The organism is Streptomyces cavernae, from assembly GCF_004023625.1.
Lineage (GTDB): Bacteria > Actinomycetota > Actinomycetes > Streptomycetales > Streptomycetaceae > Streptomyces > Streptomyces cavernae.
On sequence record NZ_ML137714.1, the window covers coordinates 100095 to 157765 of the forward strand.

Genomic DNA, 57671 nt, shown 5'->3' on the forward strand with positions numbered 1-57671 from the left:
CAGGCAGAAACCCGGACCACGCCCGGACAGCCCCAGGCAGAAACCCGGACCACGCCCGGACAGCCCCAGGCAGAAACCCGGACCACGCCCGGACAGCCCCAGGCAGAAACCCGGACCACGCCCGGACAGCCCCAGGCAGAAACCCGGACCACGCCCGGACGGCCTCAGGCGGGGAACCCGGGCAGGTCCTCGTCCTCCCCCTCCACCGTGTCCTGGGCGTCGGCGGACGCCGTGCCGTCCGCGGCCGGCACGCCCTCCACCGCCCGTACCGCGTCCCGGTACGCCCGGGCCGCCACCCGGAGCGCGGACTCCGGGTCCACGCCCTCCGCCTCGGCCCGGACCGCCATGGCCAGCAGTTCGTACCCGACGCCCCGGCCGGCCGGGAGCGGGACGTCTAGTCCCGCGGTGCGGACCCGCGAGGCCAGCTTGGCCGCCAGCGCCAGCCCCGGCTGCCCCAGCGGTATCCCTTCCGTAACCGAGGTACGGCGCTTCTCCTGCGCCTTCGTACGCAGCCAGTGCTCCTTGACGTCCGCGGCGGTCTCGGCGGTCTCGTCACCGAAGACATGCGGGTGGCGGTGGATCAGCTTGGTCACGATGCCGCCCGCCACGTCGTCCACCGAGAAGGGCTCCTCGGGGTCCTCCTCCGCGATGCGCGCGTGGAAGACCACCTGCAGCAGCACGTCGCCGAGTTCCTCGCGCAGTTCCTGCCGGTCCCCGTCCTCGATCGCCTCGACCAGTTCGTACGCCTCCTCGATCGCGTACTTCACCAGTCCCTTGTGGGTCTGCTGGGACGACCAGGGGCACTCGGCGCGGATGCGGTCCATGACCTGCACCAGGTCCAGGAGCCGGGCACCGGGCAGGTCGTAGGAGGCGGGCAGCAGCTCCAGCTCGGGCATCCGTACACGGCCGGAACCCGCCAGACGGGCGAGGCCGTCGGTAAGCACCGGTTCCCCCTCGCCGGTCGCGACGACCGCGACCGTGCGCCCGCCCTCACAGGCGTCGATGAGCTCCTGGGCGGTCGGCGCCGTCTCCTCGACCGCAATGCCTGCCTCCCGCAGGTACGGCAGCTGCGGGTGCGCGCCGTCCGCGCACAGTACCTGGTCGGCGCCTTGCAGGGCCTGCCAGGCGGGCCAGGACAACAGGCCCGGGGCCACCCGGTGGGTCGTGGTGAGCAGGACGATGCGCCCGGGGTCGCGGCCGGGGTCTTGGGAGCTGGTTGCGTTCACACCCCGAACGTAACGCACACCAAAGGAGCCGAAACCCGGACACCGGACAGTGCCCCGGCGGCAGCGCAGGGGAAACGCAAGGGGAGGCGGCAGCGGCGGATCCTTACGTAGTGCGGCATCCACCTTGCGTCGTGTGCGTGGCCCCGAAGTGTGCGTAACCCGACGTCGCACGGGACCCCAGGTCATGCGGAGGGCACCTCACGCCATGTTTCGAGCCCCCACCTCGGCGGCGGGAACCCTGTCTCGAGCGGCCGGAACCTACGTCGTCTGCCCCGTCGCCGTCGTCGTGACGTCCTTCACCCACGGCGTCTTCGCGTCCACCCGGCCGCTCTTCTCCGCGTCCCACGCCCCGTAGCGCGGGTTCACGTCGACGTCGAGTTCCTTCGACGCGGACGACAGCGTCTTCCAGAACGCCGTCTTCCCCTCGGCCGTGTTCATGTCGATGCCGAGCGCGGCGGCCAGCTTCTGCGCCTCGACCTCCGTGCGGAGATTGTCGTCGAGGCGCTGCGGCGGCACCCCGTACTGCTGCAGCCATGCCGTCTCGAGCGCCTGGGGCCCGCCGGCCTGGCCCTCCATGGAGGCCCTGAACTGCTGGATCTCCTTGTCGGTGACGGTCACCCCGTTGTCCTCGGCGGCCCGGTGCAGCACCCGCTCCAGCACCATTCCGTGCAGCGTGTTCCGGGCGAGGCCGCCGGTCTTGGCGATGGCCTGCGCGTACTGGGCGTCGTCCGTGATGGCGGCCCGCTGTGCCTGGCGTACCTCGTCCACCCGGCTCTCGAGCTGTGCCACGGTGATGCGCTCCCCGCCGACGACGGCCGCCGCGCCCGGATGCGCATCGGCCCCGCAGGCACTGACGAGGGGCGCCGCGGCGACGAGAGCGGCGGAGAGGAGGAACGCGGTGCGGCGACGGCGGTGCAAGGTGGCCTCCCGGGAAGCAGCTTGTGCGGCGGTGCACAAAGTCTTGCGGTGATCGATGGTAGGCAGTGGCCCTGCGCTCGGCCAGCCATTCGACCAACGATTCGTGAAGTCTTCGGGCACCACTGCCGTCCCAGGAGCAACTGCCGACGGCGACGGCCGGGCCCGGCGCCCACGCGCAGGCACGGATGAGGCGCTCCCACGCGCAGGCACGGATGCTGCGCGGACGAGTCACGTCCACGCGCAGGCGCGGATGAGGCGAGGCGCGGGGTTTCTGGGTGTCCCGCGGTCAGCCGCGCACCTGTCCCAGCCACTGCAGCGTCCGCCGGATCTCCGCGACCAGCGGATGCCCGGTTCCGCGCAACCGCTCCACGTCGTGCAGCAGCCTGGCCAGCGTGTCATGGGCGGAGCCGCGGTCGCCGAGCGCGAGCAGCAGATGGCCGATGCGGCGGCGGACGTCCAGGGAGAGCTCCGGATCGCCGGCCACGTATTGGTTCTCGTAGTACGGCAGCAACGCCCGGTACTCGGCGAGCGCGGCGGCGGGTTCGCCGAGCTGTTCGAGGCACTGCGCGGCGTCGAAGCGGAAGCGCAGCGACTGCGGGTCGGCGTGGCCCGCCTCGGCGGCGCGTTCGTCGGCGAGGCGGCGCAGTTCGGGCAGTGCGCGCCGGTACTGGCCGTCGTCCATCAGCGTGGCCGCGTACTGCTTGCGCAGGGTGCGGACGACGGGCGAGTGCTCGCCGTGCTGTTCGGCGGCGGTCGGCAGGATCGCGCCGAGGATGTCGACTGCCTGGGTGATACGGCCCTCGCCGAGCAGTCGTTTGACCTCGTCGACGGCCTCGGCGACGTTCTTCTTCGCGTCGACCGTGGGCGTGGCCGGCTGCGGGGCCGGGGTACGGGCGCGGTCCGGCCAGGGGGCGTGCGGGCGCAGGAAGGGACGGGTGGGGTCGAGCGGGGCGCCGGTCGGGGTGCCGCGCGCGGGCAGCAGCGCCGACAGCTCCTCGTAGACGTCCTGCGCTGAGGCCGGCCGGTGCTGGGGGTCCTTGGCGAGCAGCCGCAGCACCAGCGACTCCAGAGCGTCCGGCGTCTCCGGGCGCAGTCTGCGGACCGGGACGGGGGGTTCGTACAGGTGCCGGTGGAGCACGCCGAGCGCGGTCGAACCCGAGAACGGCACGTCCCCGCTGAGGAGTTCGTGAATCAGCACGCCGAGCGCGTACAGGTCGGTGTACGGGCCGACCGCGCCGCCCATCGCCTGCTCGGGCGCCATGTAGGCGGGGGAGCCGATGGGCGAACCGGTGTGCGTCAGCCGGGTGGTGTCCGTGTCCATCACCGACGCGACGCCCAGGTCGAGGACCGTGACCGTGCCGTCCTGCTTGACCATGACGTTCCGCGGCTTGAGGTCGCGGTGCACGATCGGCACCGCGTGCACCGCCGACAGCACGGCACACAGCTGCGCCGCGACCGCGACGGCCCACTGCCACGGGTACGGATCGTGCTCGGCGAGGTGGTCGGAGAGGTCCGCGCCGTCCACGTACTGCATGACGAGGAACAGCTCCTCGCCCTCACTGCCGGCGTCGTGCACCGTGACCAGGCCCGGGTGGTCGACCTGAGCGGTGACCCGGCACTCGCGCACGAAGCGGCGGCGCAACTCGTCGGCCTCCGCGCCCGCGACCTTGTCCGGACGCAACAACTTCACCGCCACGCGCCGGTCGAGGCGCTGGTCGTACGCCGTCCAGACCTGGCCCATGCCGCCCTGCCCGAGCAGTGTGGACAGTTCGTAGCGGCTCGCGACGACACGTCCCGACGCCACGGTCACCTTCCGCCCTCGAACGAACCGCCTGAACCAGCCGAACCGCCCGCGCCGCCCGAACCGCCGTCGTGCTTGCGCAGGTAGTCACTGAGCTCGTCGAGTTCCGCGCGAACCTGGTCGATCCGGGCGGGCGCGGGACGCCCCGGCTGCGGGGGCGGCGGAACGGGGGTCTGGCCCAGCTGCGGTCCGCCCAGGGGCGGTTGGGGCTGGGGCACGGGGGTCTGTGGTAGCGGGGGCTGCGGTACCAGGGGCTGCGGCGTCGGTGTCTGGGCCATCGGCGGCGCGGACATCGGTGTCTGCGGCCGGGTCGTGCCGTACGGGGACGCGCCCTGCGGCGGGTAGCCGTATGCGGGCTGCGGGTAAACGGCGAACTGCGGCTGCTGGTAGTGGCGGATGTCGACCGCGAGGTAGTACGCGATCACACCCGCGAGCGTGCCGAGCAGCAGGACCATGCCCAGCTCGCCCCTCCACGTGGTGATCTCGTCCCCGGGGTCGGTGGCCAGGAGTGCGATGGCGGAGATGTCCAGCGCGGTCGCCAGGACGAACAGGAACCAGTCACGGATCTTCTGCGTGACGACGGCGAGGCGGAGCATCGCCGTCCAGGCGAGGAAGCCGACGCTGATCAGTGCGAGGCCCACGAAGGTCACGCGCAGCGCGACCAGGGTCCCGGTCGAGGGACGCCTTTGCGGCACGTAGCCGGGGCCTTGCATGGCTGCTCCTGGATGCCTGGTGGGGACGGAAGTTCAGTTGCCGTTCGAGCGTATCCGCCGACGCGGACTACCGGCCCGGGTTGTACCGAACCGTTGCCGCACTGATCACTTCGCGCGCCCACGACGACTCACCGGGCGTCACCGTACCCCTCCATCACGCGGGGCGGACCGGAGCGGTTCCGTCCGCGGCGCGTTCGCGAAGCGGGGCTCGTGCGGCGGCTCGTGCCGCGGTGCATACCCGAAACGGCCCGCGCACGCGGCTCATCCGGCTCATCGGCTCATCCGGCTCGTCCGGCCATCCGGCTCATACCAGGGCAAACTACGGGAGCCTCACTTCGCGAGGTCGGGGGAGATCGTGCCGTCCGTGAGGCCGTCGTACATCCCCTGCACGAGTTGTTCGCCGATGCGTCCCGCGCGGCGCAGCGCGTCCTCGAACTCCGCCAGGGCGCGGAACCGTTCGCCGTAGCGGCGCTGTTCGTCCAGCGGCACCCGGGGCAGTTGCAGCCGGCGTACGTCGAGCCGGGTCGCGGTGGAGGCGTAGCTGCTGGCCCGGCGGTTGTTGGCGGTCCCGCGCAGGAAACCGGCGAGGAACCAGGGGTCGAGCGCGGTCGGGTCGGGGCGCAGCAGGGCGAGGCCGCGGCCCAGCGCGGCCCCGGCGGTCCGGTCGTCCACGACGCGCGCGACGGCGCCCCCGCCCACCACGGGGACGACGACGTCGCCCTCTTCGACGAGGACGGGGTCGTCACCGTCCGCGAGCGTTCCGGAGGGGGCGTTTCCGGTCAGGACGTCGTGATCGGTCAGGACGGCGACGCCCTTGCCGTGCCGGTCGTCCCGGCCGCGGCGATCGCTCGGGTGGTGGCTTTCGCCCCGGTGGTGGCCGTCGCGCCGGTGGTGGCTGTCGCGCCGGTCGTGACCGTCGTGGGCCGTTCCGGTGGAGGTGCCGGACGACTGGGGCGTGCGCAGCGACAGCGTTCCCCCACGCGCAAGTTCACCCACCGTCGTCAGCGTCCACCGCGGATGCGCGCCCTCGGTGGCGGGTGGCGGGGTGAGGTCGGCGGTGAGTCGCAGCGTCTCCTGGAGGCGGTCCCGTACCGTCGCCAGTTCCCGTGCCCCGCCGCCCGCGGCCGGTGGCGGGAGATGGCGGGCGGGGGTCAGGTCCACGTCGTCGTCGAGGAGTTCGACGACCGGCACACAACGGCTGACCCCCGGCCGGTCCGGCGCGGCACCGGTCCCGTCGAACAGCCGCCAGGCGTCGAGCACCGCCGTCCGCACCGCCTGCCAGTCCAGGCTCCCGCGGCCGTCGGCCGCGACTGCGGGAGCGGCGTCGGCGAGGAGCAGTCCGGGGTGCGCGGGATGCGCGCCCCGCACGGGCCTGCGCAACACCCACAGGTGCAGCGGGATGTTGTACGGGGGCGCCGCCCCGACCGGCAGCGCGATCACCGCACGCAGCGCGCCGCGGCGCAGCAGGTCGGCGCGGATACGGCGGCCCGACCGGCGGGCGGCGACGGCGGGCGGCATCAGCACCACCGCCGTACCGCCGTCCTTCAGCCGGGCGAGGGAGTGCTGCACCCAGGCCAGTTCGGACTCGGTGCGGGCCGGGAATCCGTACTCCCAGCGGGGGTCGTAGGCGAGGTCCTCATGGCCCCAGTTGCGCTCGTTGAACGGCGGGTGGCAGAGCACGGCGTCGGCCTGGAGCGCGTCGAACGCGTCGGCCCGGAGGCTGTCCGTGCCGGCGGTGCGGACGGTGGCCCGGGTGTCCAGGGCGAGGCGCAGCGCGGTGAGCGCGGCGAGTTCGGGCGTGCTGTCCTGGCCGTGCAGGACTTGGTCCTTCAGCGGAGCGACCGCCCGCAGCAGCGCGCCCGCGCCGCAGGCGGGGTCGAGCACCGTGCGGGCGGGGCCGGCCAGTTCGGCCATGAGCTCGGCGAGGCCGGGCGGGGTGAGCGTGTGCTGGCGGGGATTGGCGTCGAGGTACCGGCCGAGCAGGAACGCGAACGCCTGCCGGGCCCCCACCTCCCCGGCGAGTTCGGCCGTGCCGCGCAGCAGGGGCACGGACGGGCGCAGCGCGGCGGACTTCGGTGTGGCGACGGCACGGCCATGAGCGGGGCCGAACTGCGCGGCGAGCAGTCCGTCGAGCGCGACGGGCATCAACTCTGTCAGCCGCGCGTCGGAGTCCCCGCTCACCTCCCGCCACACGCTCGGCCGGTCGTCGATGAGCAGCAGCGCGCCCCCCGCGTGGACGAGACCTGTGACGGGTCCCTCGGGATGTCCGGCCAGTTGCTGCCAGACCCGCTCCTTCAGCGGGACCTCGGCGAGCTTGCCCTGTCTGCGCAGCCAGTCCTCGACCTCGGCGAGCGCGAAGGAGGGGCTGGTCTCGGTGCCGCCGACGGGGCGCGGGAAGTCGGCGTGACGACGGCGCCAGTTGCTGACAGCGGCGCGGCCCACCCCGGCGAGCCGCGCGATTCCGGCAGCGGTCACCTCTGTCGCGTTGTCCTGCACCGGCCGCGCTCCCCTTCGTCGACTGTCAGTGTTACGCCGAGCATATCGGCATCCGCAAGATCCCCCGCTTCACACCGTGAACTCCACACTCAACGTGAACGGTGTTGACTCGGTTCACAGTCTCTGATCTCATTGACCCATCGAACGGGGGCCGCCCGAGGGGGGACGGCGGGAACCCGTGCGCCATGTGCCGCAATGCACGTGACGCACGGGTTCACACCCGCAGGGGCGGAGAGGTCGGACGTCATGGGGATGAAGAGCAGGGCCGCGGCGAGTGTCGCGGTGGGTCTTCGCGTCATGGGTGTGATGCCGGCGAACGCGCACCATGACCACGTCCACGACATCTCCGCCACCCGGAAGCCCTCGGACACGACCGGCAACGACACCGGCGTCCTCGGCAACACCTTCTGACCCTTCACCGGAAAGCCGGAAAGCTGGAGAAGCCCTGTTGAACCGGCCGGCCGGAAAGCCCGGTTGACACGGCCTTCCGCGCCACGGCCGCAACACAGCGCATCCACGCCTACAGCGCACACGCGCACAGGGCGCCCACGCGCACACACGCACTAGCGCACACGCACGCGCACGCGCACATCAAACACACCACGGGGGGAATCCCATGCGTCGCACTGCCCTTGCCGCTCTCTGCCTCGCCGCGGCTGCCATCACCGGACTGACCGGGTGCCTGCCCGGCGCCGAGCCCAAAGCGGCCGCCGAGCCGGAGGGCCCCTTCGCCGGACTGACCGGCGGCGAGATCGCCGACCGCGCCGTCGAGGCCACCTCCAACGCGTCCTCACTCCGCATGCGGGGCGACATCACCGAGGACGGGCAGCCCATGAGCCTGGACATGGCCCTCGACAGGAAGGGGCGGTGCGCCGGCAGCATGGCCCTGAAGAAGGAGGGCAAGGCCGACTTGATCAAGTCCGCCGACACCCTCTACATGAGGTACGACGAGGCCTTCCTGCGCGCCCAGTCCAAGGGTGAGCCGAAGGCCGAGACCGACGCGGCCGTGGACATGCTGGCGGGGAAGTGGACCAAGATGTCCGCGAAGGGCACCGACGCGAAGGACATGGCCGGCTTCTGCGACCTGGACACCGTCCTCGCCGACTTCGATGACGTCAGCTCCGACGCCGCCCGCGGCAAGACCACGACCGTCGACGGCGTTCCGGCGATCGTCCTCAACGAGAAGGACGGCGCCGACCGTTACACCCTCTACGTCGCCACCGAGGGCAAGCCGTACCTCCTGAAGGTCGTCAGCCACTCCGCGAAGGACCCCGGCACGGTCACCTTCACCGACTACGACAAGCCGGTACCGGCCGAGACGCCCAAGGGGCAGGTGCTGGACCTGGACGCATTGGCCGGCTGAACGCTTCCCGGCCGGGGTCGTACGGCGCTGTGTGGCCTCCGGCCACGCATGGGGCCGCCTTGTCCGGCCGGTTCCCGGCGACTGCTGGCCCGCCCCCTCCGGTTCCGGCCGGCCGCGGGCCTGCCGACGGGCCGCGTCTGCGAAAGTCACGCACTGCCCGGGCCTGCGCCGGCCGCGAGTTGGTCTCCGAGGGAGCTGCGGCGGTACAGCACGTGCCGTCCGTCGCGTGCCCGAGCAACCAGCCCGGTGGCGTACAGCACGCGCAGGTGCTGGGAGACGGCGCTGGGGGTGATCCTGAGGCGGCGGGCGAGCTCCACCGTGGGCAACGGCTCTTCGAGGAGGCTGAGCAGTCTCGCCCGGGGTGCGCCCAGCAAAGACGCCAGGGCGGTTCTGTCCGTGGGCGGAGCCGTGTCCCACAGCGTGGCTACTCCGCGGCAGGGATAGACGAGACTTGGCGGCTCGTCCGGGCTGACCGGGGGCGCGGGCTTGTGTGCGAACACGGACGGCAGGAGCAGCAGCCCTCGGCCGGAGGCCATGACGCGGTGCCTGCTGATCATCTTATCGATGCACAGTTCGCCGCTCTGCCAGCGCAGGTTCGGGTGCATGTCGGCGAACAGCAGTCGGGCGCCGCCCAGGGCCAGCTGACGGGCGCGATAGGTCATGTCGGCTTCCAGCACCAGTCGCATCTGCGGCCACATCGGCTCGAGGGCCACCTCCCAGTACCGCGTCAGGACTTCACAGATGGCGTCGCGAAGTCCGGTGACGCGCGCGTCGTCGGCCACGGCATCGTGCAGGGCCCCGGGGAGCGGGTCCGGTGCGTGCGCAAGCAGCAGGTCGTGGCGAACCTGAGCAGGACAGGCCTGCCGGACGACCGCGAGTTCTTCCTCGAAGACCGGTGCGAAGCTCGTGGGATTCGGCGTCAGGAAGTCAGGGAGGGTGCGCCGCCGGGCAACCAGAGACATCAGCAGATCGGCGTCGAGCGTGCCGAGTTCGCCAAGTTCGCCGAGTACGGACCTGCGCCAGGGCAGGTGCAGCGCGGACAGGCCCGGATCCTGCAGCACCCGCAGGCTGAACAGGGTTTCGTGCAGGGGCGAGAGAGCGAAGCGCGTGTCGGCGAGGTCCTCGACGCCGAGCACAAAGATGATCATTAAGCCATACGCTACATCGATTGGCGGCGGAACGTCGATGCCGTGGACTGCCGCCCATGACACGAACAACTCCTGAGCCAACTCCTGGGCAAGGCACCGCGATTGCCACCGGTGCGGCAGGCGGCATCGGCGCCGCGGTGGCGAGGCGCCGGCGGGTGACGGCCTTGCGGTCGGCGTGCTCGACCTGGACGAGAAGGACCGAGGTGGACTGAGGATGAGCCGCCGGATGACCCTGCTCCTGGCCGTGACCTGCGCGGTGGCCGTGGGCAACATCTACTTCCCGCAGGCGGTCATTCCCTTGGTTGCCTCAGGGCTGCACGTGTCTCCCGATTCGGCCTCCCTGACCGTGACCGCCACCCAACTGGGTTACATGGCCGGAATGTTCCTGCTGGTGCCGCTCGGTGACCGGCTCCCACACCGCTCGTTCCTCGTCGCCCTGCTCACTCTCACCGGCCTGGGTCTGCTCGCCGCGGGCTGCGCCCCCACCCTGCCGATACTCGTCGTGGCCAGTGCTCTCATAGGGCTCACCAGCGTGGCTGCGCAGGTCGTCGGCCCGCTGGCGGTCGATCTGGTGGCCGACGACCGCCGCGGTGCGGTGATCGGCACCTTGCTGAGCGGGTCGATCGGCGGCATGCTGCTGGCCCGCTCCTTCAGCGGGGCGCTCGGCGAATGGCTGGGGTGGCGGGCCCCGTACCTGGTGGCCGCGGCACTGGTCCTTGTTCTCGCAGGCATTCTGGCCCGCACGGTGCCGGCCACGACCCCGCCCTCCTGTCAGCCGTATCCGGCGCTCCTGGCCGAGTCGCTGCGCCTGCTGCGGGCCGAGCCGGACCTGCGGGCCTCCTGTCTCAATCAGGCCACGGTCTTCGCCGGGTTCTCGGCCGTGTGGACGTGCCTTGCACTCCTCCTCACCGGTCCCGCCTACGGTTTCGGCTCCCAGGCGTTGGGACTGCTCGCCCTGGTCGGCGGCGGGACCATGATCTGCGCACCGCTCGCCGGACGTCTGGTGGACCGCCGCGGGCCGGACCCGATGAACCTCGTCTGCATGCTGGGGGTCCTCTTCTCGGCCGCGGTCCTGACCGCGGGGGCCCTGGGCGGCACGGCGGGGCTGGCTGCCCTGGTCGCCGGCACGCTGCTGCTCGACATCGCCATGCAGTCCGGCATGGTCGCCAACCAGGCCCGGATCTACGCGTTGCGATCCGACGCCCGAAGCAGGCTCAACACCGCCTACATGACCTGCGCCTACCTGGGCGGCAGCGCAGGATCCTGGCTCGGGGTACGGGCATACGGCAAGGCCGGGTGGTGGGGCGTGTGTGCGCTCGTGGCCCTGCTCACGGTGGTCCCCCTCGCCCGCCACATGGTGGCGCTGTGCAGCCGGTCGCCCGGAGCGTCGAAAAGCCAGTCAGGGGCCGTTGCCGACAACCAGCCGATCCGCCCTCGATGAGAACCCACCCGTACCACTCTCAACCGCCGCACTGGGTCAGCATCATCCGCTTGTCCGGGGCTGTCACCGGCAGTTCGTACTTGATGGCGACCTGGGCGAAGCGGACCGCGTAGGCGCACCTGATCTGTTTGCTGGGCGGCAGCCAGGAGGCTGGTCCGGAATCGCCCTTGGCGGAATTGGCCCGCCCTTCGACCGGCATCAGGTTGAGCACGTCGTTGGCGAACTGCTTGCGCTTGCCCTCCGGCCAGCGCGACGCCCCCATCTGCCAGCCGTAGGACAACGGCACCACGTGATCTATCTGCACCTCGGAGGCCTGCTGCTTGCGCCACTCGATGGTCGTCCCGGTGTACGGGTCGTGCAGTGTCATCGCGACGACGACACAGTCGGAGCCGGATCGGAACCGTAGTTTCTGGCCGTCGCGCCGCAGGAGGTCGTTGCGGGTGTCACACCCGTTCCTCGCGAGCGGCACACCGTCGGCCGTGTCCATCCACGCGTAGCCGAACTCGTCCCGGGCGTAGCCCGTCTTGGGTCCCCGTCCCTTCGTGGAGAGCCGGTCGATGAGCTTGCGGGCGGCGGCCTCGTCCCTGTCCGTCGCCACGGGTGAAAGCCCGGGTTCCGTGCCGTCCGGGTTCTCCAGCGGGCTGACCGCCCGCCCGTCCGGCGCGGTCTGCTGCGCCCCGGCCCCCGGCGAGGTGCCGTCTTCGTCGAGGACTTCGCACCCCGCGCTAAGGAGGACCGCGGCCGCGGCCACCACCGCGGCCCGCAGGATGCGCGCGCGTTTCCCGGCGGCCCCCCTCGGGGAGTTGCGGCTCAGGGGGATGGCCGGGTCAGCGGTCCCGAACGTTGGGTCGGCGGTCCCGAACACCCCCTCAGCGGTCCCGGACCCCGGGTCAGCGGTCCCGGACGAAACGTGTGCCACCCCGTCATCGGCCCCGAGCGTCACCACGCGTCCCTCCCCTTCAGTCCCTGCTCCATGTCCTGAGGGCTGGTCTGGGCATTCCTCCCCGGGCCCCGGCGACCAACGGTAGCGGTCGGGAGATGTCGACCGCTTGGAGCATCAGAGCGGGCGCATCGCTTGGCTCGTGCGTATCGTCGTTCCTGACGCACCACCCGGAGGGGTCCCCATTCGGACGCCTCCTACGCGAACCATCCTGAGGAAGCCGCCCGCCGAGATCCACCACTCGCGGGCGGCTTCGCGTGGTGCCACCCTCCTCGATGCCGCCCTTCTCGATGCCACCCCGCTCACCCCCGTTCTCACCCCCCTGTTCCTCACGTCTCCTCAGGTCCTTCCTGGTTCTGGTCACACCTTCCCGATGCCGAGCGTCGTCTCGGACGGAAGCAGTCCGGAGCCGAGTGCCGCCACCCAGAACTCGCCCAGCAGGTCCGCCAGTCGCGTGGTGGCCTCCGCACCCAGGCTCTGCCAAGGGGCCGCGGCCAAGGCGTCCGTCTGCTGTTCCACCTGGTGTCGCAGGGCCCGGCCGGCTTCCGTGGCGGTGCCGTCCGGGTCCAGCAGGCCGCGCGCGGTCAGCCGCTCGACGGCCGCGTGCCATTCCTCCTCGCTCCAGCCGCGGCTCGCGAACCGTTCCACGGACGCGGCGCCTATCGCCGCGAAGGAGACCAGTGCCTCCACCGGATCCAGGCCCGCGACCAGCAGGGCCGCCAGATGGCCATCGCCGCGGTGCTCGCGCAGTATCGTCGCCGCGTGCCACAGCCGGAGGTGCGGGGCCTCGGGCCAGGGCAGTTCGGCGTTGGCGGCGGCCAGGGGACGGCCCGCGGTGTTCGCCGCCCCGGCCGCACGGCGGGCCAGCTCGGCGGCCTCCGCGAGCTCGGGGCTGCCGAGACGGTCGCCGAATATCGCGCGGTAGGTCCGGTCCACCGCACGCTCCCGCGCCCTCAGCACCTCGGCCGGGCTCGCGATGCCCCAGGCCGGGTCGATGTGCTCGGCGACCATACGGGGACTGAAGCTGTAGAAGGCGGAGCTCACACGTGTGCTCCCGGCGGCGCCCAGCGGGGCGGCACGGAACGGGAAGTAGCTCGGCCAGCGCTCCTTGGTGTCGTACCCGAGCCCGGCCGCTTCCTCGAAGGCCTCCGGGGCGTAGTAGTAGACGGCGTGCAGCGGCTCCAGCAGATGCCAGAGCTGGCGCACCCTGCTCAGCTCGACAGCCGGTTCCACGCTCCTGCGCCCGGCAGGCGGCTCGGTGCGCCGCTCGACACCGGGCGTGCTCGCACCGTCCGCACCCCAGACAGCCGCATTCGTGTTGTCCGACATGACAAGACTCCCTGTCCGCATCGGTCACCCAGGCCAACCATCCAGCCCGAACTTGACACTGACTAGATTGCCCCCATCGCTCCAACTTGTCAATGCCTAGATTCGGCGTACGCTGCTGCCATGCCGCCGACTCAGCGCCCGTACCACCACGGTGATCTCCGCCGCGCGATCCTCACCGCCGCTCTCGACGTGATCGCCGCCGAGGGCCCCTCCGCGCTGAGCCTGCGCGATCTGGCCCGGCGCGCGGGCGTCTCGCACGCTGCACCGGCACACCACTTCAAGGACCGCGCGGGACTGCTCACCGTGATCGCCGCCGAGGGGTTCGCCCTGCTGGCCACCGCGCTCGGCGAGGCCGACGACCTGCGCGACGCGGGGGTCCGCTACGTTCGCTTCGCGACCGAGCACCCCGCGCACTTCCAGGTGATGTTCCGGCCGGAGCTGCTGCGCGGTGACGACCTGGAACTCGCGACGGCCAGGGCACTGGCGGGGGAACGACTGCGCACCGCCGTCTCCGCGGTGCCGCCCGAGGGCCGAGGCGCCGACCAGCGACTGGCAGGTGTGGCGGCCTGGTCCCTGGCGCACGGCTTCGCCACGCTCCTGCTCAGCCACAACCTCGACGGGCCGGTCGGCGAACAGGACCCGGAAGAGGTGTTCCACGCCCTGGCAAGCCTGCTGTTCCGGCGCCGGCCCGACGAGTAGAACGCGAACCACCCCGGCCCCGCGCACCGACGCCCACGCCCCGGGCCCCTACCCCCGCGCCGCCGGCACCGGTGTGGACAGGGGACGTCAGCCGCACGCCCATACGGACATCTGCAACACGTCCATAAGCCGTCCATACGGACGTCAGCCGCACACTCCGCGAAGCCTCACGACCCCAGCACGGAAGCCAGGAACTCGCCGACCCACCCCAGCAACTCCCGCCCGACCAACGGCTTCCCGCCGACCTTCGCCGTCTTGGGCCGCGGCACCAGCACCTGGCGCACCGCCGGTTTGATGACCGTGCCGGGGTACAGCCGCTTCAAACGCAGTTCCTGGGACTCCCGCAACTCCACCGGGGCGAAGCGGATGTTGTTGCCCTGCAGGACGATCTCCCCGACGCCGCAGGAGCGGGCGAGCATGCGCAGGCCCGCCACCAGCAGGAGGTTCTCCACCGGCTCGGGAAGCTTGCCGTAGCGGTCCACGAGCTCTTCCCGTACGGCCTTGATGTCGTCCTCGGTGTTGACGGAGGCGATGGCACGGTAGGCCTGGAGCCGCAGCCGCTCGCCGGGCGCGTAGTCGTGCGGGACGTGCGCGTCGACGGGGAGCTCGATCTTGACCTCCAGCGGCGGCTCCTCCTCCACGCCGCCCTCCAGGGACGCTCGGTAGTCCGCCACCGCCTCGCCGACCATGCGTACGTACAGGTCGAAGCCGACGCCCGCGATATGGCCCGACTGCTCGCCGCCGAGCAGGTTGCCCGCGCCGCGGATCTCGAGGTCCTTCATCGCCACGTACATGCCCGCACCCATCTCGGTGTGCTGGGCGATCGTCGCCAGCCGCTCGTGGGCGGTCTCCGTCAGCGGCTTCTCCGGCGGGTAGAGGAAGTAGGCGTAGCCGCGTTCGCGGCCGCGGCCCACCCGGCCGCGCAGCTGGTGCAGTTGGGACAGGCCGAAGTTGTCGCCGCGCTCCACGATCAGGGTGTTGGCGTTGGAGATGTCGATGCCGGACTCGACGATCGTCGTGGAGACGAGCACGTCGAACTTCTTCTCCCAGAAGTCGACGACCACCTGTTCCAGGGCCGCCTCCGACATCTGGCCGTGGGCCGTGGCGATGCGCGCCTCGGGGACGATCTCACGCAGCCGGGCGGCGGCCCGGTCGATGGACTCGACGCGGTTGTGGATGTAGAAGACCTGGCCCTCGCGCAGCAGTTCACGACGGATCGCGGCGCCGATCTGCTTCTCCTCGTAGGGGCCGACGAAGGTCAGGACCGGGTGGCGCTCCTCCGGGGGCGTGGTGATCGTGGACATCTCACGGATGCCCGTGACCGCCATCTCCAGGGTTCGGGGGATCGGGGTCGCGGACATCGTCAGGACGTCGACATTGGCGCGGAGCTTCTTCAGCTGTTCCTTGTGCTCGACGCCGAACCGCTGCTCCTCGTCGACGATCACCAGGCCCAGGTCCTTGAACTTCGTCTCCGCCGAGAACAGCCGGTGGGTGCCGATGACGATGTCCACCGAGCCTTCGCGCAGCCCCTCCAGGACGGCCTTCGCCTCCGTGTCCGTCTGGAACCGGGACAGCGCCTTCACGTTGACCGGGAACTGGGCGTAGCGGTCGCTGAAGGTGCCGAAGTGCTGCTGCACCAGCAGGGTCGTGGGGACGAGTACGGCGACCTGCTTGCCGTCCTGCACCGCCTTGAAGGCCGCGCGGACCGCGATCTCCGTCTTGCCGTAGCCGACGTCGCCGCAGATCAGACGGTCCATCGGGACCGTCTTCTCCATGTCCTCCTTGACCTCGGCGATCGTGGTCAGCTGGTCGGGGGTCTCCGCGTACGGGAAGGCGTCCTCCAGCTCGCGCTGCCAGGGGGTGTCGGGGGCGAAGGAGTGCCCGGGGGCCGCCATGCGTGCGCTGTAGAGCTTGATGAGGTCGGCGGCGATTTCCTTGACCGCCTTCTTCGCGCGGGCCTTCGTCTTCGTCCAGTCCGCGCCGCCGAGGCGGTGCAGCGTGGGGGCCTCTCCGCCGACGTACTTGGTGATCTGCTCCAGCTGGTCGGTGGGGATGTAGAGCCGGTCGCCGGGCTGGCCGCGCTTGGCGGGCGCGTACTCGACGACGAGGTACTCGCGGGTCGCTCCCTGGACGGTGCGCTGCACCATCTCGATGTAGCGGCCCACGCCGTGCTGTTCGTGGACGATGTAGTCGCCCGCTTCGAGGGTGAGGGGGTCGATGGTCTTGCGGCGCCGGGCGGGCATCCGGGCGCCGTCCCGGCCGGCCGCCTTCTGGCCGGACAGGTCGGTCTCGGTGAGAACCGCGAGCTTCAGTCCCGGGTCGACGAAGCCGTAGTCGATCGAGCCGCAGGAGACATGCACCACGGACGGGCTGATGGCGGCGAGATCGGCGTCCAGCCGGGCGGCGATGCCCTCGCTTCCGAGGACCTCCACCGTGCGGGCGGCGGGGCCGTGGCCCTCGGTGACGAACACGGTGCGCCAGCCGTCGGCGAGCCAGCCCTTGGTGTCCGCGAGCGCCTTCGCGGTGTCACCGCGGTAGGTCTCCGGTGCGTGCATGCCCAGCTTGAGAGTGTCCGCGTCCGCGTCGTCGATGGCCTCGCCCGCCGCGAACGGGGACACCGACCACCACATCATGTCCAGTTCACGGGCGCGGTCCCGGACGTCCGCGATGGACCACAGCGAGGCCGCGTCGACGTCGATGGGGGCCTCGCCGCCACCGGCGGTGGCCGCCCACGACGCCTGAAGGAACTCCTGCGAGGTCGCCACCAGGTCCGCGGCGCGCGTGCGCACCCGCTCCGGGTCGCACACGACACTCATGCTGCCCTTGGGCAGCACGTCGAGCAGCAGCTCCATGTCGTCGACGAGGACGGGCGCGAGGGACTCCATGCCCTCGACGGCGATCCCCTCGGCGATCTTGCCGAGCAGTTCGCCGAGTTCGGGGTGCTGTTCGGCGAGCGCCGCGGCGCGTCGCCGCACCTCGTCGGTGAGCAGCAGTTCGCGGCACGGGGGCGCCCACAGGCCGTGCTCGGCGACCTCCAGGGAGCGCTGGTCGGCGACCTTGAAGTAGCGGATCTCCTCGACGTCGTCGCCCCAGAACTCGATGCGGAGCGGGTGTTCCTCAGTGGGCGGGAAGACGTCGAGGATGCCGCCGCGGACCGCGAACTCGCCGCGTTTCTCGACCAGCTCGACCCGGGAGTAGGCGGCGGCCGCGAGGGCGTCCACGACCTCGTTCAGATCGGCCGTCTGCCCGGTGCGCAGTGCCACCGGCTCCAAGTCGCCGAGCCCCTTGACCTGGGGTTGGAGCACGGACCGCACGGGGGCGACGACGACCGAGACGGGCCCCGTCTCCGGGTCGTCAGCGCTGGGGTGGGCGAGCCGGCGCAGCACGGCGAGGCGACGGCCCACGGTGTCGCTGCGAGGGCTGAGGCGTTCGTGCGGGAGCGTCTCCCAGGAGGGGTACTCCACCACGCCCTCCGGGGGCAGCAAGCTGCGCAGGGCCGCCGCGAGGTCCTCCGCCTCGCGGCCGGTGGCGGTGACGGCGAGCACCGCGCGCCCCGTGTCACGGGCCAGGGCGGCCACGGCGAAGGGACGGGCGGCCGGGGGCCCCACCAGGTCCACGTGCATGCGGTGGCCGTCGGCGGCGGCCTGGACCGCCTCGGTGAGGGCGGTGTCCTTGACTACGGCGTCGAGCAGACCGTGCAGGCTCATGAAGGGGCTTCCATCCCGGCTTGAGTGGGGTAACGCGAACCGCCCGACGCGCGCTGCGGGCCGGGGGAGGTGTTCCAGCCTACGACGCCGCGCTCGCGTGTGACGGGGCTGTGGACAACGCCCGCCGCGGGCCAGTGCACAACCCCCGTGACGGGTCTGTCGACAACACCTGTGCCCGGGTCTGTGAGCGAGGCCTGTGCCGGGTCTGTGAACGACGCCGGTGCCGCGTCTGTGAACGACGCCCGTGCCGGCGCCGGACGACCCGTGTTACGACGCTGTGCGCACGCGACGCCTCGGCTCCGCGGGGCCAGTGCCCGGGTTCAGCCCTTTGCGCCGGTTTCGGTCATCGACCAGGCCCGTCTCGAACCGTACAGTTCTGTACATGAGTCTCTCGCTTCCCAGCACGGATGCCACTTTTCCCCTCACCGAGGCCCGGGCTCAGTTCGGCTCGCTCGTCCGCCGGGCGTCCCACGACCGCCAGCGCATCACCATCACCGATCACGGCCGGGCCGCGGTCGTCTTCATAAACCCGAGGGAACTGGCCGAGCTGGAGGAGCGCGTACTGGAGCTGGAGGAACAGCTCGCACTCGCCCGGTACCGGGCGGAGAAGGCGAACGGCACGTTCGCCGGCGTGCCACACGAAGAGGTCCGCAGGTTGCTCGGCATGGAGGATGAGTGACCTACCAGATCATCTGGCACGAGCAGGCGACCAGCAACGCCGTCCGTTTCCTGAAGGACGACCCCGACGGACTGCGCCAGGTCTTCGCCGCCGTCGACCTGCTCGCCGACGATCCTCGTCCCGAGGGAACCATCGCCCTCGGCTCACCGGACCTGCGCCGCCTGCACGTCGGGCTGTACCGGCTCATGTACGAGATCAACGACGGCGCGATCACCATCTTCGTGCTGCACATCGGACGCGTTCCATAACCCCACGCGCGCATGGCCCGGGCCCGCCAACCGCACGCGCACACGGCCCGGGCGCCCAACCCCCGCACCTATCGGTACCAGCCCCGAGCCCGCCAACCACACGCACGCGTGGGGCCGGGCCCGGCGGATCTCCCCGCCGGGCCCGGCCCTTTCCTCGTGTTCCCCCGTTCCCAGTGCTCCCCCGTTCCCCGTGCTCCCCCGTTCCCCGTGCTCCCCCGTAGCCCCCGCCGGGTGGCGGCTAGTCGGTCGCGATCGCGTTCAGCACGTTCATCCGCCCCGCCCGGAACGCCGGGATCAGTGCCGCGAACAGTCCCACGAACGCCGAGCCGAGGAACACCGCCGTGATCGTCGGCCACGGGATTTCCAGGACGGTGAAGCCCTCGAGAGCCAGCAGCTGCTGCGCGGTCGCTCCCCAGCCCATGCCCAGGCCCAGGCCCAGCAGCGCGCCGAACAGGGCGATCACCACCGACTCCAGACGGATCATCCGGCGCAGCTGGCGCCGCGACAGGCCGATCGCCCGCATCAGGCCGATCTCCCGGGTCCGCTCCACCACCGACAGGGCCAGGGTGTTCACCACACCCAGGATCGCGACGATGATCGCGAGCGCCAGCAGACCGTAGATCATGTTCAGCAGCTGCCCGATCTGGTCCTTCAGCGCCTGCTTGTAGTCGGTCTGGTCGCGGACCTTGTACTGCGGGTAGTCGTCCAGCGCCGACTTCAGCGACTTGTACGCGGCCGCCTGCCGGCCGTCCTTGGCGGAGGCGAACACCAGCTGGTCGAGCGGCATCTTGTCGGCCGGCACGTACTTCGCCATCGTCGCGATGGACGTGTACATCGCACCCTGGTCGATGACCGCGTCACTGCTGGTGATGGCGCGGACCGTCAGCTTCGCCGCCCTGCCGTCCCTGAAGGCCACGGTGATCGTCGAGCCGAGACGGATGCCGTGGTCCTTCGCGAACTGCTCGTGGACGGACATGGAGTCCGGCCGGTAGGCGTCGGTGAGCTTTCCGGCGACCGTCTCGGTGCGCAGGTCCGTCGCGTACGAAGGGTCGGCCGCGGTGATCGCGGTCTTCTTGAGGGTCTTGCCGTCGGGTGTGGTGAAGTCGGCCTGGGTCCACTTGTACTCCGTGACCCGCTCCAGGCCCGGCGTCGACTTCACCGCCTTGACGGCCTCCGGGGTGACCAGCTGCCCGGTGTCGGACTGGATGATGAAGTCCGTGCCGACGGTTTTGTCGAGCTGGTCCGTGGCGGAGGCCACCATGGACGAGCCGACCACCGACAGGCACGCCACCAGCGCCAGACCGATCATCAGGGCCGCACCCGTGGCACCGGTACGGCGCGGGTTGCGCAGCGCGTTGCGCTCGGCCATCCGCCCCACCGGGCCGAAGACCCGCAGGACCGCCGCGCCCAGCACCCGGACCACGCCGCCCGCGAGCAGCGGGCCGATGACCACGAACCCGATAAGCGACAGCACCACACCGAGACCCAGCCACAGCGAGCCCTCGCTCGCCTTGTCGGCCGAACCGGCCAGGTAGAGACCGAACCCGCCGGCCCCGGTGAGGACCGTGCCGAGCACGCCCCGCACCAAGCCCGCCTTGGCGTCCGCCGGGGCACCGGCGTCACGCAGCGCGGCCATCGGCGACACCTTCCCGGCGCGCCGGGCCGGGAGGTAGGCGGCCAGGACCGTGACCACGACACCCAGCACGAGACCGATCACCGGAGTCGTCCAGGCCACCGTCAGATCGTCCGTCGACAGGTGCATGCCCATGGATCCCATGAGCTTCATCAGCCCGACCGCGATCCCGACGCCCGCACCGACACCGAGCACCGACCCGAACAGGCCGAGCAGCAGCGCCTCGACCAGCACCGACCGGTTGACCTGCTTGCGGGAGGAGCCGATGGCACGCATCAGACCGATCTCGCGCGTGCGCTGCGCGACCAGCATCGAGAACGTGTTGATGATCAGGAAGATTCCGACGAGGAAGGCGATCCCGGCGAAGCCGAGCATCGCGTACTTCATCACGTTCAGGAACTCGCCGACGTCCTTGGCGTTGGCGTCGGCGACCTCCTTGGCCGTCTGCACCTTCACGCCGTCGCCGAGCTCGGCCACCAGGTTGCTCTTCAGCTGCGCGTCACTCACGCCGGAGGCGGCCATGACGTTGACGTTCGTGTAGACGCCGCCTTTCCCGACCAGGGCCTGCTGCGCGGTCTTCGTGTCCAGGTAGAAGATCGCGGCACCGGGGTTGGTGACCGTGAACGTCGCGATGCCGGAGATCTTCGCCTCGTGGGTGCCGACCGCGGTGATCACACCGATCTCGTCACCGAGCTTCAGGTCGTGCTTGTCGGCGGTGTCCGCATCGACCATCACCTGGTCCGCGCCCTTCGGCGCCGCCCCGGAGGTGATCTTCATGGTGCGGGCGTCGTTGCTGTTCCAGCTGCCGACGATGGTGGGCGCGCCGCTGGACGGGGACAGGTTGTCCTTGTCGGCGTCGACGACGGTCACCGACGTCGAGAACACCGTCCCCTCCGCCGACTTCACCCCGTCCACCTTGCGCACCTCGCCGAGCACGGCGGCCGGCACGACCGGCGGCCTGCCGTTGTCGGACGTCGTCTCACCGGTGTCCGAGGAGCCCTTCGCACTCACCGTCACATCCGACGACGTGGCCGCGAACAGCTTGTCGAACGTCGTGCTCATCGTGTCGGTGAAGACGAGGGTGCCGCAGACGAAGGCGACGGACAGCAGGACGGCCACGGCGGACAACGCCATCCGCCCCTTGTGCGCGAAGAAGTTGCGCATCGAGGTCTTCATGACGGTCATGACGTGCGCCCCCGGGCGTCGAAGTCCTTCATACGGTCCAGAACCTGATCGGCCGTCGGCTGGTACATCTCGTCGACGATCCGGCCGTCGGCGAGATACAGCACCCGGTCCGCGTACGAGGCCGCCACCGGGTCGTGCGTCACCATCACGATGGTCTGGCCCAGCTCGTCCACCGACTTGCGCAGGAAGCCGAGGACTTCGGCGCCGGCGCGCGAGTCGAGGTTTCCGGTCGGCTCGTCACCGAAGATGATCTCCGGCCGGGCGGCGAGCGCCCGCGCCACCGCCACCCGCTGCTGCTGACCGCCGGAGAGCTGGGTCGGACGGTGCTTGAGCCGCTCCCTCAGCCCGACGGTGTCGACGACCTGGTCCAGCCAGGCGCGGTCCGGCTTACGGCCCGCGATGTCCATCGGCAGCGTGATGTTCTCCAGCGCGTTCAGCGTCGGCAGCAGGTTGAACGCCTGGAAGATGAAGCCGATCCGGTCCCGTCGCAGCTGTGTGAGCTTCTTGTCCTTCAGCCCGGTGATCTCGGTCTCGTCGAGGTAGATCTGCCCCGAGGTGACGGTGTCGAGCCCGGCGAGGCAGTGCATCAACGTCGACTTGCCGGACCCCGAAGGACCCATGATCGCGGTGAACTGACCGCGGGCGATGTCCACGTCGACGTGGTCGAGGGCGACGACACGCGTCTCCCCGGAGCCATACGCCTTGACGACCTGTCGCGCCCGCGCGGCAACGGCCGTACGCCCGCCAGTTCCCCCGTGCCTGGTGATGGTCACAGCCGATGTCACGGTAAGTCTCCTAAGTCGGTCAACGTCTGGTCAACGCCGTTCGCCGGTCATGTCCTGGTGCTTCGGTGTGCTGCGCTACGCCGATCAGTCTGGTCGCGGACGGGGGTCCGGCGCGCTGGTGCCCGGCCCCGTCTTCTGCTGGGGAAAACCCCACCCCCCACGGTGCGGTCGGTACGACGTCCCGTACCTGACCTGCGCCCCGTCGGCGTAAAGCCAGCCTAAGGAGCGGGCACCGTCCGCCTCTTCCTCCGGTGGTACGAGCCCTACCCCATGCTTAGTACCGAGGTACCCCTAGGGGCTCTCCACCGCCAGGTGGAGGGAACTCGGGGTTCCGCCCACCCCTCGCCCCGTCAGCGTCCACCCTGCCGCCCCGTCAGCGTCCACCCTGCCGCCGCGTGAGGGTCAAGGCCGCCCCGCGCACCAGCCCCAACACCTACACGGCACACCCGAGGCCTCACTCGCACCCGCACCGCGCCGTCCCACCGCACGGAACGGCACCCTCCCGCCGCGCAAGACCTCGATGAGATGGTGTTCGCCGACAGATCGATGCAAGGGGCAACGGGAAGGAATCCGGTGGGGGATACCAGACCCGCGACACACGACACCGCACAACGCACCCGGACCGGCAGACGCGGACCCGTGGTCGCCGCGCTCATGCTGTCCATGGCGCTGGTCGCCCTCGACTCCACCATCGTCTCCACCGCCGTCCCCCAGATCGTCGGGGACCTGGGCGGGTTCTCCGTCTTCTCCTGGCTGTTCTCCGGCTTCCTGCTCGCCGTCACCGTGACCCTGCCCGTCTACGGCAAGCTCTCCGACACCTTCGGCCGGCGGCCCGTCCTCGTCTTCGGCAGCGCACTGTTCCTGCTCGGTTCACTGCTGTGCGCCGCCGCCTGGAACATGGCCGCGCTCATCGCCTTCCGGATCGTCCAGGGCCTCGGAGGCGGTGCCCTGCAGGGCACCGTGCAGACACTCGCCGCCGACCTCTACCCGCTCGAGGAACGCCCCAGGATCCAGGCCAAGCTGTCCACGGTGTGGGCGACCTCGGCCGTCATGGGCCCAGCACTCGGCGGGATCCTCGCCTCATACGCCGACTGGCGCTGGATCTTCCTCATCAACCTGCCGGTCGGCGGGCTCGCCCTGTGGCTGCTCGTCCGCCACCTCCACGAACCCCGCCGCGACACACCCCGGCGCCCGCGCATCGACTGGGCGGGCGCCCTCGCCGTCTTCGCCTGCGGCGGCGCCCTGCTCACCGCCCTCGTCCAGGGCGGCGTCGCCTGGCCGTGGCTCTCCACCCCGTCACTGGCCCTGTTCGGCACCGGACTCGCGCTGGCCGCGGTCGTCGTGGTGATCGAACGGCGGGCCGCCGAACCCATCATCCCCGGCTGGGTGTGGCGGCGCCGCACCATCGCGGCCGTCAATCTGGCCCTGGGCGCGCTCGGCCTGCTCATGGTCGCCCCGACGGTGTTCCTGCCGACCTACGCACAGTCCGTCCTCGGCCTCGCCCCGATCGCCGCCGGATTCGTACTGTCCGTGTGGACGCTCAGCTGGCCCCTGTCGGCGGCACTCAGCCAGCACGTCTACCGGCGCATCGGCTTCCGCGCCACCGCCATGCTCGGCATCGGCATCGCCACCCTGCTCCTGCTCGCGTTCCCCTTCCTGCCCTACCCCGGCGAACCATGGCAGCCGACCCTGCTCATGCTGCTGCTCGGCGGAGCGCTCGGCCTCTTCCAACTCCCGCTCGTCGTCGGCGTACAGTCCACCGTCGGCTGGGCGGAACGCGGCACCACCACCGCGTCCGTCCTGTTCTGCCGTCAGACCGGCCAGACGCTCGGCGCGGCCCTGTTCGGCGCGATCGCCAACGGGGTGCTGGCCGCCCGGCTCGGCGGCGCCGGCGACCTCGACTCCGTCGCCCGCGACCTCGACGACAGCGCGGCCTCCGACCACCTCCGGCACGCGATCGCCGAAGCCGTCCACGCCGTCTACCTAGGCGCGGCCGCGGCCGCCGCACTCGCCTTCCTGACCCTCCTCCTACTCGCCCCGCGCCGCTTCCCCGTACTCAGCACCCCTGAACCACACCAGGACCACGCGCCCGTACCCGACTGACCATCCCTACTCCGCGGCACGGCCCGTCAACGCGGAAAGGCTGTTGCGGATGTGGTCCATGTGCGCCCGCACCTGGTCCCACTCCTCGCCATGCGCGCGCAGCGTCCGCTCCGTCTCACGGGCGATCCGCTCCTCCCGCGCCCGGGCCTCCGCCAGGATCTCGGCCGCCCGGGCGACAGCCTCCTCCTCGCAGTGCGGCGCCACCCGCTGCGCCTCCGCATGCGCCCGCTCGGCCGCCACGAGCGCCACCTCGGCCCGCGACACCATGTCCGCGTGGTGCGCGTCCAACGCGGCCTCCCGCTCCGACAACTCCCGCTCCAGCGCCGCCCACCGCTCCGACTGCTCCTTGTGCCGCTCCTCCAGCAGCGCCTCGGTCCGCTGCCGCACCTCCCGCAGCGCGGCACACGCCTCGCCGCGGAACTCCTTCACCTCACGCCGCGCCGACACCCGGATCTCATCGGCCTCCGCCTGCGCCGCCAGCAGCCGGTGCCGGGCCCGCTCCTCCACCTCCGCCGTCAACTCCTCGGCCTCGGCCCGCGCGGACTCACACACCTGCCGGGCCGCCGCCTCCACCTCCTCCACCAACGCCCGCGCCGCACCGCGCGCCGACTCGCGCACCGCCGCGGCCTCCTCCAGTCCGAGCTGGAAGATCTGCTGCGCGCGCTCACCGAGCAACTCGTACGTCTGCTCCCCGAGCCCCGCCACCACCTCGCGCAGCCGCAGCAGCTCCTCCTCCATCCGCCTGGCCAGCACGGTCAGCCGGGCCGCCCGCTCCCACGCCGCGTCCCGCGCCTGAGACAGCTCCGCCGCGTACGCGTCCACCTGATCGGTCCGGTACCCCCGCCCCCGTACAACGACGAACCCCTGCGCGCTGCTCATCCGGAACCCCTTTCGGCGGGCACTACGTACACCAACGATGATTCCGCGCACATCTTGATGGATCAGACGGAAGTGTTCATAACGCGACACTCCGCCCGGACGAGGAGCAGACATGACGAAGGCGCCCGACCCGCCACGCGGATCGAGCGCCCATCACCTGCCATCAGCAGAGAACGTCAACCAAGAACGCCAACAAGAACGCCAACCATGAACGTCAACCAGGAGCTACGACAGCACACGGCAGCGCCACGGCAGCACTACAACAGCACTGGAACAGCACGCGAATCGCACTCGAGTCGCACTCGAACCGCACTACAGCAGGCCGTCCCACATCTGTTCCAACAGCACCGACCACCAGCTCTCCGGCGACGCGAGCGCCGCCCCGTCGAGCGAGGCGAGCTGCGCCTGGAAGTCGACGGTCCAACGACCCGCCTGCTCCTGGTTCAGCCCGTACCGCAGCCGCCACATCCGCCCGAGCAACGCCAGACACCGCTGGAACTCCGTCAGCCCCGTGTTAACGAACTGCGGCGGCACCGGAGCACCACCGGGCCCCGACTCCACCGGCACGGCCACGATGTTCGCCGTGCCGTACTGCACACAGATCGCACGCCCGAAGTCACTGCCCATGACGAGGTACGAGCCCGCGTCCGCGGCCGGCTGCAACCCACGCTCCTGCGCCAGCTCCGCCAGCGTCGGCACCGGACGCCCCGGCTGCGCCTGAGCCCAGAAGAACGGCCCCATGTCGACCGGGAGCCCGGCCACGACCAGGGTGTGCGCCACGATGTTCGGCACCCCCTGCCGGGAGACCGCCCCCTGATCGAACCGGAAGATCCCCGGCCCGAACGCCGCCGCCAGCTCCTGGGCGATGCCCTCCGGCGGAACCGGCGCGGCCGGCTGCACCGGCGGAAGCGGCGCCCGCACCGGTGCCGGCCGCGCCGGACCGTCCGCCACCTGATGCAACTCACCCTGGTGAACCAGGAGTTGCTGCATTCCTTGCTGCCGGCTGGCGTGGTCACGGCCGTACGGCGCGATGCTCGTGATCCGCGCGTTCGGCCACTGCTCCCGGATCATCCGCGCACAGTACGCACCCGGCAACTCACACGACTCCAACTCCGTGTGCAGTTCGAGCACCTGGTCCGGCGGAATGTTCATACCGCGCAGCTCATGGAAGATCTGCCACTCCGGATGCGGCGTACCCGGCGCCGAACGCCGGATCACCTGCTGCTCCGAACCGTCCGGCGCCCGGTAACGCAGCACGGCCTGATATCCCGGACCGACCGTCGGCTGCCCCTGCTGCGGATACCCGTACGCCGGGGGCTGACCCGGCACGGGCCGACCGGGGACGGACTGGCCGGGGAGGGACTGCCCGGGCACGGGCCGGCCGGGCGGCACCGCACCCGGAGCACCCGGAGCACCAGGAACCGCCGGTGCGCCCGGCGGCATCGGCTGCGGGGCACCCGCGGGCGCACCGGGAACCGGCGGCGGCGGTGGTGGCGAACCCGGCGCACCTGGAGCACCCGGAGCACCCATGGGCGGTCCCGACAGCACGGTCTCCGCGTGATGAACGGCACCCGGAGCCTGTCCGCCGGGAGCACCAGGAGGCTGCGGCGCACCCGGAGCACCCGGAGCGCCGGGGGGCTGGGGCGCTGCCTGCGCTCCCCCGCCCGGGCTGGGATCCGAGAACACCGTCGCGGCATGGTGCACACCACCGGCGGGCGCACCGGGCGGCCGTGGCCCGCCAGGGCCACCAGGCGAACCAGGAGGACCAGGAGGAGTCTGCCCACCCGGCGCACCCGGTCCGCCGGCCCCGGAAGAACCGTCGGCCCCGAGGTTCGAAACGAGCTGCGTCGGCATGTAGCCGCCCGCGGGCGTCCCCGGAGCACCGGGACCCGAAGCCGGACGCGCACCACCGGCCCGCGCACCCGGCGTCCCGGGCGCGCCCGGCGGCGGCGGAGTCGTCGAACGACGGGACGGCGGCGGCGCCTTGCTCGTCGCGGCCTCCGCGATGTCACTCGCGCTCGGCGCGGCGGGAGCCACCGGACCCGGCGGCGGAACAGAGCCCGGCGGCGGAACCGGACCCGGCGGCGGAACACTCGGCCCCCCACCAGGACCGTGCGGATACCCATAGGACGGCGCGGGCGCAGGCGGCACACCGGTTCCCCCGGGACCGCCCGGAGCACCGGACACACCGCCCGGGCCATGCGGATAACCGTAGGACGGCACACCCGGACGCGCGGCCCCCGGCGGCACCGCACCAGGCGGCACAGCCCCCGGCACACCCTGCGGATACCCGTACCCGGGCCGCCCCGGCTCCCCCAACGCCGGCGACACCGCCGTCGGCGGCAGCTGACTGCCCCCCGACATCAACGCGGTCCGGGCTTCCGGCTCCGTCAGCGACGACGGCCGGTCCTCGCCCGGGTCATCCAACTGCGGCGCGAACACCGTGTCCGGCAACGGCACCGAACGGTCCTCGCCCGCATCGGCGTTGGTGTCCGTCCCCGCCCACGGCGTCGCCCCGTCCGGCACATCCTCGTCACCACCGGCCTCCGGCCACGACAAACCGCGCCCCGAAGCCGATCCGGAACCCGCACCGGAACGCGAACCCGAACCAGGAGCCGAAACAGGACCAGAACCCGAACCCGAAGCAGAGGCAGAGGCAGAGGCAGAGGCAGACGCAGCAGCGTCCCCCGACGGCACCCCCGGCGTCGTACGCGCCGCAGGCACCCCCGGCGTCGTCGGCGCGAGCCCCGGCGTACGACCCCCACCACCCGGCGCCGCATCACGGGGCTCCTCCGCACCCGCACCAGGCGACCCGGAACCGGCATCACCGGAACCCCGACGGTCCCCGACACCCAACTTGTCCGCCGCCTCCAGAAGCCACTCCGGCGGACTCAACAAGAACGACGTCTGATTCAGATCCACCCGCTCCGGCCGCCGGTCCACCGGCTCCGGCGCCCCGGCCGCCGACCCGTACTCCTCCTCGTACCGCCGGATCACCTCACCCACCGGCAACCCCGGCCACAACGTGGCCTCACCACTGTCCCGGGCGATCACCAGCCGCTGCGCACCACCGTCCGAACGCGGCCCATCGGCCCGGTCCTCCGCCCAGACCACAAACCCCAGCTCGAACTCCCGCACCCGCACCTCACGATGCTGATACGCGGGCACATCCCCGTTGATCCACTCCTCGGCACGCTCCTGCGCCTGCGCGAAAGTCACCATCCGACGCTCACTCCCCCACCGAGGACACCGGCACGGCCCGGGCGAAACCGCCGTCCACCATCAGATTCGCCACCGTCTCCAGCTCCGGCGGACTACCCGCCAACCGGCCCAGGAACGCGTCGAAGTCATCACCACACGGCAACAACAACCGCCGCACCCGCTCAGCGGCCGACCATGACGGATCCACATCCCGCGCGTCGTCATACGCACAGAACCAAACGGACCCGATCCGGTCCCCCTTCACCTTCACCGCCAACAACCCGCCCTGCACAAACCCGACCCCCAGAAAATCCTTGGTCAGGTGATCCCGCAGACACTTGTTGACATACACAAGATCATTCACGGCGGCCTGGTCACGCACCGTGAAGAACGGCTGGTCCACCAGCAAGCCCAACTCCGCGTCCAACGCCGCCCCCTCCGGCGCACACCCACCCGCCGCCTTCAGAAACGACCGGTACGCCCCCGGCAACCGGTACCCGAGCTCCTCCTCGACCCCCAGCACCTGCTGCTCGGTCACCGCCACACCCGACTTGGGCAACCCGAAATGCACCGGCCGCGTCTCCTGCAACGGCCGAGTCCCCCGCTTGGTCTGGTCCACCGCCGACGTCGCGAGCCCGCCATGATGCCTCAGCAACGCCTTCACCTCGACCGGCACCAACTCCAGCCGCCGCGAGCCCCGCACGTGATGCCACGTCCAGCCATGCGGAGTCGAAACCGACGAAACCGTGTCCCACAACTCATGCCCGTCCGCAGCCAACGCCGCGTTCGCCGACACATAATCCGTCAACCGCAACTCATCGACACCGAACCCCTCCGGCGGCTCGGCGATCTCCGCAGCGGCCCGCGCATACGGCGAGAAGTCGGGATAACCGTGCTCGTCGACCCGCACCCCCGACGGATGACGCGACGCCCGAACCGGGTCCGGAAAATGCACGAGCTGCCCGGCATAGGCCGCGTTCGGCGGCGCGGCTTGCTGCCCGAGCCGACCTGTCGTCATGGCGGTTGCCCCCTGCGGCATCTCAGTAGTCGCGGATCGCGGACAGCCACAGCCTATGCGGTACGACGACACCGGTCACCGGCCCTCCACTTCCGTGACCAGCCGTCACCCCGCCGTAACCCTCAGCCGAAGCCCACGCGTGTCGCACCGCCCCAGCTACCGCTGACGGCACGGAGTTTGGCACTCTGTCCCCGCACCGGGGGGATGCACAGAGGGGAGCACAAACATGCACACAACCAAAACGGGCACCAAAACCGGAGACCCGAGAATCGGCTGGAGCGCCGCCGAGCAACCACTCGCACCCACGCTCCACCACCGCCGCGACGGCATCCTCCCCACCGTCGCCGCAGCACTCTCCGTACGCGGCGAAACCCTCACCGGCACCGCCGCACGCGCCGACCAACCCCCCACACTCCACCCCCTCGTCCAGGACTTCCTCGACACCCTCCCCAGCAGCCAACGCGACCGCTTCACCGGACGCTGCGCCGAAACCATCCTCATCTCCCGGCACCTCAGCACAGCGGACGCAGCCCGCTCCAGACGCTCCGCGCGAAAACCCATGACCAACGGCGAAGCCCGCAAAACACTCAAACAAGCCAAACTCACCACCCGCCGCATCCGCGAGGACGGCGACCCCCTCCACGGCAGCTTCGCCCGCCCCTGCCGCGCCTGCCAGGCCCTCAGCGACCACTTCGGCGTCCGCGTCGTCGACCCCACGACGACCCGCTGAACGACGCCCCGCCGAACCACCGAGCTCCAGCCATCACCCAGCACGAACGATCAAAGGGCCGATGCACCCAGACCACACCTCCCCCACCCGCTTCCCCGTCCCCGTCGACGCCGCACTGCGCACCGCCGGATGGCAACCCGGCCGCTGGAACATCAAGCAAGCCGAAATCTGGGCCGACACCCTCCGCGAACACACCTCACCCGCCGGACACCGCCACGCCGTGTTCCCCGCCGCCGTCGAAGCCTGGGCCGAATTCGGCGCACTCCACATCACCGCCAAAGGCCAAGGCCGCCAGATATCACCCGCAACCCTCGACCTGAACCCCCTGCACGGCCTCCACATGGCCCGCACCCTCGGCGACCTCGGACGCTCCCTCGACACCGAGGTAACCCCCCTCGGCGAGGAAACGGACAACAACACACTCCTCGCCATCGACACCGAAGGCCGCGTCTACGCCCTCGACCACACCGGCGACTGGTACTACGGCCCCGACCTCGACCAAGCCCTCACGTCACTGCTCTCGGGGATCCCTCCGATCCGGCTCACAGCAGGGTGAAGACAGCGGCCCCCACGCCGCCACCGAAGACCGGGAGGGCTCCGGGCCGCCACCGGAGGACAAACGGCCTCCGTCGTCACCAGCGAAGACCGAGCGAGCCCGGGGCCGCCCCCGGAGGACAAACAGCCCCCCGCGCCACCACCGAAGACCGAGCGGGCCCCGGGCGGCCACCGAAGGACAAACGGGCTCCGGGCCGCCACCGAAGGACAAACGGCCTCCGCGTCACCGCCGAAGGAACAGCCGCCTCAGCGACCCGCCGGAATCACCGCCGACACCCGGAACCCCCCGGCATCCGTCGGCCCCGACACAAACACACCCCCGAGCGCCGAAACCCGCTCCTTCATCCCCACCAAACCGTTCCCCCCACTCGGCAACCGCGCCGCCGACGCCGACCCCGGCTCCGGCGGCGGCTCGTTCTCCACCTGCATCGCGATCTCCCCACCCCGATGCGCCACCCTCACATGCGTCTTCGCCCCCGCCGCATGCTTGAACACATTCGTCAACGCCTCCTGCACCACCCGGTAAGCCGTCTGCTCCACCGCCGCCGCATACCCCCGCGCATCCCCCTCCACCGACAGATCCACCACCATCCCCGCGGCAGCCGACTGCCCCACCAACACAGCCAGCTCAGCCAACGAAGGCCCCTCACCCTCGTCCACCGCCACCACCCGCGAAGCCACCACCGCGTCCGCAGCCCGCGAAGCCGCAACCCCCACCGCGGCCAACGGCACACCCCCGGCCGGCCGAACCGAGCCCTCCCCCGAACGCAAAACCCCCAACATCTCCCGCAACTCCGTCAACGCCTGCCGCCCCATGTCCCCCACCAGCGCGGCATTCCTCACCGCCTTCTCCGGATCCTTACGCGCCACCGCCTGCAACGCCGCCGCATGCACCACCATCAAACTCACCCGGTGCGCCACGACGTCATGCATCTCCCGCGCGATCCGCGTCCGCTCCTCGTTACGCGCCCATTCCGCCCGCTCCTCCGCCCGCTCCGCGAGCAGCATCAACTCCCGCTCCAGAGAATCCGCACGCTCCCGCAGACTCTCCATCAGCCGCCGCCGCGCGCCCACATACAGACCCAGCAGCAAAGGCGGCGCCGTAACCCCCAAAGCCGTACTCACCGAGAGGAACGGGACAACCCAGTCACCGATCGTCAAATCACCACGCGCCACACTCTGATGCGCCCGAACGAACGTGACGATCAACATCCCCACCAGAGACATCCCCGCCAGCGCCCCGATGATCCGCCGAGGCAGCTCCGAAGCGGCAAGGGTGTAAAGCCCCACGACCGCCATCAACAAGCCCATCTGGGCCGGAGTGATCGCGATCGACACCAACACCACGACGATCGGCCACATCCGCCGCAGCAGCAACACGGACCCGGCGATCAGCCCGAACACCATCCCCGCCGGCACCGGCAGCCCCGCGTCCCGCGCGAACGGAATCCCCTCCACGGCGCACTCCACGGCGGACACCCCCGCCAGCACCGAGTCCAACACCGCACTGCGCCACCTGACCCACCACAACGGGCCGGTCCAGCCCGTCGCGTGGTCTTCCCCCGTCGTGGTCATGCCTCCAGCCTACGAGCAGACCCCACACCTTTCCGGTGAGTTTCCTCCCCAACTCCCACCACACTCCGTAACCGAACAAATGCGAAACCGTCCGATATCACTCGAACTGCTGATTCGCTCACCGTTCGATACCGGACGCCCACATTCCGCCATCAGGGTTTGCCCATGGCACATCCACCAGGCAAGTACGCCGACTTCGAAGGGTTGCGGGAGCGGGCGGTCGCGTTGCGGCGCGCCGGACTCAGCCGCCGCCAGATCCGCGACCGACTCCACGTCGACAACAACGACCTCCTCAACCGACTCCTGGAGGGCGGACCCCCGCCGGAGTGGACCAAGCGCCCCAACGCGAAGGACGACCTCCGCCACAAGGCCCGCGGGCTACGCCTCCAGGGCTGGACGTACGACCAGATCCAGGTGGAGCTGGGGTGCTCGAAGAGTTCGATCTCGTTGTGGGTCAGGGATCTGCCGAAGCCGGAGCGCAAGCGGAGTTACGAGGAGGCCGCGGCGATCGCGAGGAAGGGATGGGAGGCGACTCTGCGGATCCGCGACGAAGAGCGGCAGCGCACAAAGGAGGCTGCCAAGCAGGCAGTCGGCGACGTCTCGCCCCGTGAGCTGTTCCTCATCGGCGCCGCCCTCTACTGGGCGGAGGGAAGCAAGGACAAGCCGTACGACCGCCGCGAAAAGGTCTCGTTCGTCAATAGCGATCCGGGCATGATCCAGGTCTTCCTGTCCTGGCTCGACCTTCTCGGCGTCGAACGAGACCTCCTGCGTTTCACCGTCATGATCCACGAGTCGGCGGACGTGGGCGGCGCCGAACGATACTGGGCGGACCTCGTCGGCGCCGACAGCTCCATGTTCAACAAGACGACCCTCAAGAAGCACAACCCCAAGACCACTCGCAAGAACGTCGGCGAGACCTACCACGGCTGCCTTGTGATCAATATGCTCAAGAGCGCCGACTTGTATCGTCGCATCGAAGGCTCTTGGTGCGGCATAGTGGAGTCCGTGCGCGAAGCCGATCACCGAAGTCGGACATAACGCACAAACTATCCCGGATCGTCTAAAGGTAGGACAAACGGTTTTGGTCCGTTGAATGAGGGTTCGAGTCCTTCTCCGGGAGCTAAAGGTTCGGGTTCTGGCCCAAAGGGTCAGGGCCCGTTCACATTTCCCACCCCCTACGCCCCGGTATCCTGCGGATGTCCACCCGCACCAGCATCACCGAAGGGCACCCCCGTGAGCGCCAACCGCCCGGCAGCCGTAGTCGTCCTCGCAGCGGGTGAGGGAACCCGTATGAAGTCGGCCACACCCAAGGTCCTGCACGAGATCTGTGGCCGTTCCCTCGTCGGTCATGTGCTCGCCGCCGCGCGCGAGTTGGAGCCGGAGAACCTGGTCGTCGTCGTGGGTCACGCGCGCGAGAAGGTGACCGCGCACCTGAACGAGATCGACGCGACGGTCCGTACCGCCGTGCAGGCGGAGCAGAACGGGACCGGGCATGCGGTTCGGATGGGGCTGGAGGAGCTGGGCGGCAGCATCGACGGCACTGTAGTGGTGGTCTGCGGTGACACCCCGCTTCTGAGTGGGGAGACGCTGCGGCAGCTTGCCGCGACGCACTCCGCCGATGGGAACGCGGTGACGGTGCTGACTGCTGAGGTTCCGGATGCGACGGGTTATGGCCGGATCGTGCGGGACGGTGTGTCCGGTGCGGTGACGGAGATCGTGGAGCACAAGGACGCGTCCGCGGCTCAGCGTGAGATCCGGGAGATCAATTCCGGGGTGTTCGCGTTCGACGGGCAGTTGCTGGCGGACGCTCTCGGCAAGGTGCGGACGGACAACGTTCAGGGTGAGGAGTACCTGACGGATGTGCTCGGGATCCTGCGTGAGGCGGGGCATCGCGTCGGTGCGTCTGTCGCCGGGGATCATCGTGAGATCGCCGGCATCAACAATCGTGTGCAGCTGGCGGAGGCGCGTCGGATCCTCAATGACCGGTTGCTGACTCAGGCCATGCTCGCGGGCGTCACCGTGGTGGATCCGGCGACGACGTGGGTGGATGTGACGGTCACGTTCGAGCAGGACGCCGTGGTGCAGCCGGGTACGCAGTTGCTGGGTGCGACGCACGTGGGTGAGGGTGCCGAGGTCGGTCCCAATGTGCGGTTGAAAGACACGCATGTGGGTGCGGGGGCTCGGGTGATCAATGCGGTGGCGGACAGTGCGTTCGTGGGTCCGCAGGCGTCGGTGGGTCCGTACGCGTATCTGCGTCCGGGGTCTCATCTGGGTGTGAAGTCGAAGGTGGGTACGTACGTCGAGACGAAGAACGCGTCGATCGGTGAGGGTACGAAGGTGCCGCATTTGTCGTATGTGGGTGATGCGACGATCGGCGAGTACTCGAACATCGGTGCGGCGAGCGTGTTCGTGAACTACGACGGGCAGGACAAACATCACACGACGGTGGGTTCCCACTGCAAGACGGGCTCGGACAATATGTTTGTGGCTCCCGTCACGGTTGGGGACGGTGCTTATACCGCTGCGGGTTCGGTGATCACAAAGGATGTGCCGCCGGGTGCGTTGGCCGTGGCCCGTGGCCAGCAGCGGAATATCGAGGGCTGGGTGGCTCGGAAGCGTCCTGGGAGTGCGGCCGCGAAGGCGGCGGAGGCGGCTTCGGGGGAGCGGTCCGAGGAGGGGTGAGCTGGATGGGGCGCCTCGGGTACGGCGTACCGTAAGAGGTGCGCATCTGTGTGCGCGCCCGCACCCCCCAGCTGAGACGACCTCTCATGCCCAGCTGAGACACCTCTAGGAGACAGTCGTGACCGGGATCAAGACGACCGGCGAGAAGAAGTTGATGTTCTTCTCCGGCCGCGCCCACCCCGAGCTTGCCGAGGAGGTGGCGCAGCAGCTGGGTGTCGGGGTGGTGCCGACGAAGGCGTTCGATTTCGCCAATGGTGAGATCTACATCCGGTATCAGGAGTCGGCGCGTGGTGCGGACTGTTTCTTGATGCAGAGCCATACGGCTCCGATCAACAAGTGGATCATGGAACAGTTGATCATGATTGATGCTCTGAAGCGGGCTTCCGCTCGGAGCATCACCGTGATTGTTCCGTTCTACGGTTACGCCCGTCAGGACAAGAAGCACCGGGGACGTGAACCGATCTCGGCGCGTCTGATCGCGGATCTGATGAAGACGGCGGGTGCGGACCGGATCCTCACGGTGGATCTGCACACGGACCAGATCCAGGGTTTCTTCGACGGTCCGGTGGACCATCTGTTCGCGTTGCCGCTGCTGGCGGACTACGTGGGGACGAAGGTGGACCGGGAGAAGCTGACGGTGGTGTCTCCGGACGCGGGCCGGGTGCGGGTGGCGGACCGGTACTGCGACCGGCTGGGTGCGCCGCTGGCGATCGTGCACAAGCGGCGTGACAAGGACGTGGCGAACCAGGTCACGGTGCATGAGGTGGTCGGTGATGTGCGGGGCCGGGTGTGTGTGCTGGTCGATGACATGATCGACACGGGTGGCACGATCGTGGCTGCGGCGGAGGCGTTGTTCGCGCACGGTGCGGAGGACGTGATAGTGACGGCGACGCATGGTGTGCTGTCCGGTCCGGCGGCGGACCGGTTGAAGAACTCGAAGATCAGTGAGTTCGTGTTCACGAATACGCTGCCGACGCCGGCGGAGTTGGAGCTGGACAAGATCACGGTGTTGTCGATCGCGCCGACGATCGCGAGTGCGGTGCGTGAGGTGTTCGAGGACGGTTCGGTGACGAGCCTGTTCGACGAGCAGTAGGCCTGTGTGAGCGGCGGTAGGCGCGGGTGAGTGTGCCCCTCGCCGAGGCTTCCGTAGCTGTCGGGTAGATCGATTTCTTGTGCGGCCTCCCTGCCGAGTAGTCTGTTGCAGTTGCTCGGCGAGGGAGGCCGCGCCTGTTGTTCGGGTGCGGTTGTCCGTTATCGACGCGCTCTTCGTAGCAGGCCGTTCGTTGGCCGGGTGACCTGTCCGTTATTCGCCCCTACGAGGAGTGATGAGCATGTCCGAGGTGAAGCTCGCTGCCGAGACCCGTACCGAGTTCGGTAAGGGTGCCGCGCGTCGTATTCGTCGTGCGAGCAAGGTTCCGGGTGTTCTGTACGGTCACGGTTCGGACCCGCTGCACCTGACGCTGCCGGGTCACGACCTGCTGCTGGCGCTGCGTACGCCGAACGTTCTGATTTCGCTGAGCATCGACGGTAAGTCGAACGAGCTGGCGATTCCGAAGGCCGTTCAGCGTGACGCGGTGAAGGGTTTCCTGGAGCACGTGGACCTGCTGCTGGTGAAGCGCGGCGAAAAGGTCAACGTGGAGATTCCGGTGCACACCGAGGGTGAGCTGGCGCCGGGTGGCAACCTGCTGGAGCACGTGCTGAACGCGCTGCCGGTGGAGGCCGAGGCCACGCACATCCCCGAGTCGGTCTCCGTTTCGGTCGAGGGTCTTGCGGCCGGCGCTTCGGTGCTGGCGAAGGACATCGCGCTGCCGTCGGGTGTTTCGCTGGCGGTCGAGGAGGATGCTGTGGTCCTCCAGGTGCTGGCCGCGCAGGCCGAGGAGGCGCCTGAGGGTGCCGAGGAGGCGGGCGAAGAGGGTCCCGAGGCCTGATCGCCGGTTTCTTCACTGTCGTTCGTCAGCCGCCGTTCCCTTTGTGGGGCGGCGGCTGGCGCGTATCAAGGAGATGTGGACGTGACGACCGACGCCAATGCGCCCTGGCTGATCGTCGGGCTGGGCAATCCGGGGTCCGAGTACGCCATGAACCGGCACAACGTGGGGTTCATGGTGGTGGATCTGCTGGCGGGGCGGGTCGGGGGGAGGTTCAAGCGGGCTCAGAAAGCGCAGGCGCAGGTTGTCGAGGGGCGTATTGGTGCTCCTGGTCCGGAGAACCGGCGGGTGATTCTGGCGAAGCCGATGTCGTTCATGAATCTGTCGGGTGGTCCGGTGAACGCGCTGCGGGAGTTCTACAAGGTGCCGACGGCGCAGGTTGTGGCGGTTCATGATGAGCTGGACATCGATTACGGGGTGTTGCGGCTGAAGCTGGGTGGTGGCGACAACGGTCACAACGGGTTGAAGTCGATGACGAAAGTGATGGGGTCGGGGTATCACCGGGTGCGGTTCGGGATCGGGCGCCCGCCGGGTCGGATGCAGGTCGCGGATTTTGTGTTGAGGGATTTTTCGTCGGCGGAGCGCAAGGAGTTGGACTTCTTCGTGGACCGGGCGGCGGATTCGGTGGAGTGCCTGGTGACGGAGGGGTTGGAGCGGGCGCAGAGCGCGTACAACTCCTGAGGGTCCGGTGGGGCTGGTTCGGGTGGGAGAGTGGCCCGTGCCACTCTGGCTTGACCCGGCGCAGCGCTATGGCCAAGGATCGCGGCCATGCCAAAAGTGAACGGTCCGCTCCGGATCAGCGTGCGTGGTGCGGCGGCGGTGCTGGCCGCGCTGCTGCTGGCGTCCGCGGTGTGGGCTTCCTGGGGCACGGCTCAGTACGTGGTGCTGACCAAGGGGCGGGAGCGCGGCACCATGACGGTGCAGCGCTGTGGTGAGGAGCGTTGTACGGGTTCGTACGCACCGCTGTCGCCGGGGTCGCAGCCGCGTTCTCGTGTGGTCATCGATCGGTCGATCTCCGAGGAACAGGGTGAGAAGATCCCGGTCACGGTGAAGCCGAGCTCTGATGAGGTGGTTCGTTCCGGTTTTACCGGTCTGTTCCATGCCCTGGTGCCGTTGGGTGGTGCGCTGGTCCTCGCGGCGGTGCTGGTGGCGGGCACGCTGCGCAAGACGCAGGTGGGGTGGGCGATGGCGGGTGCGGGGGCGACGTTGCTGACCGCCTCGTACGTGACGCTGGTCTGGTAGGCGGGGCCTGACCGCAACGGGGACCGGCCCGCGCGGGATCTCCCGTGCGGGCCGGTTCGGCGGTTCTTCCGTGGGTCAGCTGTTCTTCCGCGGCTCGGCGTTCCTCCGCGGTTCGGCGGTTCTTCCGCGGCTGGGCGTTCTTCCGCGGTTCGGCGGTTCTTCCGTGGGTCAGCCGGTGTTGCGCAGGCCTGCCGCGACGCCGTTGACCGTGAGCAGCAGTGCCCGGGCCAGCAGGGGGTCGGGTTCGGTGCCGGCCTGGGCCGCGTCGCGCTGGCGCTTGAGGAGCGCGACCTGGAGGTAGGAGATCGGGTCGAGGTAGGCGTCGCGGATGGCGAAGGTCTGCTGGAGGACGGGGTTGGCGTCGAGGAGCTTCGCCTCGCCCGTCACCTTCAGCACCTCGCGGACGGTCAGTTCGTGTTCGGCCTCGATGGTGGCGAAGACGTGCTTGAGGTCCTCGGGGACGAGGGTGTCGACGTAGTGGCGGGCGATCCTGAGGTCGGTCTTCGCGAGGGTCATCTCGACGTTGGAGATGAAGTTGCGGAAGAAGTGCCACTGCTGGTGCATCTCGTCGAGGACGGTGTCGAGGCCGGCTTCGCGCAGTGCCTTGAGGCCGGAGCCGACGCCGAACCAGCCGGGGACGATCTGCCGGGACTGGGTCCAGCCGAAGACCCAGGGGATGGCGCGCAGGCCGTCGAGTCCGGCGCCGGAGTCGGGGCGGCGTGCGGGCCGTGATCCGAGGTGCAGGTCGGCGAGCTGGTCCACCGGTGTGGAGGCGAAGAAGTACGCGGGGAGGTCGGGGTCCTCGACGAGTCGCCGGTAGGCGGCGTGGGCGGCGTCGCTGACGGCGTCCATGGCGGCGTCCCAGCGGGCGAGGGCCTCGACGGACTGGCGGGGTGCTGTGTGCAGGGCGGATGCCTGGAGGGTGGCGGCGACGGTCAGTTCGAGGTTTTCCCGGGCGAGGGACGGCACGAGGTACTTGTCGGAGATGACCTCGCCCTGTTCGGTGACCTTGATCTCGCCTTCGAGGGTTCCCCAGGGCTGGGCGAGGATGGCGTCGTGGGAGGGGCCGCCGCCGCGGCCGACGGTGCCGCCGCGGCCGTGGAAGAGGCGGAGGCGGACGCCGTAGCGGTGGGCTACGTCGCGCAGCCGGCGCTGGGCTCGGTGAATCTCCCACTGGGAGGTGGTGATGCCGCCGAACTTGGAGGAGTCGGAGTAGCCGAGCATCACTTCCTGGACGTTGCCGCGCAGGGCCACCAGTCGCCGGTAGGAGGGGTCGGCGAGCATGTCGTCGAGGATGACGTCCGCTGCCTTGAGTTCGTCGGTCGTCTCCAGCAGCGGGACGATGCCGATCTTGGCCCAGCCTGCGTGGAGGTCGATGAGTCCGGCTTCGCGGGCGAGGACGGTGGCGGCGAAGACGTCGTCGGCGCCCTGGCACATGGAGATGATGTACGACTCGATGACCTCGGGTCCGAACACTTCCAGTGCCCGCTTGACGGTTTCGAAGACGCCGAGGGTCTTGGTGCCGGCGGCGTCGAGCGGGGCGGGGGTGGGGGCGAGGGGGCGCCTGGACCTGAGTTCCTTGGCGAGGAGCTTGTGCCGGTATTCGCGGGGCATGTCCTCGTAGCGCCAGGATTCCTCGCCGAGGCGGTCGAAGAGCTGGCCGAGGGCGTGGTGGTGGGCGTCGGCGTGTTCGCGGACGTCCAGGGTGGCGAGTTGGAGGCCGAAGGCGGCGAGGGTGCGGATGATGCGGTTCATCCGGCCGTCGGCGAAGAGGCCGCCGCGGTGTTCGCGCAGGGAGGTCTGGATGAGGGTGAGGTCGCGCAGTAGTTCGGTGGTGCCGAGGTAGTCACGGCCGGGTGCGTGGGGGATGCCCTTGGCGAGGCGCTGCTTGGTGTTCTCGAGCTTCTGCCGGATGCAGGTGGCCTTGAGGCGGTAGGGCTCTTCGGCGTTGAGGCGCTTGTAGCGGGGGCTGATCTCGGGAAGGGCTTCGAGGTCGTCCTGGAGTGAGGTCAGCAGTTCCTCGGTGGCGCCGGTGTAGCGGATGGAGTTGGAGAGGAAGCCGCGGAGTTCGTCGATCATCTCCAGGGCGTCGTTGATGCCGTGTTCGTGCTGGAGGATGAGGACGTCCCAGGTGACCTGGGGGGTGACGTTGGGGTTGCCGTCGCGGTCGCCGCCGATCCAGGTGCCGAAGGTGAGGGGGCGGGTGCTGTCGGGGAGTGCCACGCCGACCCGCTCGAGTTCGGCGGTGAGGTCCTCGAGGACGTCTCCGACGGCGCCGGCGTGGAGTTCGTCGAGGTAGTAGATGGCGTTGCGGGCCTCGTCGGCGGGTTCGGGGCGGACGACGCGGAGTTCGTCGGTCTGCCAGACGAGGTCGATGTTCTCGGCGAGGCGGGTGTCGTAGCGGCGGCGGTCGGCTTCCAGGACGGGGGTTTCCAGGAGGGTGGCGATGCGGCGCAGCTTGTTGAGGACCGAGCGGCGGGCGGCTTCCGTCGGGTGGGCGGTGAAGACGGGGCGAACGTTCAGGTGGGCGACGGTTTCGCGCAGGTGTGCGGGGTCGGCGTCCTTGAGGCGGTCGGCGGTGCGGGCGAGGAGGCCGCCTTCGGCTTCGCGCTTGGCGCGCAGTTCGTGGCCGCGATGCACCTGCTCGGTGACGTTGGCAAGGTGGAAGTAGGTGGAAAAGGCGCGGACGAGCTTGGCGGCGGTCTCCAGTTCGGTTCCGCGGAGCAGTTCGGCGGCGGCTTCGCCGTCCTCGCGGGTGAGGTGACGTACGCGTTCGACGAGTTCGAGGAGTTCGGGGCCCTCTTGGCGGACCAGTGTCTCGCCCAGCAGGTCACCCAACCGGCGGATGTCTGCGCGCAGCTCGCTGCTGGTCGTCGGGGTCTGGTCGTCGGCACTGCTCACAGGTGCGGCTCCTTGCAGTGTTGAAGCTCGTCCGGGAGGGAACCCGGTCGGCCTGGGGCCTGTCGGCCTTGTGGGGGCCTGTCGGCTTTTAGGGAGGGTGCATCCGGGAAGAAAACAGAGCGGACCGCGCTGTCCGAACCGCCTCCAAGGATATGTGGCGGGTCCGGACGCGCAGACGACGGGCTCTTGCCGCCGGGCCCGGTACTGCCATACTTACGACGCCGTAGGTTACGGAACCGTAGGAAGTTGAAGGTCCGTGGCCGGGCATCTGTCGCAACCCTCGAAACCCCACAGGGGACGCCCCTATGACCACGCGCTCCGATGTGATCGACGACGCCCCGAAGGCGACCAACGACACTGAGCTCCCGTCCGCCACGCTGGGCGGTGAGCGGAAGCGGTCGATCGAGCAGATCACGCTTCTTCTCTTCATCACCGTCCCGTTCCTGGCACTTGTCGCGGCGGTGCCGCTGGCCTGGGGCTGGGGGGTGAGCTGGCTGGACCTGGGTCTGCTGGTCTTCTTCTATTTCCTCGGCTGCCACGGCATCACGATCGGTTTCCACCGCTACTTCACGCACGGTTCCTTCAAGGCCAAGCGGCCACTGCGGATCGCTTTGGCGATCGCGGGTTCGCTGGCGGTGGAAGGTCCGCTGGTGCGCTGGGTGGCGGACCATCGCAAGCACCACAAGTTCTCCGACGCGGAGGGTGACCCGCACTCGCCGTGGCGCTACGGGGAGACGATCCCGGCCCTGCTGAAGGGCCTGTGGTGGGCGCATGTCGCCTGGATGTTCGATGAGGAGCAGACGCCGCAGGACAAGTACGCGCCGGATCTGATCAAGGACCCGATGATTCGTGCGATCTCCCGGCAGTTCGTGTTGTGGACCGTGGTGTCGCTGGCGCTGCCGGCGCTGATCGGTGGTCTGGTGACGATGTCCTGGTGGGGCGCGTTCACCGGGTTCTTCTGGGGGTCGCTCGTCCGGGTGGCTTTGCTGCATCACGTGACGTGGTCGATCAACTCGATCTGTCACGCGGTGGGCAAGCGGCCGTTCAAGTCGCGCGACCGGTCGGGCAATGTGTGGTGGCTGGCGGTGCTGTCGTGCGGTGAGTCGTGGCACAACCTGCACCACGCGGATCCGACATCGGCGCGGCACGGTGTGGAGCGGGGGCAGGTGGACTCCTCGGCGCGGATCATCCGCTGGTTCGAACGGTTCGGTTGGGCGTACGACGTGCGCTGGCCGTCACGCTCGCGTATCGATTCGCGTCGCAACTCGGATGAGGAGAGCTCCCGGCGGAAGAAGGTGACTGCAGAGGCGGCATGATTGACGGCGTGGCGACCGACTCCAGCAGTACCCCGAGCAACGACAAGCCGCGGCGTACGCGCCGTACCCGGATGACCGGTGCGGAGCGCCGTCAGCAGTTGCTGGAGATCGGTCGCACCCTTTTCGCCGCGAAGGGCTTCGAGGGCACGTCGGTGGAGGAGATCGCGGCGAAGGCCGGGGTGTCCAAGCCGGTGGTGTACGAGCACTTCGGTGGCAAGGAGGGGCTGTACGCGGTGGTGGTGGACCGTGAGATGAGGCGTCTGCTGGACATGGTGACGAGTTCCCTCACCGCCGGTCATCCTCGCGAACTGTGTGAACAGGCGGCGTTCGCGCTCCTTGACTACATCGAGGAGTACACGGACGGTTTCCGCATCCTGGTCCGTGACTCCCCCATTCCGCAGTCGACGGGTTCGTTCGCGTCGCTGATCTCGGACATCGCCACGCAGGTGGAGGACATTCTGGGCCGCGAGTTCAAGAGCCGCGGTTTCGATCCGAAGCTGGCGCCGCTGTATGCGCAGGCGCTGGTGGGGATGGTCGCGCTGACGGGCCAGTGGTGGCTGGACGTGCGCCGGCCGAAGAAGGCGGAGGTGGCGGCGCATCTGGTGAACCTGGCGTGGCACGGGCTGGACGGTCTGGAGCAGAAGCCCCGGCTGATCGGGCACCGGAAGAGTTGAGTCTGCCGGCCCGTGGCCCTCGTCCGGCGGGTGCGGTGCCCTGCGGGGTCCTCCTCGGCCGGACTTCTCAGCCGCGCGGCTCCAGGAACTCGAGCCGGTTGCCCACCGGGTCCTCGGAGTAGAAGCGCTTGTGTCCGGGGAGGTTGTCGTCCCAGGTGACGGACGCGCCCTTGTCCCGCAGTCGCGCGGCGTACGCCTCGATCCCCGTGACCCTGAGGCCCGGGTGGGCCTTCTTGGCGGGGCGGAAGTCCGCCTCGACACCGATGTGCAGTTGAACGAACCCGGCCTCGAACCAGCAGCCCCCGCGGGCGGCCAGGACGGGCGGCTTGGGGATCTCCGTCATGCCGAGGACGTCGATGCAGTAGGCGCGCAGGAGGTCCTCGGATCCGGGCGGGGCGGCGAGCTGGACGTGGTCGACGGCGACGAGCATCATGCGCCCCCGCCCTTGCGGGCCACCGCGAAAATGCGGCGGAACGGGAAGACTGTGCCGTGCGGTCCGGGCGGGTAGGCCTGGCGCAGGGCCGCCGCGTACTCGGTGACGAACTCCTCGGCGTCCGCGCCCAGCTCCGTGAGGACGGGGCGCAGCCCGGTGCCCTTCACCCAGTCCAGCACCGGGTCCTCGCCCTGCAGCAGATGCAGGTAGGTGGTCTCCCAGACGTCGGCCTCGCAGCCGAGGTCCGTGAGGGCCGTCAGATAGGCGTCGGGGGTGCGGACGGCGTCGTCGTGGCGGAGAGTGTGTGCCAGGCGGTCCTTCCAGCGCGCCGAGTGGGCGATGCGGCGCATCAGCTGGTGGCTGGGCGAGTCGAAGTTGCCGGGGACCTGGAAGGCGAAGGTGCCGCCGGGTGCGAGGGCGTCCACCCAGGCCGGGAAGGAGTCGGTGTGGCCGGGCACCCACTGGAGCAGGGCGTTGCTGAAGATCAGGTCGTACGGCTGGGTGGGCGCCCAGTCGGCCGCGTCGGCCTCGGCGAAGTCCAGCCGTCCGCCGCCCGGGGTGGGGCCGGCGTGTCGCGCCGCGCGGCCGAGCATCTCGGGCGAGTTGTCGAGGCCGGTGATGTGGGCGGTGGGCCAGCGTTCGGCGAGCAGCACGGTGACGTTGCCGGGGCCGCAGCCGAGGTCGGCGATGCGGGGTGGGTCACCGGGGAGGTCGGGGACGCGGGCGAGGAGGTCGATGAAGGGGCGGGCTCGGTGGCCGGCATGGCGCAGGTACTGGCTGGGGTCCCAGGTGGTGGGGGTGGACGCGGGCATGGCGGGGCCTCCTCGAAGTCACCGGGCGTGCGGCTGAGGTGGGTCCACCCTCACACCCCAAGTATCTTGACGTCAAGAGACTTCACATCGACACAACCACTACACTGATCGCCATGGAGGACGAGGTCGATCGGCTGGTCGCGGCGTGGCGCCGAGAGCGCCCCGACCTCGACGTGGAACCCCTCGAAGTGCTCAGCCGGGTGAGCAGGCTCGCCCGGCACCTGGACCGTGCGCGTCGGCTGGCGTTCTCCGAACACGGTCTGGAGCCCTGGGAGTTCGACGTGCTCACCGCGCTACGGCGCGCGGGCGCCCCGTATCAGCTCTCCCCCGGTCAGCTGCTGACCCAGACACTGGTGACCTCGGGCACGATGACGAACCGGATCGACCGGCTGGCGAAGAAGGGCTTCGTGGAGCGCCTTCCGGACCCCAGCGACCGGCGGGGCGTGCTGGTCCGGCTCACGGACGAGGGCCGGGACAGGGCGGACCAGGCGCTCGCCGGTCTGCTCGACCAGGAGCGCGCGATCCTCGCGGAGCTGTCCCGGGCCCAGCGCAGTGAGCTGGCCGGGCTGCTGCGCCAGCTGACCGCCCCGTTCGACAACATCCCCGGCTAGCTTCTCGGGGACCGAGGGGAGCGTCGGGCGCGACGAGACGTCGGCGACTCGGGTGACTTGGGTGACGCGGTGACTCGGGTGACATTGTGACGCGGTGACGTCGGTGACTCGGGTGACGTCGGTGACGCGGCGACCGCGGGTGACGGGACCGAGACGCGTCGGGGCGCGACGGCGCAAGGGCTTCGAGGAGCGCCGCCCGGGTTCCCGCCCGTCGGGGTCGCTTCAAGCTGATTGCGGTCCGGGCCGTTGCGGGGCTGATTCTGGCTGGGCTGATCCCCGAGGGTGTCCCGGCAGGACCGATCCCGGGCGTGGTTGATCCCGGCCCGGGCCGATCCCGGGCTGGTTACGGGTACGGGCCGTTACCGGGCTGGGCCGATCCCGGGCCGCGTTGAGTTGATCTGGGCTGGTTCCGAGGCCGCCTGATCCCGGCATGGGCTGATCCCGGGCCGGACCGATCCCGGCCCGGGCCGATTCCCGGGCTGATCCACGGGCCGGACGCGACGCGAAGGTGAGCATTCTTCAGGCGCGCGGGTCGACGGTCTCGGCGAGCCGCTCGGCCCGGCGGCGTGCCATCCGGCCCCCGGCCTGCGCGCACGGGGCGGGCCCTTGCAGAGCACCGGCGCGCCCACGTAGAGCGCCCGGGCCCCGCAGAGCAGAGTCGGCCGACCGCGACGCCGGCCGACCGCTACGCCAGCTGACCGCCCCGTTCGACCACATCGCCTGCCAAGTCGACCGGCCCCACCCCGGCCCGGCGGGCCAGTGCCACGGCGGCGAGGGTGGAGTGCACGCCCAGCTTGCCCAGAACGTTCTGCATATGGGTGCGCACGGTGTGCGGGGACAGGAAGAGCCGCTCGGCGACGGCCTTGCGCCCCAGTCCGGCGACCATGCAGCGCAGCACCTCGCGTTCGCGCGGGGTGAGCGACTCCACCAGCCGCTCGCTCTCGGTGCGGTGTTTGCGGGCCGCGGTCAGCTCCCGCAGCACACCGGTGAGCAGGGCGGGCGGCAGATGCGTCTCGTCCCGCAGCACGCCGCGGATGACCGTGAGCAGCCGGGAGAGGGAACAGTCCTTGGCGACCCAGCCGGAGGCACCGGCCTGCAGGGCGAGAGCGGCCCGGCGCGGGTCGTCCTTCTCGGCGAGCACCACCGTCCGTACGCTCGGCTGCCCGGAACGCACACCCGCCACCAGGGAGATGCCGTCGACGAGCCCGTCCTCGTTGCTGTCCTGCACGGGTACTGCCGGGCGGGCGCCCGGTACGTTGCCGCCCAGGTCGGCGTCGACGAGCAGCACGTCGAATCTGCGACCCTCGGCGGCCGCCCGCTCCAGGCAGCGCAGTGCGGCCGGGCCGCTGCCCGCCGCGGAGACGTCGACGTCGGGCTCCGCGGCCAGGGCGGCGGCGAGCGACTCGGCGAAGATGCGATGGTCGTCGACGACCAGGACTCGGATGCGAACCACTGAAACCCCCTTCCCCACGCTCTTCCACAGAGCAGGGGATACGTTCGCCGACGTCGGCGGGGGACGACCGGCGCAGGTACAACGCCCGGAGCCGGCCCCGGCCGCTGAAGGCTCGGGAACCTCTTGGGGCTGCCGCAGTCGCACGGCCGCCGCCGTGCTGTGACTGCTACCCCCACTCCGGGCGTCGTACCCGACTGTCTCGCCCCCTGATCGACACCGGCCCCCACCGGTGCTGTTCATCAGGGTAAGGCCGGTCGCCGGGAGCGGAAGGTGATTTGCAGAACTGATTGGCCAGCGCGTTTATGGTGAGCCCTATGTTTCGCATTGAGACAGGAGTCGACAGGGATCGGCGCGATCAACTGCGGATTCGGCTGCGCGAGGCGGATACGGCGGCCTCCCCGGTCATCCGTTCACTGCGCGGAACCCCCGGCGAACGCGAAGTCCCTCTCCACGTGTGGGCGTTGACCGGCGAGGGGGAGCTGGCGGGCGGGCTGGTCGGCCACACCTGGGCGGCCTGGCTGCACGTCGCCCACCTCTGGGTGGACGACGCGCACCGCGGCACCGGCCTCGGCTCCCGTTTGCTGTCGTCGGCGGAGGGCACGGCCCGCGAGGACCGCGACTGCCGCGCCGCCCGGCTGGAGACCTGGGACTTCCAGGCCCCGGAGTTCTACAAGAAGCAGGGGTACGAAGTGGTGTGCGCCATCCCCGACTATCCGCCCGGGGTCACCGAATACACACTGACCAAGCGGCTCGGTTGATTGCAACAAAACGATCAGCAAGGCCAACTCGGCGAGCGGGAAGGAATAGCCCGCGATCGGATTCGGAGCCGAGTAGTGGCTCGGTGGTGGCCGAGTGGCCGCCGAAGGGTTCCGTATTCCATAGTCGGTGGCAGTCGGTGGTCCCGGCCCTGTTCAGGGGCGGGGCGGCGCGCGCGGTGCGGGGCGCGGGGGTGGTGGCACGTGCGACCGCGTACGACCCTTCGCTCCCTAATGAAGAGATTTTCGGTATTCCGGTCGCTTCTCACCGGTAGGGGGCGCGCAATGTCGAACAAGCGTGTAGCTTCCGGGGGATGGAGAGCCGGGGGGCTCCGATCCAATGGGGGACCAGTGGGGATCCGTGGGGGACTGGGGGGTTGGTTCGATGGGAGTGCGGCTCATGGTGGTCGACGACCACCGACTGCTCGCGGAGGCGCTCGCCTCGGCGCTGAAGCTGCGCGGGCACCGCGTGCTCGCGGCCGCGGCGCCCGCGGCGGGCGCCGCGGAGTTGGTGATCACCAGGGCGCCGGAGGTGTGCCTGCTGGGTACGGCGACACCTGCGGAGCCGGGGACGTTCGACCCGGTGGTGAAGATCAAGCGGGAGCGCCCGCAGGTGGCGGTGGTGGTCCTCGGCCCGGTGCCGAATCCGCGCGGTATCGCGGCCGCGTTCGCCGCCGGCGCGTCGGGATACGTACGCCATGACGAGCGGATCGAGGGGGTCGAGCGGGCCATCATGAAGGCCCGGGCGGGCGAGGCGGCGGTGGCGCCGACGCTGCTGCAGGGCGCGTTCAGCGAGCTGCTCAACCCGGCCGCGCAGCCCGACGACGAGGGTCAGCGGCTGCTGCAGATGCTCACGCCGCGGGAGGTCGAGGTCCTGGTACGGGTCGCGGACGGGGAGGACACCCGGCTGATCGCGGCCGGGATGGGTATCGCGCCGAGTACGGCGCGCACACATGTTCAGCGGGTGCTGATGAAACTGGGGGTCGGGTCGCGGCTGGAGGCCGCGGCGCTGGCCGCGCGGACGGGGCTGCTGGACCGGGCGGGACCCGTGCCGTCCGCTCCGTCCGACAGCGGTACCACCGCGTAGCCGCAGCCCGCGCGACGCACTTCACGGCGCGGCGGGGCCCCGAGTGGGGGCCCCGCCGCGCCGTTGTGCTCCCCCGGCTTCCGCCGCGCTGTCGTGCTCCCCACCTTTCGTTCAGCCGCGCCGTGGTGCTCCCCACCTTTTGTTCGGTCGCGCTGTGGTGTTCCCGGGGCTCCGCCGCGCTGCCCTCCCGTCAGGGGCTTCAGCCGCGCCGTCGTGCTCCCCGGGTTTCGTTCAGTCGCGCTGTGGTGGTCCGGGAGTTTCCGCCTGTCGCGCACTGTGGTGGTTCGGGGGTTTCCGCCTGTCGCGCTCCCCCGAAGAACAGGGTTTTCTGTGGTCACCGGACGGGTCAGGACGGCGGGAAACGTCGTCCAACACTTTCGTGGTGCGGTTTGTTTGGTTCTGACGTTGACGGTCCTGGTCGCTTGTGGTTTGTTATGTGCGGTTATGTTTGAAGGGTGTGGGTGAGGAGTCCCCCAGTGAAGAAGACCTCGACCCGGCTGGCCGACGGTCGCGAGCTGATCTACTACGACCTGCGCGACGACGCCGTGCGCGACGCGGTGGACCGGCGGCCGCTCGACCCCACCGTCACCACGTCCGAGGTCCGCCACGACCCCCTGCTCGGTGACGCGGTCGCCATCGCCTCGCACCGCCAGGGCCGCACCTACCATCCTCCGGCCGACGAGTGCCCTCTGTGCCCGACCCAAGGCGACCGGCTGAGCGAGATACCCGACTCCTCGTACGACGTGGTCGTCTTCCAGAATCGTTTCCCCTCCCTCGCGGGCGACTCCGGCCGCTGCGAGGTGGTCTGCTTCACCTCCGACCACGACGCGCGTTTCGCCGACCTCAGCGAGGAGCAGGCCCGGCTCGTGCTGGACGCGTGGACCGACCGCACCGCCGAGCTCTCCCACCTCCCCGCCGTCGAGCAGGTGTTCTGCTTCGAGAACCGCGGCGCGGAGATCGGCGTCACCCTCGGCCACCCGCACGGACAGATCTACGCCTACCCCTTCACCACCCCGCGCACGGCGCTGATGCTGCGGTCACTCGCCGCCCACAAGGAGGCGACCGCCGGGGAGAACCTCTTCGACTCGATCGTCGAGGGCGAACTGGCGGACGGCTCCCGGGTCGTACTGGAGGCCGAGCACTGGATCGCCTTCACCCCGTTCGCCGCGCACTGGCCGTACGAGGTCCACCTCTACCCGCGCCGCCGCGTCCCGGACCTGCTGGGCCTGGACGAGGACGCCCGCGCGGAGTTCCCCAAGGTGTATCTGGAACTCCTGAAGCGCTTCGACCGGATCTTCGACACGGGGGACGGTGCGGAAGGCTCCGCAGGTGAATCGCCGACGCCGTACATCGCCGCCTGGCACCAGGCCCCGTTCGGCGCGCTGGAGGATTTCGACGGCGTGGTCAGGGAAGACTTCGCGCTCCACCTCGAGCTTTTCACTATCCGCCGCACTTCCGGCAAGCTGAAGTTCCTCGCGGGTTCCGAGTCCGGCATGAGCGTGTTCATCAACGACGTGCCGCCGGAGGCCGCGGCCCAGCGACTGCGAGAGGTAGCGAGTTCATGAGTGGGAAGTACCTGGTCACCGGTGGGGCGGGCTACGTCGGCGGCGTCGTCGCCCAGCACCTGCTGGAGGCGGGCCACGAAGTGACCGTCCTCGACAACCTCGTCACCGGCTTCCGTGAGCTCGTGCCCGAGGGAGCCGCCTTCATCGAGGGCGACATCCGCGACGCCGCCAAATGGCTGGACCCCTCCTACGACGGCGTGCTGCACTTCGCCGCGTCGTCCCAGGTCGGCGAGTCCGTGGTGAAGCCGGAGAAGTACTGGGAGAACAACGTCGGCGGCAGCATGGCGCTGCTGACCGCGATGCGTGAGGCGGGCGTGCGCAGGCTCGTCTTCTCCTCGACCGCCGCGACCTACGGGGAGCCGGAGCAGGTACCGATCGTCGAGACCGCGCAGACGAAGCCCACCAACCCCTACGGCGCCTCCAAGCTCGCCGTCGACCACATGATCGGCGGAGAGGCGGCGGCGCACGGTCTCGCCGCCGTGTCGCTGCGCTACTTCAACGTGGCGGGGGCGTACGGGCGGCAGGGCGAGCTGCACGACCCCGAGTCGCACCTCATCCCCATCGTCCTCCAGGTAGCCCAGGGCAAGCGCGAGGCGATCTCCGTCTACGGCGACGACTACCCGACGCCGGACGGGACCTGCGTGCGCGACTACATCCACGTCGCCGACCTGGCCGAGGCGCATCTGCTGGCGCTGGAGGCCGCGCGGCCCGGCGAGCACCTCATCTGCAACCTCGGCAACGGCAACGGCTTCTCCGTCCGGGAGGTCATCGAGACCGTCCGCCAGGTCACCGGGCATCCGATCCCCGAGGTGGTCGCCCCGCGCCGGGGCGGTGACCCGGCGGTGCTGGTGGCCTCCGCGGCCACGGCCCGCGAGCGGCTCGGCTGGAACCCGACCCGCGCGGACCTCACGGGGATCGTCGCGGACGCCTGGGAATTCGCGCAGCGGCACGGCGCCTGAGCGGCCACCGGGGCCGTGTTCGCAGTTGGGCCGGCCGGTACGGTCCAGCCAGTTCGGTACGGAAGATCAGAGGTCAGGGATGAGCGAGGCTGTCGCCGGTGCCGCCACGGTGGCGGAGCGGTTCACGCAGTTGTACGGGACCGAGCCGGAAGGAGTGTGGGCGGCGCCGGGCCGGGTCAATCTGATCGGCGAGCACACCGACTACAACGACGGCTTCGTGATGCCGTTCGCGCTGCCGCACACCACCGTCGCCGCGGTCGCGCGCCGCACGGACGGACGTCTGCGACTGCACTCCGGGGACGTCGACGGCGGCGTCGTGGAGCTGCGCGTGGACGAACTCGCGCCCGAGTCGGACCGCGCCTGGACCGCCTACCCGGCGGGCGTGGTGTGGGCTCTGCGGGAGGCTGGCCACCCGGTGACGGGCGCCGACGTCCATCTGACGTCGACGGTCCCCTCGGGCGCCGGCCTGTCGTCGTCGGCCGCCCTGGAGGTCGTCGTGGCGCTCGCCCTGAACGACCTCTACGAGCTCGGTCTGAAGGGCTGGCAGCTGGCGCGGCTGTGCCAGCGCGCCGAGAACGTGTACGTGGGCGCGCCCACCGGGATCATGGACCAGACGGCGTCGGCGTGCTGCACCGAGGGGCACGCGCTGTTCCTGGACACCCGCGACCTCTCGCAGCGGCAGATCCCGTTCGACCTGGCGGCCGAGGGCATGCGGCTGCTGGTCGTCGACACCCGCGTCAAGCACGCCCACAGCGACGGCGAGTACGGCAAGCGGCGCGAGGGCTGTGAGAAGGGCGCGGCGCTGCTCGGCGTGGACGCGCTGCGGGACGTGCCGTACGACGGCCTCGACGCGGCCCTGGACAGGCTGGGCGACGAGGAGGAGGTGCGCCGGCTGGTGCGCCACGTCGTCACCGAGAACGAGCGGGTGGAGCGGGTCGTCGCGCTGCTTCAGGCGGGCGAGACCCGGGCGATCGGGCCGGTCCTCACAGAGGGCCACGCCTCCCTGCGGGACGACTTCCGCATCTCCTGCCCGGAGCTGGACCTGGTCGTCGACACGGCGAACGCCTCCGGTGCCCTGGGGGCCCGGATGACCGGCGGCGGCTTCGGCGGCTCGGCGATCGTCCTGGTCGAGGAGGCCGACGAGGAGGCGATCAGCAAGGCGGTCGTGGACGCCTTCGCCGCGGCGGGCTTCACGGCACCCCGGGTCTTCGCGGCGGTTCCGTCGCCGGGGGCGCACCGGCTGAGCTGACGCCGGCCCGACACGACGAGGGCGGCGGCGCTCCCCCGCGGAAAACCGCGGGGGACGCCGCCGCCCTCACTGTTGCTCCGGTGGCCGGTCGGCTGCTCCCATCGCCGGTCGGTGGCCGGTCCGCTGCTCCGGTGGCCGGTCGGCTTCTCAGCCGGTGCCGAAGGCGATCGCCAGGTACTTCCTGTCGCTCCCCGACACCGGCCTGCTCGCGAAGACGCCCGACATGTACAGGCGACCCTGGCGGTAAAGGATCTCCGCGTAGGGCAGCAGGAACCGGGTCTCCGCGTCCCGGACCGTCCTCGACGCGGGGTTCTCCAGCAGCTTGGTCTCCTTGAAGGAGGAGCCGTCGATGCTGACGATCTGGCCGCCCTTGTCGTAGGGCGGGCGCTTGTAGGCGATGATGTTGCCGCCGTCCATGCGCAGGGGCGAGATGGTGTAGCCGTCACCGGCGTCCGCCCGCTGCCCCGTCTGCTTCCCCGTGCCGAGGTCGAAGGCGACGATCTCGTTGGTCCGCCTGAAGCTGTCGCCGCTGCCGTCGTGTTCCTCGGTCGGCAGATAGATCCGGCCGTTGCCGACCGCGATCCCCGAGCAGTTCTCGATCCTCGTGATGTTGTCGCACTTGGCGGCGTACTGGTCGCCGGGCACCGAGATCTTGGTGCGCAGCTTCCCGGTCTTGGCGTCGATGGAGAACAGGTCGGAGATGCCGCTGCCGTCACCGGCGGAGTCGCCGACGTCCGCGGCCAGCACCAGTGGACTGGTCGAGACGATGCTCGCGTACCCGATACCGGTGGACATCTTGTACTCGGAGAGCACGTCGCCGGACCTGGGGTCGATGGTCTGGATCTGCAGCTGCGCGTCCTCCGACAGACCGCACCTGCGCACCGCGACCAGCGCGGCGCCGCCGCCGTAGCCGGCGTCGTAGCAGGCGTCCGAGACCTTGGGCGCCCACAGCTGCTTGCCGTCGGCCATGTCGAACGCGGCGCCGCCGCTGGTGCTCCCCGCGGCGACCGTGGTCCCGCTGATCGTCACATTGCCGAAGCGAACCTTCTCGTCACCGGTCTTGGCCGTGGCGGTCCACAGCTTCTTGCCGGCGTCGAGGTCGATGCCCGCGATCTCGGAGCAGCCGTGCGAGGGCTTCTCCTTGGTCGGCATCTCGGGTTCGTAGATGATCGCCGTCTTGTTGTCCGGGGTGGTCCGGCCGGTCGCGGCGCACACCGGGCCGGGCAGCTTCACCGTCCACAGCTTCGTCCCCTTCTCGGGGTCGTAGCCGACGACTTCCGCGATGCCGCTCTTGGCGTACACCTTGTCGGTGAGCCAGGAGCCGAGGACGCTGTAGGTGGTCTTCTCCTGGACCTCCGGCGACGGAAGCTGGAACAGGACACGGGAGTTGGGGTCGGCCGGGGCCTTCTCGACGGCGCCGCCGGAGGCCCCGCCGCCACCGTTGCCGCCGTCGTCGCTCTTGCCGTTCCGGTCCTCCTGGCCGCCTTGGCCGTCCTTCGTGCCGGAGTCGCTCGCCTGGTTGTCGTCCTTGCCGACCGTGGACGAGTACCAGACGCCGCCGCCGATGATCAGCGCGATCGCCACGGCGGCGGAGACGATGATGGCGAGTTGTGCGTTGACCTTCTTCTTTGCGGCCCCCGGCTGGGGTTGTAGGGGGACACCGGGCTGCTGCGGATAGCCGTACGGGGGCTGCTGGCCGGGGTGGCCGTAGCCCGGAGGGGGTTGCTGGCCCGGATAGCCGTAGGCCGGCGGGGGCTGCTGCTGGCCCGGGTAGCCGTAGCCCGGCGGGGGCTGCTGCTGGCCCGGGTAGCCGTAGCCCGGCGGGGGGCCGCCCTGCTGCGGGTGACCGTGACCCTGTGGAGGTTGGGCAGCTTGGGGGAGCTGTGGCGCCTGCGCCTGTGGCGTCTGTGGCCTCTGTGGGTAGCCGTACGCGGGGTTCGACGGGTCTGCCGGGTTGGGCGGGGTATGCGGGCTCGGCGGGGTGTGCGGGCTCGGCGGGTTCGGTGGCGGCGGTGTGCCGAGTCCGCCCGGCGGTGGGCTCTGGGGCGCGCCGAAGCCGCCCGCGGGCGGTGGCTGGGGCGCGCCGAAACCGCCCGGCGCCGGATCCTGCGGAGCCTGCTGCTGCTCATGCTCGGGCTGCTCGGGTGACTGGGGTTGTGGCGGCTGTTGGGGCTGCTGAGGCGGCTCGTGGGGTGGCTGACCGGGCTGTGGGGGCGGCTGCTGGGTCATGACGTGGGTACCTCGGAAGGGGCTGCGGATGGGCTGGGCGGAGGGCCGGTTGCCGTGCGGACGGCGTCACTTGCCGTAGGCCAGCATCAACTTCTCCTTGGCCTCGTCGTTGCCGGTCAGTCGTGTGGTGGAGATGTAGAAGCGCCCGTCCACGTAGTCGATGTCCTTGGAGAAGAAGCCGTTCTCGACGTCCGCGGCGCCCTGCGGGTTGCGCAGCAGCGTCTTCGGTGTGGGGGAACCACCGCCGGTCGGGATGGAGACGACCTTGCCGCCCGCGTCGTACGACGGCCTGACGTACGTGATCAGGTTCGTGCCGTCCATCCGCATCGGCAGCATGCTGGTGTCGCCCGGCGACTTGGCGCGCCACTTCTCCTTGCCCGTGGCGAGGTTGACGGCGACGATCTCGTTGGCGCCGCTCTTCGCCTCGGTCGGCAGGTAGAGGGTGTCGGCGTCGGCGACCACCCCGGTGCAGCCCTCCAGGTCACGGTTGAGGATCGCCCAGCCGCAGTCCGGCGCGAAGGACTCGTCGACGTCGAGCTGCGAGCGGGTGGAACCGTCGGCCTTGAAGGTGGAGACGTTCCACTCCTTCGTCTCGTCGTTGGTGAGGTACAGCACGAGCGGGTCCACGGAGTAGGCGCGGTCCACCCGCCAGCCCTTGGGGATCTGCCGGGTCCACCTGGCCTTGCCGGTCGCCGGGTCGAGCTCCTGGACCTCGTCGTGCTCCTTCTCGGTGGTGGCCGCGCAGGAGGAGACGGCGATCAACTTGGGGCCGCCCGCGAACGCGGTCGGGAAGCAGGACTGCCCGTAGCGCAGCACGTCGAACTTCTTCTTGCCGGTGGCCACGTCGTACCCGGAGCCGGACTGCGACCGGCCGACCATCAGCGTGTTCCCGGAGATGGACAACTCGACGGTGAGGACGCTGTCGAACAGACCTCCCGACTCGTCGATCTTCGCCGTCCAGCCCTTCTGGCCGGTGTTGAGGTCGAGTTCGACCATCTGGTTGCACTTGGCGCTGCTGGCGGCGCCGCTCTTGTACGCGACGACGATCTTGTTGTCGGCGGTCTTCTGCCGGGTGACCGCGCAGATCTTCTGCGGGAAGGTGACCGGGTCCCAAGTGAGCTTCCCGTCACCGACGTTGTATGCGAAGACCTGCTTGTACGCAGCCTTCACCGCGGCCTTGTCGGTGATCCACATGCCGGGGGCCTCGGCGCCGTTCCCGGGCGCGTCGGGTGCCTCCTTGTACCAGAGCACCTTCGACTCACCAGGCTGGCGGCCCGCGTTGAGGTTCTCCGGGTCCTCGCCGCCGTCGCCGCTTCCGTCGCCGCTTCCGTCACCGGGGTCGGCGGGGGCGGATGCGCTGGGTTTCGCGTCCTGGCTGCTGTCGGCGACGGGTTTCTTGTCGTCGTCGCCGCTGCCCCTGACCGCCCACACGGTGCCGCCGATGACGAGCAGTGCCGCCACCGCGGCCCCGATCACCAGCGCGGGCCTGCCCTTGAAGGGATTGGAGCCACCGCCGGGCGGGGTGCCCGGGGTGCCGGGAGCACCGGGAGCGCCGGGGAACTGCGGCTGCTGCGGATAGCCGTAGCCCGGCTGCGGCTGATAGGGACCTGCGGGCTGCCCGTACGGGCCGGGCTGGGCGTAGGGACCCTGCTGTTGTCCGCCGTACGGGCCCGGCTGCGCGTACGGCCCCGGCTGCTGCGCGCCATAGGGGCCGGGTTGCGGGGCGTACGGGCCCGGCTGGGCGTAAGGCCCCGGCTGGGCGTAGGGGCCGGGAGCGGGGCCGGAGCCGGGAGCGGGGCCGGGCTGCTGCGGGTAGCCGTATCCCGGGGCACCCGGGGGCGGCTGCGCAGGCTGACCCGGTGGAGTCTGGGGAGCCTGGAACGGCTGGCCGGGCGGAGTCTGGGGGGCCTGGGGGGCCTGGGGGGCCTGGGGGGCCTGGGCGGGCGGCGGTGGCGCGGCGCCTTGGGGTGCCCCCGGATGTGACGGCCCTTGCTGCGACGGCCCCTGCTGCGACGCTTCCTGGGACCGGGACGCTTCCTGGGACGGCCCCTGTGGTGTCCCCTGCTGCTGTGCGTCCCGCGGAGCTCCGAAGCCGCCCTGCGGCGGTTGACCGGGTGGCTGACCCATCAGCGCTTCCCCCTTGATCACTGATTTTCCGCCACGCGCGGTGGTCCCTCTGCCGATCCCTCGGCGCCCCACCGGCGGTAGGCGAAGTGTTCGCAGACCGCCCTTTCTATCACCCTCGGACACATGTACACGGGCCCGTCACATCCCCTGTTCCCAAGGGAGGACGGGCCCGTGACGCCCCTGTTATGCTCCTTCACTCGCCCTTCACGGGGCCCCGGCGAGGCTTATGCGTCCTCTGCCAGCTCCAGCCAGCGCAGCTCCAACTCCTCGCGCTCGGTGGCCAATTCACGTAGTTCGGTGTCGAGTCCGGCGACCTTCTCGAAGTCCGTTGCGTGCTCGGCGATCTGGGCGTGCAGTCGGCTCTCCTTCTCGGAGATCCGGTCGAGTTGACGCTCGATCCGCTGGAGTTCCTTCTTGGCGGCGCGGGCGTCGGCGCCGCTCTTCTCGGGGACGGCCTTCGCCGACGCGGCCTTCTGCGCGGCCGGGTTGGCCGCCGCGGCGGCCTCCTCCATCCGGTGGCGCCGCTCCAGATACTCGTCGATCCCACGGGGCAGCATCCGCAACGTGCCGTCGCCGAGCAGCGCGTGGACCCGGTCGGTGGTGCGCTCGATGAAGAACCGGTCGTGGGAGATGACGACCATCGATCCGGGCCAGCCGTCGAGGAGGTCCTCCAGCTGGGTCAGCGTCTCGATGTCGAGGTCGTTGGTGGGCTCGTCGAGGAACAGGACGTTCGGCTCGTCCATCAACAGCCGCAGCAATTGCAGCCGTCGGCGCTCACCGCCGCTGAGGTCACCGACCGGCGTCCACTGCTTCTCCTTGCCGAACCCGAAGGTCTCGCAGAGCTGACCGGCCGTCATCTCGCGTCCCTTGCCGAGGTCGACGCGGTCACGGACCTGCTGCACGGCCTGCAACACCCGCCAATTCGGGTCCAGTTCGGCGACCTCCTGGGACAGGTAGGCGAGTTTGACCGTCTTGCCGGTGACGATCCGCCCGGCGGCGGGCTGCTTCTCCCCGTCGGAGTTCGCCGCGTCGGCCAGGGCACGCAGCAGCGAGGTCTTGCCCGCGCCGTTCACACCGACCAGGCCGATGCGGTCGCCGGGCCCGAGCTGCCAGGTCAGATGCTTCAGCAGCACCTTCGGCCCGGCCTGCACGGTGACGTTCTCCAGGTCGAAGACGGTCTTGCCGAGCCGGGAGGACGCGAACTTCATCAGTTCGCTGTTGTCCCGCGGCGGCGGCACGTCGCTGATCAGCTCGTTGGCGGCCTCGACGCGGAAGCGCG

The 57671-nt window shown here is 70.3% G+C and carries 45 protein-coding genes and 1 tRNA gene (1 of these 46 only partly in view); 24 read left to right on the plus strand and 22 right to left on the minus strand.

Features of this window, described 5'->3' with window-relative positions:
* Positions 1–164: 164 nt before the first annotated feature.
* The 5 genes from EF387_RS08415 to EF387_RS08435 all read right to left on the minus strand — a co-directional run bounded on the left by EF387_RS08415 (position 165) and on the right by EF387_RS08435 (position 7154).
* Positions 165–1226, minus strand: a complete 1062-nt coding sequence (locus EF387_RS08415) for a nucleoside triphosphate pyrophosphohydrolase (protein ID WP_128375874.1) — start codon at positions 1224–1226, stop codon at positions 165–167.
* A 258-nt stretch (positions 1227–1484) separates the two neighbouring features.
* Entirely contained in the window at positions 1485–2144 is a 660-nt protein-coding gene (locus tag EF387_RS08420) for a SurA N-terminal domain-containing protein (RefSeq protein ID WP_128375875.1), read from the minus strand.
* Between the two features lie 286 nt (positions 2145–2430).
* Complete coding sequence (locus EF387_RS08425; protein ID WP_274388927.1) at positions 2431–3912, minus strand: serine/threonine-protein kinase; 1482 nt, start codon at positions 3910–3912, stop codon at positions 2431–2433.
* Positions 3913–3950: 38 nt separating this feature from the next.
* Positions 3951–4658, minus strand: a complete 708-nt coding sequence (locus EF387_RS08430; protein WP_128375877.1) for a hypothetical protein — start codon at positions 4656–4658, stop codon at positions 3951–3953.
* 330 nt (positions 4659–4988) lie between these two features.
* Complete coding sequence (locus EF387_RS08435) at positions 4989–7154, minus strand: N-6 DNA methylase (protein ID WP_128375878.1); 2166 nt, start codon at positions 7152–7154, stop codon at positions 4989–4991.
* 246 nt (positions 7155–7400) lie between these two features.
* On the opposite strand from EF387_RS08435, the gene EF387_RS46625 reads away from it, so the two are divergent.
* Complete coding sequence (locus tag EF387_RS46625) at positions 7401–7565, plus strand: hypothetical protein (protein WP_155589748.1); 165 nt, start codon at positions 7401–7403, stop codon at positions 7563–7565.
* 205 nt (positions 7566–7770) lie between these two features.
* Complete coding sequence (locus tag EF387_RS08440) at positions 7771–8517, plus strand: hypothetical protein (RefSeq protein WP_128375879.1); 747 nt, start codon at positions 7771–7773, stop codon at positions 8515–8517.
* A gap of 146 nt (positions 8518–8663) precedes the next feature.
* Here the strand turns inward: EF387_RS08440 and EF387_RS08445 are convergent, their stop codons facing one another.
* Positions 8664–9665 (minus strand): ArsR/SmtB family transcription factor, encoded by a 1002-nt coding sequence (locus EF387_RS08445; protein ID WP_128375880.1) that lies wholly within the window; start codon positions 9663–9665, stop codon positions 8664–8666.
* Positions 9666–9879: 214 nt separating this feature from the next.
* Between EF387_RS08445 and EF387_RS08450 the strand changes: the two genes are divergently transcribed.
* Complete coding sequence (locus EF387_RS08450; RefSeq protein WP_128375881.1) at positions 9880–11106, plus strand: MFS transporter; 1227 nt, start codon at positions 9880–9882, stop codon at positions 11104–11106.
* 19 nt (positions 11107–11125) lie between these two features.
* On the opposite strand, the gene EF387_RS08455 is transcribed toward EF387_RS08450, so the two are convergent.
* On the minus strand, positions 11126–11857 hold the full coding sequence (locus EF387_RS08455; RefSeq protein WP_202918186.1) for an HNH endonuclease family protein: 732 nt from the start codon (positions 11855–11857) through the stop codon (positions 11126–11128).
* 549 nt (positions 11858–12406) lie between these two features.
* Positions 12407–13375, minus strand: coding sequence for an SCO6745 family protein (locus EF387_RS08460; protein WP_238431396.1), 969 nt, complete (start codon positions 13373–13375; stop codon positions 12407–12409).
* Positions 13376–13495: 120 nt separating this feature from the next.
* Between EF387_RS08460 and EF387_RS08465 the strand changes: the two genes are divergently transcribed.
* Positions 13496–14074, plus strand: a complete 579-nt coding sequence (locus EF387_RS08465) for a TetR/AcrR family transcriptional regulator (RefSeq protein WP_128375882.1) — start codon at positions 13496–13498, stop codon at positions 14072–14074.
* A gap of 167 nt (positions 14075–14241) precedes the next feature.
* Here the strand turns inward: EF387_RS08465 and mfd are convergent, their stop codons facing one another.
* A complete protein-coding gene (mfd, locus tag EF387_RS08470; protein ID WP_128375883.1) occupies positions 14242–17781 on the minus strand; it encodes a transcription-repair coupling factor in 3540 nt (1179 codons plus the stop codon).
* A gap of 382 nt (positions 17782–18163) precedes the next feature.
* On the opposite strand from mfd, the gene EF387_RS08475 reads away from it, so the two are divergent.
* Positions 18164–18460 (plus strand): type II toxin-antitoxin system Phd/YefM family antitoxin, encoded by a 297-nt coding sequence (locus EF387_RS08475; protein WP_128375884.1) that lies wholly within the window; start codon positions 18164–18166, stop codon positions 18458–18460.
* On the plus strand, positions 18457–18708 hold the full coding sequence (locus tag EF387_RS08480; RefSeq protein ID WP_128375885.1) for a type II toxin-antitoxin system RelE family toxin: 252 nt from the start codon (positions 18457–18459) through the stop codon (positions 18706–18708). The genes EF387_RS08475 and EF387_RS08480 overlap by 4 nt, the downstream gene beginning before the upstream one ends.
* Positions 18709–18946: 238 nt before the next feature.
* Here EF387_RS08480 and EF387_RS08485 read toward each other — a convergent pair whose 3' ends face one another.
* Positions 18947–21526, minus strand: a complete 2580-nt coding sequence (locus EF387_RS08485) for an ABC transporter permease (protein ID WP_128375886.1) — start codon at positions 21524–21526, stop codon at positions 18947–18949.
* Positions 21523–22311 carry an ABC transporter ATP-binding protein gene (locus EF387_RS08490; protein ID WP_128375887.1) on the minus strand — a complete coding sequence of 263 codons (789 nt, stop codon included), beginning with the start codon at positions 22309–22311 and terminating at the stop codon, positions 21523–21525. Before EF387_RS08490 ends, EF387_RS08485 begins: the two co-directional genes overlap by 4 nt.
* Before the next feature lie 573 nt (positions 22312–22884).
* Between EF387_RS08490 and EF387_RS08495 the strand changes: the two genes are divergently transcribed.
* Positions 22885–24414, plus strand: coding sequence for an MFS transporter (locus EF387_RS08495; RefSeq protein WP_238431397.1), 1530 nt, complete (start codon positions 22885–22887; stop codon positions 24412–24414).
* Positions 24415–24420: 6 nt separating this feature from the next.
* Here the strand turns inward: EF387_RS08495 and EF387_RS46630 are convergent, their stop codons facing one another.
* From EF387_RS46630 to EF387_RS08510, 3 genes are all read right to left on the minus strand, one after another.
* Complete coding sequence (locus EF387_RS46630) at positions 24421–25293, minus strand: coiled-coil domain-containing protein (RefSeq protein ID WP_155589749.1); 873 nt, start codon at positions 25291–25293, stop codon at positions 24421–24423.
* 312 nt (positions 25294–25605) lie between these two features.
* Positions 25606–28515 (minus strand): SUKH-4 family immunity protein, encoded by a 2910-nt coding sequence (locus EF387_RS08505; RefSeq protein ID WP_128375889.1) that lies wholly within the window; start codon positions 28513–28515, stop codon positions 25606–25608.
* 7 nt (positions 28516–28522) lie between these two features.
* Positions 28523–29512 (minus strand): SMI1/KNR4 family protein, encoded by a 990-nt coding sequence (locus EF387_RS08510; protein WP_128375890.1) that lies wholly within the window; start codon positions 29510–29512, stop codon positions 28523–28525.
* 226 nt (positions 29513–29738) lie between these two features.
* Here EF387_RS08510 and EF387_RS08515 point away from each other — a divergent pair, with 226 nt between their 5' ends.
* Both EF387_RS08515 and EF387_RS08520 read left to right on the plus strand, forming a co-directional pair.
* Positions 29739–30242 carry a YwqJ-related putative deaminase gene (locus EF387_RS08515; RefSeq protein WP_128375891.1) on the plus strand — a complete coding sequence of 168 codons (504 nt, stop codon included), beginning with the start codon at positions 29739–29741 and terminating at the stop codon, positions 30240–30242.
* 61 nt (positions 30243–30303) lie between these two features.
* Positions 30304–30798: an SUKH-3 domain-containing protein gene (locus EF387_RS08520; RefSeq protein WP_128375892.1), complete on the plus strand. Its 495-nt coding sequence runs from the start codon at positions 30304–30306 to the stop codon at positions 30796–30798.
* 245 nt (positions 30799–31043) lie between these two features.
* Here the strand turns inward: EF387_RS08520 and EF387_RS08525 are convergent, their stop codons facing one another.
* The gene (locus tag EF387_RS08525) at positions 31044–32372 is read right to left on the minus strand and encodes a sensor histidine kinase (RefSeq protein WP_128375893.1); all 1329 of its coding nucleotides are present in this window, start codon (positions 32370–32372) and stop codon (positions 31044–31046) included.
* A gap of 165 nt (positions 32373–32537) precedes the next feature.
* Here EF387_RS08525 and EF387_RS08530 point away from each other — a divergent pair, with 165 nt between their 5' ends.
* From EF387_RS08530 to EF387_RS08560, 7 genes are all read left to right on the plus strand, one after another.
* Positions 32538–33410 carry a hypothetical protein gene (locus EF387_RS08530; protein WP_128375894.1) on the plus strand — a complete coding sequence of 291 codons (873 nt, stop codon included), beginning with the start codon at positions 32538–32540 and terminating at the stop codon, positions 33408–33410.
* 11 nt (positions 33411–33421) lie between these two features.
* Positions 33422–33492: transfer RNA gene (locus EF387_RS08535), tRNA-Gln, on the plus strand.
* Positions 33493–33605: 113 nt separating this feature from the next.
* Positions 33606–35054, plus strand: coding sequence for a bifunctional UDP-N-acetylglucosamine diphosphorylase/glucosamine-1-phosphate N-acetyltransferase GlmU (glmU, locus tag EF387_RS08540; protein WP_128375895.1), 1449 nt, complete (start codon positions 33606–33608; stop codon positions 35052–35054).
* A gap of 118 nt (positions 35055–35172) precedes the next feature.
* The gene (locus EF387_RS08545) at positions 35173–36147 is read left to right on the plus strand and encodes a ribose-phosphate diphosphokinase (RefSeq protein WP_128375896.1); all 975 of its coding nucleotides are present in this window, start codon (positions 35173–35175) and stop codon (positions 36145–36147) included.
* Between the two features lie 238 nt (positions 36148–36385).
* Positions 36386–36982: a 50S ribosomal protein L25/general stress protein Ctc gene (locus tag EF387_RS08550; protein WP_128375897.1), complete on the plus strand. Its 597-nt coding sequence runs from the start codon at positions 36386–36388 to the stop codon at positions 36980–36982.
* A gap of 75 nt (positions 36983–37057) precedes the next feature.
* Positions 37058–37660, plus strand: coding sequence for an aminoacyl-tRNA hydrolase (pth, locus tag EF387_RS08555; RefSeq protein ID WP_128375898.1), 603 nt, complete (start codon positions 37058–37060; stop codon positions 37658–37660).
* Between the two features lie 87 nt (positions 37661–37747).
* Positions 37748–38221: a hypothetical protein gene (locus EF387_RS08560; RefSeq protein ID WP_128375899.1), complete on the plus strand. Its 474-nt coding sequence runs from the start codon at positions 37748–37750 to the stop codon at positions 38219–38221.
* 168 nt (positions 38222–38389) lie between these two features.
* On the opposite strand, the gene ppc is transcribed toward EF387_RS08560, so the two are convergent.
* A complete protein-coding gene (gene ppc, locus EF387_RS08565) occupies positions 38390–41122 on the minus strand; it encodes a phosphoenolpyruvate carboxylase (protein ID WP_128375900.1) in 2733 nt (910 codons plus the stop codon).
* 305 nt (positions 41123–41427) lie between these two features.
* Here ppc and EF387_RS08570 point away from each other — a divergent pair, with 305 nt between their 5' ends.
* Positions 41428–42438 carry an acyl-CoA desaturase gene (locus EF387_RS08570; RefSeq protein ID WP_128375901.1) on the plus strand — a complete coding sequence of 337 codons (1011 nt, stop codon included), beginning with the start codon at positions 41428–41430 and terminating at the stop codon, positions 42436–42438.
* Positions 42435–43112, plus strand: a complete 678-nt coding sequence (locus tag EF387_RS08575; RefSeq protein WP_128375902.1) for a TetR/AcrR family transcriptional regulator — start codon at positions 42435–42437, stop codon at positions 43110–43112. Before EF387_RS08570 ends, EF387_RS08575 begins: the two co-directional genes overlap by 4 nt.
* Positions 43113–43179: 67 nt before the next feature.
* Here the strand turns inward: EF387_RS08575 and EF387_RS08580 are convergent, their stop codons facing one another.
* Together EF387_RS08580 and EF387_RS08585 are read right to left on the minus strand one after the other, a co-directional pair.
* A complete protein-coding gene (locus EF387_RS08580; protein WP_128375951.1) occupies positions 43180–43542 on the minus strand; it encodes a VOC family protein in 363 nt (120 codons plus the stop codon).
* On the minus strand, positions 43542–44357 hold the full coding sequence (locus EF387_RS08585) for a trans-aconitate 2-methyltransferase (RefSeq protein WP_128375903.1): 816 nt from the start codon (positions 44355–44357) through the stop codon (positions 43542–43544). The genes EF387_RS08580 and EF387_RS08585 overlap by 1 nt, the downstream gene beginning before the upstream one ends.
* A 113-nt stretch (positions 44358–44470) precedes the next feature.
* On the opposite strand from EF387_RS08585, the gene tamR reads away from it, so the two are divergent.
* Positions 44471–44968 (plus strand): MarR family transcriptional regulator TamR, encoded by a 498-nt coding sequence (gene tamR, locus EF387_RS08590; protein WP_128375904.1) that lies wholly within the window; start codon positions 44471–44473, stop codon positions 44966–44968.
* 685 nt (positions 44969–45653) lie between these two features.
* Here tamR and EF387_RS08595 read toward each other — a convergent pair.
* Entirely contained in the window at positions 45654–46421 is a 768-nt protein-coding gene (locus EF387_RS08595; RefSeq protein ID WP_128375905.1) for a LuxR C-terminal-related transcriptional regulator, read from the minus strand.
* Between the two features lie 302 nt (positions 46422–46723).
* On the opposite strand from EF387_RS08595, the gene EF387_RS08600 reads away from it, so the two are divergent.
* From EF387_RS08600 to galK, 5 genes are all read left to right on the plus strand, one after another.
* The gene (locus EF387_RS08600; RefSeq protein ID WP_128375952.1) at positions 46724–47179 is read left to right on the plus strand and encodes a GNAT family N-acetyltransferase; all 456 of its coding nucleotides are present in this window, start codon (positions 46724–46726) and stop codon (positions 47177–47179) included.
* A gap of 382 nt (positions 47180–47561) precedes the next feature.
* The gene (locus EF387_RS08605) at positions 47562–48263 is read left to right on the plus strand and encodes a helix-turn-helix transcriptional regulator (RefSeq protein ID WP_128375906.1); all 702 of its coding nucleotides are present in this window, start codon (positions 47562–47564) and stop codon (positions 48261–48263) included.
* Positions 48264–48739: 476 nt separating this feature from the next.
* Positions 48740–49828 (plus strand): galactose-1-phosphate uridylyltransferase, encoded by a 1089-nt coding sequence (gene galT / locus EF387_RS08610; RefSeq protein ID WP_128375907.1) that lies wholly within the window; start codon positions 48740–48742, stop codon positions 49826–49828.
* Positions 49825–50787: a UDP-glucose 4-epimerase GalE gene (gene galE, locus EF387_RS08615; RefSeq protein ID WP_128375908.1), complete on the plus strand. Its 963-nt coding sequence runs from the start codon at positions 49825–49827 to the stop codon at positions 50785–50787. Before galT ends, galE begins: the two co-directional genes overlap by 4 nt.
* A 79-nt stretch (positions 50788–50866) precedes the next feature.
* The gene (galK, locus tag EF387_RS08620) at positions 50867–52036 is read left to right on the plus strand and encodes a galactokinase (RefSeq protein WP_128375909.1); all 1170 of its coding nucleotides are present in this window, start codon (positions 50867–50869) and stop codon (positions 52034–52036) included.
* A 147-nt stretch (positions 52037–52183) separates the two neighbouring features.
* Here galK and EF387_RS08625 read toward each other — a convergent pair whose 3' ends face one another.
* The 3 genes from EF387_RS08625 to EF387_RS08635 form a co-directional block, all read right to left on the minus strand.
* A complete protein-coding gene (locus EF387_RS08625) occupies positions 52184–54265 on the minus strand; it encodes an outer membrane protein assembly factor BamB family protein (RefSeq protein ID WP_128375910.1) in 2082 nt (693 codons plus the stop codon).
* Between the two features lie 66 nt (positions 54266–54331).
* Positions 54332–56392: an outer membrane protein assembly factor BamB family protein gene (locus tag EF387_RS08630; protein WP_128375911.1), complete on the minus strand. Its 2061-nt coding sequence runs from the start codon at positions 56390–56392 to the stop codon at positions 54332–54334.
* Positions 56393–56616: 224 nt separating this feature from the next.
* Positions 56617–57671, minus strand: the 3' portion of a protein-coding gene (locus tag EF387_RS08635) for an ABC-F family ATP-binding cassette domain-containing protein (RefSeq protein WP_128375912.1). The gene runs 763 nt beyond the window's last position; the window shows 1055 of its 1818 coding nt (coding positions 764–1818); the start codon falls outside the window, past its right edge — the gene reads right to left on this strand; its stop codon occupies positions 56617–56619.

Bases quoted from the DNA above. Each gene is read 5' to 3' on its own strand.
- EF387_RS08505 (WP_128375889.1), bottom strand. From the start codon at position 28,515: ATGGTGACTTTCGCGCAGGCGCAGGAGCGTGCCGAGGAGTGGATCAAC.
- mfd (WP_128375883.1), bottom strand. From the start codon at position 17,781: ATGAGCCTGCACGGTCTGCTCGACGCCGTAGTCAAGGACACCGCCCTC.
- EF387_RS08530 (WP_128375894.1), top strand. From the start codon at position 32,538: ATGGCACATCCACCAGGCAAGTACGCCGACTTCGAAGGGTTGCGGGAG.
- EF387_RS08550 (WP_128375897.1), top strand. From the start codon at position 36,386: ATGTCCGAGGTGAAGCTCGCTGCCGAGACCCGTACCGAGTTCGGTAAG.
- EF387_RS46630 (WP_155589749.1), bottom strand. From the start codon at position 25,293: ATGAGCAGCGCGCAGGGGTTCGTCGTTGTACGGGGGCGGGGGTACCGG.
- EF387_RS08570 (WP_128375901.1), top strand. From the start codon at position 41,428: ATGACCACGCGCTCCGATGTGATCGACGACGCCCCGAAGGCGACCAAC.
- EF387_RS08580 (WP_128375951.1), bottom strand. From the start codon at position 43,542: ATGCTCGTCGCCGTCGACCACGTCCAGCTCGCCGCCCCGCCCGGATCC.
- EF387_RS08525 (WP_128375893.1), bottom strand. From the start codon at position 32,372: ATGACCACGACGGGGGAAGACCACGCGACGGGCTGGACCGGCCCGTTG.
- EF387_RS08630 (WP_128375911.1), bottom strand. From the start codon at position 56,392: ATGGGTCAGCCACCCGGTCAACCGCCGCAGGGCGGCTTCGGAGCTCCG.
- EF387_RS08475 (WP_128375884.1), top strand. From the start codon at position 18,164: ATGAGTCTCTCGCTTCCCAGCACGGATGCCACTTTTCCCCTCACCGAG.
- EF387_RS08600 (WP_128375952.1), top strand. From the start codon at position 46,724: ATGGTGAGCCCTATGTTTCGCATTGAGACAGGAGTCGACAGGGATCGG.
- EF387_RS08460 (WP_238431396.1), bottom strand. From the start codon at position 13,375: ATGTCGGACAACACGAATGCGGCTGTCTGGGGTGCGGACGGTGCGAGC.
- EF387_RS08440 (WP_128375879.1), top strand. From the start codon at position 7,771: ATGCGTCGCACTGCCCTTGCCGCTCTCTGCCTCGCCGCGGCTGCCATC.
- EF387_RS08465 (WP_128375882.1), top strand. From the start codon at position 13,496: ATGCCGCCGACTCAGCGCCCGTACCACCACGGTGATCTCCGCCGCGCG.
- EF387_RS08510 (WP_128375890.1), bottom strand. From the start codon at position 29,512: ATGACGACAGGTCGGCTCGGGCAGCAAGCCGCGCCGCCGAACGCGGCC.
- EF387_RS46625 (WP_155589748.1), top strand. From the start codon at position 7,401: ATGGGGATGAAGAGCAGGGCCGCGGCGAGTGTCGCGGTGGGTCTTCGC.
- EF387_RS08515 (WP_128375891.1), top strand. From the start codon at position 29,739: ATGCACACAACCAAAACGGGCACCAAAACCGGAGACCCGAGAATCGGC.
- EF387_RS08625 (WP_128375910.1), bottom strand. From the start codon at position 54,265: ATGACCCAGCAGCCGCCCCCACAGCCCGGTCAGCCACCCCACGAGCCG.
- EF387_RS08605 (WP_128375906.1), top strand. From the start codon at position 47,562: ATGGGAGTGCGGCTCATGGTGGTCGACGACCACCGACTGCTCGCGGAG.
- galE (WP_128375908.1), top strand. From the start codon at position 49,825: ATGAGTGGGAAGTACCTGGTCACCGGTGGGGCGGGCTACGTCGGCGGC.
- EF387_RS08560 (WP_128375899.1), top strand. From the start codon at position 37,748: ATGCCAAAAGTGAACGGTCCGCTCCGGATCAGCGTGCGTGGTGCGGCG.
- tamR (WP_128375904.1), top strand. From the start codon at position 44,471: ATGGAGGACGAGGTCGATCGGCTGGTCGCGGCGTGGCGCCGAGAGCGC.
- galK (WP_128375909.1), top strand. From the start codon at position 50,867: ATGAGCGAGGCTGTCGCCGGTGCCGCCACGGTGGCGGAGCGGTTCACG.
- EF387_RS08520 (WP_128375892.1), top strand. From the start codon at position 30,304: ATGCACCCAGACCACACCTCCCCCACCCGCTTCCCCGTCCCCGTCGAC.
- EF387_RS08445 (WP_128375880.1), bottom strand. From the start codon at position 9,665: ATGATCATCTTTGTGCTCGGCGTCGAGGACCTCGCCGACACGCGCTTC.
- EF387_RS08575 (WP_128375902.1), top strand. From the start codon at position 42,435: ATGATTGACGGCGTGGCGACCGACTCCAGCAGTACCCCGAGCAACGAC.
- EF387_RS08430 (WP_128375877.1), bottom strand. From the start codon at position 4,658: ATGCAAGGCCCCGGCTACGTGCCGCAAAGGCGTCCCTCGACCGGGACC.
- EF387_RS08485 (WP_128375886.1), bottom strand. From the start codon at position 21,526: ATGACCGTCATGAAGACCTCGATGCGCAACTTCTTCGCGCACAAGGGG.
- EF387_RS08585 (WP_128375903.1), bottom strand. From the start codon at position 44,357: ATGCCCGCGTCCACCCCCACCACCTGGGACCCCAGCCAGTACCTGCGC.
- EF387_RS08450 (WP_128375881.1), top strand. From the start codon at position 9,880: ATGAGCCGCCGGATGACCCTGCTCCTGGCCGTGACCTGCGCGGTGGCC.